Source organism: Neorhizobium sp. P12A (assembly GCF_008365395.1).
Classification (GTDB): Bacteria; Pseudomonadota; Alphaproteobacteria; order Rhizobiales; family Rhizobiaceae; genus Rhizobium.
In genome coordinates this window covers 1-55,537 of sequence record NZ_QOVX01000009.1, presented here as the reverse complement: position 1 = coordinate 55,537, position 55,537 = coordinate 1, and the positions used below count along the sequence as shown (strand labels likewise).

The window sequence follows — 55,537 nt, the reverse complement described above, 5'->3', positions numbered from 1 at the left end:
GAGCCAGGCGCATCGCCCAACGCTCTATCGCGCGCCTTGCCAGTCCTCCTGCCAGGCTGGGATGGTGGGCGGCGTGGCAGCCGTCACACAGGGTCACCAGGTTCGAGAGTTCGTCGGATCCGCCCATCGATCTCGGAAGGAGGTGATGGACGTCGGCGTCGCGCGACTTCAGTTTCGTCGAGCAGGACACGCATTTGAATCCGTCACGCTCCAACACAAGTCGGCGGGTATCTTCCCAGTCTACCAATGAACACGTCTCGGCTTGTTGCTTCAGGTCGCCATTCTGAAAGAAAGTGCCTGCAGAAGTGTAACCAGGAGGATTGCATGAGATCAGTTCTCGGAATCGACGCCGCATGGACCGACCGTGAACCTAGCGGCGTCGCGTTGGTAGCGGACGACGGCGCTGGCTGGCGGCTGATGGAAGTGGCGGCTTCCTATGCAGCCTTCCTGCGGCCTGCGCTCGCCGCGGAACCGGTCCTTCGACACCGGGGTTCGATCCCTGACGCGGTCGCGCTCCTCGACGCTGCGTACACAAGGATCGGCTCACCGGTCGACATCGTCGCCATCGATATGCCCCTGGCGATGGCACCGATCATCGGTCGCAGGACGTCCGACAATCTCATCTCGATAGCGTACGGTGCCAGACACGCGGGAACGCACACGCCAAGTGAGACCCGCCCGGGCAAGCTCAGCGACGAACTCCGGATCGGTTTCCACACCATCGGCTACCCGCTGGCGATATCGCATCCCCGCGGACAGGCTCTGATCGAGGTTTACCCGCACCCTGCGCTCATCGAACTCGCATCGGCCGAGCGAAGGTTGGCATACAAGGTCTCCAAGATCGGAAAATACTGGCCGGAAGTCACGCCTGGCGTCCGGCGGGAGAACCTGCTCGATGTGTGGCGCCAGATCGTATTGCTGCTTGAAACCCGGATCCAAGGCGTTGTGCAAGCGTTACCTTTCCCGCCTGTCACCGCGCGGGGATACGAGCTGAAGGCGTTCGAGGATTGTCTCGATGCCGTCGTTTGTGCCTGGGTAGGAGCTTGTGTTCTCGATGGGCAGGCGAGGCCATTTGGGGACGATACGTCAGCAATCTGGGTGCCAGGAGTTCAGTAGCCGGGGTGAGGGCCTGGCTGTGATCGGATTAGGCTCCGGTTCGTATAACGGCGCATCGGGAACCGATAGCGCCATCGAGGATGACCGCCATGGACTTCGCGCCGCGGTCCAGTAGCAAATCGAGGAATTCGAAAAGGTGCTAGAGTTGGTAGGAGAGCAAGTTCGGTAACCCGTGGCGATTCGATGGCAATTCTCTTCAAGACCCCAATCAGCGAAAATTCAGCATTCAAGTTCATCGAAGAAGCGCTGTCGGGCACCCACCAGTATGACGGCTATCTCAACATCGCCAGCGACGCGGGAGAGAAGGCGCTGTCCTGGGGCCCAGCAATGCATGCCGAGGAGTTCAAGGCCGAGATAAGTGAGATATTGAGGCAGACTTGGGATGCAGCCCGCTTCTGGGTCGTCTACGAGCGTCGCGACGATCGGAGAGATCCGGAGACCACCGACATTAGAAATGCGGCCTTTCGCCTGACACGCGGTTACGCCGGGGTGATTGTCGTCACGCTCAGTCTTCTCGGGAAGCGCGACAGCGCCAACGACCTTGAACTCGTCTTCGTTTGCTTCGAACAGGATTTTCACAGACGGAATTTTCGGGTGCGCTATGAAGGAAAGGCGATCTCCGACGACAGCTGAGATCGCGCGGAAGCATGTTGATCATCCACGCGGGCCGCTTTAGGTTCCACTTAAAGGCGAGGGCAGGGGTTTCTCTTGAAAGGCATTTTCGATACCAAGCGGGACTCTGGTTACAAGGATGATGTCGCGTTCAGGTACCTTTTTCCGAAGCAGTATCGCCGGACTGCAGAGACATTGGTCAGCGACTGGATCGTCTATCGCGAGCCACAGCGAAACGGTGGTCGCAGGGCTTATGTGGCGACCGCGAAGGTCGTGGCCATCGAAGATGATCCTAAAAAGCCCGGGCACGCGTATGCCGTCATGGCCGAGTATCAGGAGTTCCATGAACCCGTACCCTTCGTCCGTCATGGGCGCTACTGGGAGACGCCCCTGCTGTCGGTAGCAGATCCGACGCGCGTTGGGGCGTTCCTCCAGGGCAAATCAATTCGTGTCATTCCCGAGACCGATTTCGCGGCCATCGCACGAGCAGGGCTTTCCGAGACGCTAGCGGCCGATAACGCCATCCGTCTGGAACTTGATCCGAAGCATGTCGACGGCCCCACTCAGGAGCTTCTCGATCTCCCGCTCATCGAGCAGGAGCGCCGTATCGAGCAGATTCTAATGAACCGGAAGATCCGGGAAGCCAGCTTTCGACGCAAGGTCGGTGACGCCTACGACAGTCGCTGCGCGATTACAGGGCTTCGTATAGGGAATGGCGGGGGTAGGTCCGAAGCCCAGGCCGCCCACATATGGTCGGTAGCAGACGGCGGTCCGGACGTCGCCCAAAACGGTATCGCGCTATCGGCCACCGTGCATTGGCTCTTCGACAGACATCTGATTTCGCTGACCGGTGACTACCGTATTCTTGCGGAATCGGGCAGCAACTGCCACCGCGTCTTTCGATCGGAAAAACCTGATATAGTCTCAAGGTTGCGCAAACTCGCGCCATGGCATAAAATACATACAATATGTTTTTTGGAGGCGTGAGCCATGCGGACATTCACATCGATCGATCTCCAGAGGCAGACTGGCGACGTTCAGCGGGCGGCGTCGCAGGAAGGGGTCGTGATCACGTCTCACGGAAAGCCGCGTAACGTAATTCTGTCGGTCGAGGAATTTTGTCGGCTGAAGCGCATGGCACGAGAGGCAGTTCCCTCCGATCTCCTTCCGCGAAGAAGCGTGGTCGTGCGTCATGTTCCGGATCCGCTTGGGTACGATGTGAGAGACTTCGAACGTGTCTTGGACCAGATGTCGGATGACGCAGTCAACGGCATTAACGACGATGCTGTCGATGTGGAACTGGAGAGGGTCAGGAACATGTTCAGGAGGAATGGTCGATGATTGACAAACCTGAACCCGAAGACGCGAGAACACCCCGCTTCCTCATCATGGACAACACTCCACTATCCCTTCTTGGTACGATTGAAGCGCTGGACTGGCTCTTTGAACCGGGATGCGATGTGATGATAACCGATATGGTGATTGCCGAGGCCATTCGCGAACCAGGCGAAAGCCGCGATCAGAGACGGAACGCTCGGGCGTACGTGGCTGGATGGCTGAAAAGCAACCGGGAGAGGATCACGGTTCTCGCGACAGTCGAAGGACAGCGGTACGAGCGCGAAATGCGGCTCTGGGAAAGGGCTGGAAAGCCGGATGACCTACGTCCCGACTGGAGCGACCGTGGCGAACGAAGTGTCTTTTCCGCCGTCCAAGATCTCAAAGCCGCATTGGCGCAAACCGAGGAGATCGTCGTGATCATGGATGATCGTGACGGCCGCGACGCTGTGAGAGCGGTTCGAGCCGATATCGCACTGATGGGCACAAGAACGTTCATCCGTTGGATGGCAGAAGACTTTGGCATTGAGTCAGCAGCGACAGCCTGGCAGGTCATACGCATGGCAACGGCGGACACCGCCGACGAGGGCGAGGAAGAGGATCCTGTTTATATAAGACGGCAATAATTTTCAAGGCTTATCCCGTTCGCTCAGGTTAGCACCAGTAATAGCGCAATAGGCGATTTTCAGGTTTAGCAGAAAATTTATGGAGCCGCCCACGTTCTTGCGGCGAGGGAGCAGCGGGACCAGTGGCTTCGAAGTGCACAGATTCGACGGGAGAAGGCTCGTCAAACCATCACACGGAGAGGCCTGATCCACAGATGTTTTTCGTCCGCTCCAATGGGGTTGAGGTGGCAACTGCCACCAAATTGCATCGGGCGTCTGGGAGGACCGCATCGACCTCGGTCAATCCCACATTCCAAATATATGAGGAGCACAGTCACACCCGTTGCTTGTGGGCCGAAAGCGCGTCACCATTATCAATGGAATCATAATTGAGAGGAACAGATGACCCGCGCTGATGCCGTTCAATTACTGGCTGGAAAAGGTTTCACCGTCAAAGAACGTTCCTGGTCGTTTCAGGAGAGCATATGTGTCTTTGGTTCTCCGCAAACTTCCGATGAAATTGAAATTTATCATCAGATGGCTACCCTCTATCCGACGGGGGATGAGAAATGGGTCGTGGCTGGTTCTTGGGCACCAAACAAAGAAACTGATTTTCGTTCCCTGACGGATGCAGTGGCATACATTCTGGAGAGTATGTCACCACCAACTGCCGACGATCATGAGCGGGGTGGTGCAGCCTTCAGCGGCAACGTGCAGCCGTCAATCAAACCGTTACTTCCGTAATGTTTCCACCTGCTGGCTTACGTCGACTTCCGGTCAACTTTGAGCCGATTGGAATGTGGCCGAGGTAACCCATTTCGATATCCTCTGGCGCGAGGCTCGGCGGGTGGACGTATCGCCTTGTGTTCCGCTCCTCGCCTTTGCGTCTGGGAGGGAGCGCGGAACGCCATGGTTTCCGACGTAAGTAGCGGTGCCTTTTCTCTTCCCGCTTCACCGCATCGAGTGCGTCGAAGATGTCGCAGCGATGATCGTAGGCATATTCGATGGCTCGCTCGATCCGATCTGGGCGAACCATCGCCAGGATTTGTTCCGCATGCTCATACTTCCATGCCCGCGTGTCGCCGACGACGTCGCGCCAGGTGGTTCGGCCGATCCGCTGGCCAATGCCAAGGATCGTGTCGACGTTGGTCTGAAAGTGCCGCCTGCGGTTCCAACGGAAAACGAATTCGTTGGCGTAGACGTCTATGTGCTTGTCGCGAACCCCGTGGTACGTCCCGTAGGCCCATCGTTTGAAGTTCGAGAAGAGGCGATGAACCCAGGGAAGGACTTCGTGGGCGAGAGGAGCGTCGACCGCGCTTAGGTTCACCGCCTGGTGTCCGCGATCCGGCAGCCGCCTATACGCGGTGTTCCCGTCGGTCAGGAGGATGCTGCCGACAGCGGTGTTGTCCCGGATGAAGGCATGGAGGCTTTCGCGGTCGACGTTGATGATCCGCTGCAGACGACATCGAACAGGGTATTTCCCATCTCGCACCTCGACCGCACCGATCATGAAAATTTTCCCGATAGGGCTTCGCCCTTGGCCCCCACCCTCCGGATCGCTCTTGCGACGGAAGGGTACGCTCGTCTCGTCGATCTCGATGACGCCCGTGAGCGGCGTCCGCTCTGGCGCTACCATGGCTCGGCGGAGCTTCTGGAGGAGAAGCCAAGCTGTCTTGTAGCTGCCGAGCGCAAGCTTCGGCTGGAGCTGGAGGGCGGACATGCCATTCGAGTGCGTCGCTAAGAGATAAGCGGCGAGGAACCAGACCCGCAGTGGAAGGTGCGTGCCGTGCATAACCGTTCCGGCGATCACCGATGTCTGGTGAGAGCATCCCGTTGGCGTTCGACTTCCGTCGCTGTCGAGGGCGACCCCCTGGCATTCCCAGACCCAAGGTCGCGCTTCGAGCCGCCAGGCGCGATTGCCTCCGCATCGAGGGCATTTGAACCCGAACTTCCAACGCTTCGCGGACAGATAATCGGCGCATGCATAATCGTCTGGGAAGTCCGCCGTGAAGCGCTCCAGCGAAGGCGGCCTATCGTTGGCCCAGCGTGTCGGAAACAGGCTCTCGCTCATCCTCCCCATTTATCGGAGGAGGGAAGATGTGTCATTCTGAAACACTAAATGTAGTTAACACCTGTGCGAACGGGATAAGCCTTTAATTTTCCTTGCCCTAACCTCAAGGCTGTGTGGTGGCAGTTGCCGCCTAATTCTGTATTCTTGTGTCGCACAACAAGGTGCCGTCGGAGCTGCGAACGCTGTTTGCGAAGCAGATGGATCGCATTCATTTGCCTGAGGATGCCCGGATGTGGCCGCATCCGGATTATGTGGCGCGCCATCGCGAGCGGTTCAGTTCGTTGTGACGGGCCTTTTCAGGCGGCTGTGGACCTGCATTCTGAACGCTGGAGGCCATGCTCGCTTCGTCAACTTGAGATAAGGGGCAATTTTGTTAGTATGGCACTCAGGTTTGTTCCGGTGCCAGCCCCGAGCGCTGCGGGGCTTCTCATTTCGGGTGGCAGTATGAATGACGAGCAGACGATTGCTGCAACAGAGATGCGCGAACTGATGTCGCTTCTTAACAAGGCAATCAGACGGGCGACAGTCCTCGGTCTGCGCGTTAACGCTACAGTTGAAGAGACGCATGCGCCGAGTGTCTCTGTCCTCACACCGCAGTTTGATCTTTCGATGAGTTCCGATACACCGCCGACACTTGGCGAAGCACTGGCAAAGGCGGGGTTCAAGCCATATGACCGGAGTCGCGTTTTGCTCCGCGATCGGCGTAGTCGGGAGCCGTTGAAGCGTCGCGATTAGCGATCTCGTCTCCACATGCGATGCGCGTTCAGGACCCCTGCAGGGGGCAGCCCCCGGGGTTTGTGACGATGACGATCATCGTGGTGTCTCGGTTTCTTCCGTAGTTCGGCCAGGTCGAACGAGCACGGAGAACTTAGGCGATCAGGATTTTCGGATGGCCGCCTCCCATGGAGAGAGCGCGCGATCGGCTCAACTGCTGAGCCACGACATCAACTCGCGTGAAGTGCCAGCATTTCGGCTTTCTTGCCAAGCGAAATTTTTTCCGGCACGAGCGGGGGCGCCGGAATCCCAACCCGAGTTGTGGCAGGCCAAAGCATGGCCTCCCAGTCCCATGTCACGTCTTTCATTGCTGAGAACAATGCCAAGCCCACCGCTTGAGCCAATCGACGCGGGACTGCGTTTCCAATCTGAGTTGCTGTGGCTTCCTTTCCACCGCAGAATTCCCAGTTGTCCGGAAAATCTTGGAGGCGAGCACACATCCTTGGGGTGAGAGCAGGGCGGAACCCTTTCAGCGTCCCCTGCGTGAACGTCGGGGCCTCGTCTCGCAGGCTAGCGATGTCGACGCCTTTTCCAGCCCATCTTGCTGTTTCGTTCGGTCTGCGCTTGCCTCGGCTTGTCACCATTGCGGACGCAAGCACACCTCGCGCTATGACATTGCCCTTTGGATCGAAGACCGGTTGCTCTCGCCGCTCGCGCGCCCATTCATGCGCGCCTTGCCATCCGTTTGCGGCCATCAGATCGACGAGCGCGTCTCCGAGGTTGGACCTGCGCTCCGGGAAGGTTGGTGGCATGCGGAACGCGCCCGCAAGCTCCCTTCGGACGCCGATGATGAGCACTCGGGCGCGCTCTTGGGCTATGCCGTAATGTTCGGCACTTATCCGATGGATATCGACTGTGTATCCTGCCTTTCGGAAGCCGCGAAGAATAGCGGCCACATGGTCGGCATGCCGCTCCTGAAGCAAACCTTCGACGTTCTCAAAGACAAAAGCTCGCGGTTTGACTTCGTTTACGACCCGAACGCACTCGGGCAGAAGATCTCTCGGATCGTCCTTTCCCCGTCCATGTCCGTCGGCGGAATATGGCTGGCAGGGCGGTCCGCCCGAGAGAAGATCGATACCAATCTTCCGGTAAGGCCGGAAATCGATATTTCGGATGTCTTCTTCCAGAACATTCCAGTCTGCTCTGTTCTTCCTCAGCGTGGCAGCCGCCTTTTTGTCGTTCTCGATCAGAGCTACTTGTTCGAAACCAGCGCTTTCCAGTCCGAGTGCCATGCCACCAGCCCCAGCACAAATTTCGAGAACCTTTAGGCGGTGGTGTTCCGGCGGAAGTTGACGCACATCGAACCTGTCGTCCTTGTACTCGCCAAGTGCTTTTCCGCTTAGGTGGAACAAGGGAAGCAAGCCCGGGTGGCGCTGACGCACGCGCTGTCGGCCCAACTTTTCATCGATGAGCGTACCCTGGTTCAGATGGACAAGTGTACGGTGAGCCGTTGCGAGGTCATGGCGCCACGACCCAGCCTTCATCTTCGTGGGGTCGCGATGCTCTTGGCCGAACAGGGATTCAAATTCTTTCAGCAAGCGCCCGGCTTTCACGCGGATGTCGCTCGACGCAAATCGTTCGGTCCGGTGTTCGTCGACGATTCCTTCGAGGAACGATTGCAGACTGCATTTGAAGTGCTCTCCGGCCTCGGCGCCCCTTTTTCGCGCTGCAGCGGTGACAAGCTTGGCATTCCGCCTTGCCAGAAGTTGGGAGGGCGTAAGCTGAGCGTCCCTTAGCCGCTTCCGGATTACCGAAATCTCCCTGACGTCGATCCTGGCGCCGATCGCCATGCGCTCAAGAACCTCGTTACGGGTAGCTTCGTTTGCAGCGACGAGCGCCTTCATTACCGGGAAGGACACGCGGGCATCATCCAGGAGATGCTCGCTGCCTTTCAGCGTCGTCTTGAACGCGACGTAGGTGGCGAGCTCTGAAGAGGGCACATTGCAAGTGACGCGAAGGAATTCCCGCGCTTCCTCTTCGGTTGCGATCTCGGTGAGCTTCTCCACTTCGACGGCGATCTGGAGAATACGCTTGGTCATCTGGGATTGAAGCGCGAGTATTCGCTTCTTTGCTGCCGCAAGTGCTTCCGCCTTCGAGTTCATTCCGCCCACGCAAACAATAGGTGTAGTCCGGTGTCCCATATCGGATCAGGCTTTAAAGGCGAGGATGTGGTTTCGTTATAATGCCAGCTATCTGCGAATTCGTTTCGAGAAAGGTGCGGGCGCACCGCATCATTGAGCAACGCCACCCGTCCTTCCCGCTATTCACCGAGACGAGGGCCTTCGTGGAAACTGCGCTGGCGAGCGAGGCGCTCAAAGCGCTCGCGACAGATATGCGATGACTTCGTCGGCGCGCTGGCTGAGGTGCTGGCCGACGCCGCCGCGCTGCTCGCTCGACCTGGAGCTTTGCCTTCACCCGGGCGCACGCTCTGCTGAGCGAAACAGGCGATGTCGAGGCGGCGAAGCTTAGGTTCCCGGCACTGATTGACCGCGGGACCATCGGCGCTCGCTGGTACATCCTACGTCTGAATAAGGCGATGTAGAGGATGATACAACTCGCTGAAAAGAGACCGGCGAGGTCCGCACTCGGCATCTATCCGGCGTGCGGAAAAAGAAACCAAAAGGATGCGCTTTCGAGTTGTGCTGTTCAATTAAGATGTCCGCGCTGAGGCAATTGTTTTTCGCGCGCGTCAGCCGAAAAACTTGTTCTTCATTCTCGGCGTCGGAGAATACCTCGCTTCGCTCAGGTAACGCATGCCTACTGGCACTTGCCTTTACCTCGAAGGTCTACCACATTGAAACCTCAACTTCGGGGCGAGTTATGCGATTATCAGATCGCCCCAATGCAGCAGGCAATGCATGAGCCTTCCATACGATCCTCAAAACAAGTCCATGGCTGTCTACGCTTTGGCCGTGTCAGGGTTCGCAATGTGGGTGGTGGGCACCATCGCCAACGGCATCGCGGGCCTGAGCATCGAGAACAAGCAAGCTGAATGCGCCAATAGCTGGACTTCAACCACCTTGATCTGGCTGGCGGTCGGTTTTGTTTCACTGGCGATCCATATGGGCATTGGCTACCTGTACTTCAGGTCGAACGGCGAGGGGCCATATGGTCCACTCCCAAAGCCCCGGAGCAGAAAGAAGCCTGAGCGCAAGCGCCTTGTGCCGTACGTCAGCAACCTGTCAATGTTCGCAGTGGTGATCTTCCCCGCGATGTTCATCCTTATGCACTTCAACTGCTGATCGAAGGCAGGAGCGTCTACCGCTCAAAGCTCGGCACCCAGCCCCGCGTCAAGCCCTTGCTCATTGCCGCCTGTGTGAGGGCGAGCTGATATCTCAAGTGCTGGGTATCTTCGAGGAGTGCCTTGATGGCGGCCATGGGGTCCCCATCGTGGTACGCTGGCACGATGCTTGCCAACTCGGAGGCGGAGAGTTCTGGCTCTGCGCTACCAGTGGTGGCCTGTTCAATCGCTGGGGTGTTTGAGCTGGTGGTCATCGGTTTGTTTTTTCCTCTGATCACCACATGATCCCGACTGCTTCCATGGCAGCCACGGCGCTGCGCAAGGTGGCGTCCATGTCTTCGCCTACGGGAACCCAAACGGCATCAAAGGCTGCGTCTTCTTCTTCGGTAGGGCCATGTGCCCATACACAACATGCTTCTCCCTGAAGACGATCAATGGCGATATCCAGGCTGCCTATAGGGTCTCCATAGCGGGCAAATACCGGCGCTGAATGGAACTCTATGTCAAACCTGCCCGCCACCTCTCGGAGCAACTTCATGTGCAGCTCGTTGGGCTCGGCTTCATGCACTGGCGTCCAGTAGGGATACAGGCCGTTGTCTTCTTCTTCAGGCGCATCCGTGTTGGTGATTTCTTCCTGTGCCATGGTGATGAAACTCCTTGTGCCTCGCCTCGTCTGTTCTCATTATGTTCTCATTTAGCGAGGAGTCAATGATCGCCAGCCATAGAGCCATCCCCGTCGCTGGTACGAGGGGGATATCTCTGGAAGGATGATTATTGGGAGACCGCTTTCGTCAGCTGCCATCGGCTCAAAAGCGATCTCAGACCGTCGACAATGAGGACGTGCTGGGAGACCGCGTTCCGGTTGAAGATCAGCGTCGCCTCCAGGCTCAAATCCTTGAAATCGACTTCTCCCATGCACCGGGTCGATATCGGATCGCATCGGATGACCAGATCCTCAATCTCGCTCGACCTGAACCAGTAGATTGCCTTCAGAGCGCCAACGGGAACAGTTGTCTTCCACAATCCTCCGTCCTGCACAATTCCGGCTCCGCCCCGAACCAGATTTTGGGACTCGATCAACCAACCCGCTGTCGAGCGCTTGTCATGGAGGCCCGGGCCATACGGTTTAAGCATCGCCTGAACGACAGACTCCTCCGGACGTGGGTTCGGTCGTCGCTCTTCCACGGGGCTGTCGGTGTTGCTTACATAGATCATCTCCCGCTCGGGAGCATCGAGGCTAGGTATCCAATACTGCAGCCACAAGGCTTCAAGGGCGTGGCGGCAGTTCAGTGTCCGAACGAATGGGCGGCTATTCCAGTAACCCCATGGAACAGCAAGTTTCCACGGCCCGAGGTCTACGTCGACTGGATGCGTCGACTCGATAAGCGCACCGCGCCGTCGGTTCAGATCGAAATTCTCGTACGACGTACTGCGCGTTGCGTCGTCGCACGGAAGGTTATAGACGTCTTCTCTTGTCTCGGGCCTGCTGGGTGCGGAGTAATCGTGAATCGACAGCACGCCCCAGGCATTGACACCTGCGACCAACAGAGCGGTTCCGGAGCCAACGGCGATGACGGCCAGCGCGGTGACCGTCAAGAGCCGTTGCAAGAACTGAGAAAGCCATCGGAACATTGCTGATCATTGCGCCGCTCGCTCGTGCATTTCAAGGAAGGTCAACGCCGTCGATCGCTCTATAGTTGTCGATTTCTAAATTTCCTGGCGTGAAGGCGGCGCTAGAATCGATCTGCTCGCGAAAAAGGCCCCGAAACAGCTTGATCGCGCTCGGCTCGGCCGCCGACCTTAATGCGGATATTTCGCTGGCATCCTTCCGATCCGCCAACGAAATTCGGCATGACAGCGAACCTATTATTGGACGAACCAAAAATTGGCTCGAAATCACCCCAAGCCGATCGATTGCCATCGATCTCGAACAATGGGCAGACAGATTCCAAGTCAGCATTTTGGACGATCGGTTTGCGGAAAGGGTAGTTTCCCCCTCCGATTTGGCGCCATTCGTTAACTGCATAATTACATCTTCCGGCTGCGGGGTTTCCGCACTCCGGTACATGACGATACCGACCTCAATCCATTTCCCGGTATGGTCATGACAAGCATCCTGACGAACTCATCAGCGACAGCGGCTTTGGCCACGTTACAGGCGGTCAACAACCAACTGACCCGCAACCAGGATCAAATCAGTAGCGGCCTGCGGGTGGCCTCCGCCTCCGACAATGCCGCCTACTGGTCTATCGCCACGACCATGCGGTCGGACTCGCATGCGATCACCGCCGCCAGCGATGCCATCGCACTTGGCAGCGCGACGATCGACACCGCGTATTCGGGCGTCGATTCCGTGATCGACCTCGTCAGCCAGTTCAGATCCAAGATCGTCTCGGCCATGGAACCCGGGGTCGACAAGACCAAGATCCAGAGCGAGCTCGACCAGCTCAAGCAGCAGGTCGTCTCCATCGCCGACTCCTCCAGCTTCAGCGGGCAGAACTGGCTGTCCACCAATGTCGGAGACCTCTACGATCCCTCCGAGGACACCGCGAGCCTCGTGTCGAGCTTTGTCAGAACGGGATCGTCGGTCGAGCTGAACAAGACCACCGTGGACCTTCAGGGCATCTCGCTGTTCAACTCAGGGGGCGGTGGCATCCTGCAGGCCGACGACAGGTCGACTGGCACGATCGGCGGACTGCGCAACACCGACGTGTTCACAGACGGGAGCGGGTCCATCCAGAGCTTCACGTTCAATGGGCCGCTCAACTTCACAGACAATTCGACAGCCATCACCTTCACGATGGTCATCGACGCGGAGGATCCGTCGACAACTCCGTCGCCCGGCCCCGGCAACACGGTGACCGTCAGGATCGACAGATCCACAGTCGACCAGGCCGACCCGACTCTCAACGGCGTCGTTTCCACCCGTGACCAGTTCGCCAATGTCATGCAGAAGGCCCTGCAGTCGACCGGAGCGATCTTTTCCACGATGAGCGGCTCGTCGTACGGCTACGCGCTCCTGTCGAACGAGACTTCGGGACTGACGGGATCTTCCATCCAGGTGACCAGCGTAGCCTCGACGCTCGCATCGGGAAAAACAGGCGGCCTCCAGCCCACAGGCACCAGCTATGGCGCACGGCCTGCGCTCATCAGCTACTGGGACCAGCCCTTCAAGGTCGACTATTCCGCGGAAATCCATGTTCCCATTTCCATCAACGGAACGACGACGCTCCTCGACATCGACAGGCAGACGGTCAACGACGCGCTCGGCACGAACGACGGCATGGTGAATTCCAGCGACGATCTCGCTGCCGTCCTCAACGACGCCATGTCGAAGCAGAACCTCGGCCTGACCGCCACCTCGGAGGGGTCATACCTTCTCTATCAGGAAGACCCGACCATCCTGAAGGAAGCGGGAAGCAAGACATCCCTCGGTATCGGCCCTGCCTGCGACGACTTCACGGATCTCCCCGACTTCGGCCTTCTCGATGTCGATGTAACGACCCCCGCGGCCGATCTCGATCACTACCTGACCGGGGTCGACGGCATGCTCGACAAGCTGACGGCCGCCGGGTCGACGCTCGGATCTCTCAAGCAGCGGAGTGATCAGCAGGCAGACTTCACAAGCAAGCTGCTCGACAGCCTCAATTCGGGGATCGGCAAGCTCGTGGACGCCGATATGGAAGAAACATCCGCCCGGATGAATGCGCTGAAGACCCAGCAGCAGCTTACGATCCAGAGTCTGCAGGTTGCCAATTCAGCGCCGCGAATCCTGTTGCAGCTCTTTCAGTGACCGCGGATAGAATGGCTATCCATGCTTCAATCGCCCGATTCCTCGGGCAACAGTCCTCGGGTGCACGTTGTATCGACGGGCAACCTCTTCTATCGATGATCCCGTGTTCATCGCTTCCCTGATCTCGAAACATTGATCCGTGGTCAATGATCGACGCCTCCCTAGGCATTTCCCACGTGCCCTGGCGGCTTCGATACCAGCTTTAGTCCGTTCGCGTATCAACGATCGCTCGAATTCTGCGATGGCAGCGAAGATATGGAATATCAGTCGACCTCCTGCCGAGAGTGTATCGATGTTTTCCGTCAAAGACAGAAAGGCGACGCCACGCCGTTGCAGCTTGTCGATCACCGATATGAGATGGCGTAACGACCTGCCTAGGCGATCCAGGCGCCACACGACGAGGATGTCGCCTCTCCGGAGAGCTCGAAGCGTCGAGTCCAGTCCGCGCCTTCGGCTGTGTGTTCCGGAAATCCCATGATCCTCGAATATCCGCGAGCATCCCGCACCTAAGAGCGCATTCTTTTGCAGGTCCAGACTCTGGTCTGCTGTAGAGACTCGCGCATATCCAATCTTTGCCATCTAGTCTTTCCACGCATCCTCCGATGTCGACGCCATTGACAGAATGGAACGCTTTTGCGCGACGGGCATCGGGTGGCTCAAAACTCAAGAAGACAACAATGGCGAAGGGTGATGCATGAGACAAAACAGCTCCTAGTGTCGTGACAAAATGGTTCGTTTTCGTCGCTGAGAGCTGTGCAAGTCACCAAGATTGCAAGGACGCAGTCGTGAAGCCGTCGGCGACTTTCAAGCAAATTTCGCAGCTTCTGATGGATTCATGGATCTCTGGCGCCGACGGCGGTCATCCGGAGGAAGTCTATGGCCCAGTAGACGATCTTCTTCGCCCACACATGGCCTTGCTCGTCGTCGACACAAGTTCAGTTGCTAGCGACAGCTTCCGGATGGACTTCATCAAACGCTATGAACTGCCGACAGGATTCGAAAGCATGAAGCGTCTGCAGCAGCCTTTTTCATTTGCCGATTTTCCAGATCGGAGATTTCTTTGCGAAGTCGTGGCTCCGGCCAACGTGGCTGCTGCCGAACGTCAACATCCCGTCATTGATTATGTCGCCGCCACGGTTCTCGACGTTTGGATGGCTTATGATCGGTTGGTTTTGCCGCAGAAGAATTCCGTAGCGAGAAGCAATTGGTGCATCAGTCTCATCGGGATCCACATTCTGCTTCCGGCGAAAGCTCGCGTTCAAGGACTCGATGATTCCGACCTGGCTATCTTGCAGTTGCTTGCCGAAGGCATGCTCGTCAAGGAAATCGGCAATGCCATGAATCTTTCGCCGCGGACAATTGAACATCGAGTCGAACGGCTGAAGTCAGCGTTCGGTGCCAGAAACATTCCGCACTTGGTGTCCTTGTCGATCGCATCGGGTATTTCGAAAGCGGAAGCTTGGCCCACGCGAGGCTAGACCAGTCGGAGACTGCGTCCCGTTCCCGTACGAATATCTCCTTAGCGGCGAATCAATCAGGTTGTAGGCTCATCTTATATCGACCGCTTTTTCACGCTGGATATTGATCATGATTGTTTTCAGAATCGATTGCTCGAATGCGTTCTATGCTGTTGCTCTCCTCGCCGCCGTTGTTTCCTCCGCAGCCAACGCTGCCGTAAACGATAACAAGTGCGTCAAGACGATCAACGTTTTGGAAAACATGTTCGATGCCGAGAAACTGCAGTTCAAGAATGATCACTGCGCGCTGCTGAAGGCGGCGGCGGCAAACCGCGGGGCAATGATACATGAGATCAATGCCGATCCGGAGGAATGCGGGCTCGATCCGAAAGTCGTGGCGGCAATTTTTAGTCATTATCAGCAGGTCGGTCAGCAGGCGGCAGCTTGTAAATAATCTTCCCGAGGTGTGGTTCCTTGAATTATCTTTTAAGAGATAGCAAACCCGAACGATGGTTTCGGCTGGCTCTTTCGGCGGCCATCCTGATCGTCGGAATGACTTCGTTGGTGCGTGGTTATGAGCTGGCGTTCAGCAAAGACGATGACGGGTTTTATCGACCCGACGGATACACGACCAACGGGATGTATATCTCAGTCGCCGTACTCGCTTGGTTTGCCTGCTTTCTGGGGCGGCGTCTCAGATTGCTGTCGTGGGTAATGATTTGTGCTCTCGCGTGGTGGGCCAACACCACAACCTGGTATTATCTTCATGACCTCTACTACGCCATGGGACAGGACGGCTGTCTTACATGCGATGACCATATGACCGAGCTTCACCTGTATACCACCGGTTTCGCGCTGCTTTGCCTGGTCTGGGCCGTGGTCTTCAAGCGGCACGTTGTCGATCGATTGGCGGAAATATCGGTCTTCGTAATCGCCTGGATTATCCTGACGATGTTGGTGGGTGCCAACGATGGCTAGCGGGAAAGCTGAACCGCAAGGGATTCCCTGGCGCTGGGTTCGGGATTGACTCTCAGGTCTACCGACCGGACGTTGACGTCTTTGGACTGCTCGTTAATGTCACCATCAGGAGTTCGAAAATGGATGCGAAAGCTAACGTTGCAAAGAAGCCGACGCTTGCGGAAGCGCTCCAGAAGTCTGGCTTCATCCCATATAGCGGCAGCCGCGTGATAGTTGAACAAGGCCGGAAGCGAGAGCCGTTGAAACTGGCGGCTTGAAACGAAGTTCCGAGGAAGAGGTGACTCTCGATTGCTCTCACACCTCGGCGGGTTGTTCAAGAACGCCGCGCGGCTGTGAGCTCTCTCAGGATCCTTCATGTGCGTCGCCTGGCAATCGAGCATTGTCCGCTTCCATTGCCGGATCCGGACGACGGCCGGAACAATTGTTCCCCCGGATGGTTGATCCAGTCCAAACCATGGGAGCACGAAAATGGATCACACCAATCACGTTCGACTTACCCCTGCCGAGCTTACCCCTGCTATTCTTGAAGGCGCAACGGTGTACGGCGCTGACGACGACAAGGTAGGGAAGGTGGACCACGTTCATGGCGCCGGCGGAGCTGGCGTTGGCAGCATTGTTATCGACGTTGGCGGCTTCCTCGGAATCGGTGCAAAGCCAGTTGCCGTCCCGATCAGCGATCTCGATTTCATGCGAGATGAAGACGGCGACGTCCACGCCGTAACCAACTGGACGAAAGATCAATTGAAGGAAATGCCAGAACATCGCGATTGATCTTCGATGGCCCGGTACAACCGCCGGGCTTTCTCTTGAGGTGCAAGCCGCTGCTGCGGCGGTCAATTTATGCGTGGTTGAGTTCGATGATGACGGGAGCGTGGTCGCTGGTATGCTCCCAGCTGCGGACATCCCTGCAGACCGTGGTCGATACGAGCCACTCGGCGACAATAGGAAATGGTCGATGCGCAGTCCGGCGTCTCGGGCGAACGCGTTCCGGAAATATTTCCAGAATGTATAGACGCGCTCATCCGGATGCAGGTGGCGGATCGCGTCCGTCCATCCCTGGGCAACAAGGGCAGCATACGCCTCGCGGACTTCGGGACGGAACAGGGCGTCGTCTCGCCACCGTTCTGGTGCATACACGTCGAGATCGCTCGGCATCACGTTGAAATCGCCGACCAGCATTGCGGGCACGTCGAGGTCCAGAAGTTCACGCGCGTAATGCTGCAGGCGCTCGAACCAACGAAGCTTGTAGTCGAATTTCGGGCCGGGCGCGGGGCTGCCGTTTGGAAGATAAAGGCAGCCAATCAGAAGACCGTTCACCGCGGCCTCGATGTAACGGCTGTGCGTGTCATCAGGGTCGCCCGGAAGGCCTCGTCGGGTGAGGAGGGGTTCTGCGTCTCTTGCCAGAATGGCAACCCCGTTCCAGCTCTTCTGACCGTGCCAGATCGCGCCGTAGCCAGCCTGCTCGATAGCCTTTCGGGGAAATTTGTCGTCCGGCGTCTTCAATTCCTGCAGGCACACGACATCCGGACCATCTTCGGCAAGCCATCGCAGCAGCACGTCAAGCCTGCCCTTCACGCCATTCACGTTATAGGTCGCGATCTTCAATGTGCCCCCTCTGGTGAGAGCGGGTGGACGGGTAAGAAGCTCGACTGCCGTTTCGTTGGCCATCGGAGGAAAACGGAAAAACTCCGATGTTCTTCTGCACCGTCGCGTCCGTTTGGCACAGCCCGCGCTCGCCAGCTAAACACTAAAAAACGCCGAACGTTCCATTGCCTGGCATCGATTGATCTGGTTTTGGGGCGCCTAGTGGAATCCGCTGCCTCCTGGCGACGACCACATGCATGAGAATGGCGAGCCGATCGTTTGGCAACTCCTCGTTTTCGCTCAGGGTTTCGATAGAGAGGATCGCTCGTATTTGGACGATGATCCGGAGGCCTGGATCGATGAGTCAGAGGGTATCGTCGAAGAGGTGGATCGGCATCAAGCCTGCAAGTGGGCCATTTCCAAGGAATTCTCCGCGATGTTCAAAGCTGGCGTCGATAAGGGCTGGAGCGAGGCGGAGGTCCTTGCTGCAATCACGGATTCGGCCGATATCGCCACGCTCGGCCACGGGCACGCCTCGGAGGTCGAAACGCTGCTCAACAACATTGCCCGGAAGGCGGCTGAAAACTCGAAGGGCTAGTTTCAAGCCTGATTTTGAGGTTGCTTCGGGACACGACACCAGACCACAGCGGTCGATAGAATTTGATCTTGGCGATGTACTCGGGGATATCGCTGAAATCCGGACAGGCACCGATGTCACGGCTATTCGCAGTCACGCGAACTATCGATGAGATTGTCTCCCACTTCGGTGTCGACGTCCCCGCGTCGGTCGAGGTGCCGACAGAAACTGTCGAAGGGACATACGGGCTGGTCGTCATCGAGAAGGACGGGCTCCGCACGCTCAAGTGGATACCGTGGGGCTTCCCGAGACACACCAGGGAGATGCGGGCGGAAGGGGAGCCGCCCGGACGTATCGGGTTGGTTGCCGATCTCACGAATCCGTTGTGGTCCGGAACTGTGGTCGATCCCAAATATCGTTGCCTTATCCCGATCACCCATTTTGCGAATCCGGAAGGGCCCAGGGGAGAGAAGAAGCGTACATGGTTCTCGTTGCGGAGGGAGCCGCTTGCCGCGTGGGCGGGCTTCTGCCGAAACACTCAAGAGTTCGGCCCCGTCTTCGCGGGGATGACGACGACTGCCCCGGAGATCGTCCGCCCCTTGAACGACCGCATGCCGGTCCTCCTGCGAAAAGCGGAATGGGATCTGTGGCTCCATGGCGGGATCGAGGACGTCATCGCATTCCAGTTCCGCGAACCGATTGCGTCCGAAGAGCTGGACGTGCTTCATACGCGCGACCTGTGGAGGAGCGGGATGCCGCCGCGTCCGCAGCCGAGACGACAGACTTCTTTGCCACTATAGCGGCCTCGTTCACTCGAACAAAAGGGACCAGCATGTGTAATCTCTACACCGTTCGCAAAAGCGCGGCTGAAGTAGCCGCTCACTTTGGCGTCCTTAATCCGATTTTGTCGAATGCGCCGGACGAGGTCTATCCCGGAGGAGCGGGGCTGGCCATCGTCGAGCAGGACGGTGCGCCTGCTATGAGATCAATGACTTGGGGTTTCCCGCTGCGTCTCAAAGGCATGAAACCGGAAGCGAAGCCGAAGCCCGTGAACAACATCGCGGATCTCACAAAGGGAATGTGGATCGGCCTGGCTCGCAAGCCGCAGTGGCGTTGCCTCATCCCGGTCACTCACTTCGCGGAACCGGAGGGCCCCAAAGGCGCGAAGACGCGGACTTGGTTTAGTCTGCGGGACGAGCCGATATTCGCCTGGGCGGGCCTTTGGCGGGTCAGCGACGAATGGGGTCCGGTCTATTCCGGCGTGATGACGAATGCCAACGACGCCGTTGCTCCGGTCCACGACAGGATGCCCGTTCTCTTGCACCGCGATGAATACCAGCGCTGGCTGAACGGCAGCTTCGACGAGGCCCTCGCGTTCCAGCGGCGTGTCTTCCCGCCCGACCGATTGGAGATGGAGCGGACGAGCGAGCTGTGGGTCAAGAGGAAGACGCCCGGCGCTGAAGAGGCCGTCCTGCTCTAAGAGGCCAGCTCGAAATCAAGCGATGCGACAGGCTGGGTCTTCGACGGAGATTTTCCTGATCGCCAGTTTGTCGGTCAGTGTACATTGGCGAACCCCTCCCAACAGCAATCGTCACAAAAGCGGAAGCCAAACTGCCGTAAATGTCCCTCCATACTGATCTTGGAGGAAAGCTATGTATGGGTGGAGAAGTACTGCACTGGCGGTCGTATTGCCGCTAGTTTTCGGGGTTTCGGTGTGTGATGCCCAAGAGACACCGAAGGCTGGTCCCGTCTTCTCGGACACCGGACCCAACGCCGAGACTTACGGTGAACAACTTGGCTATCCGGTGCACTGGCCTCTAACGAAACCAGAAAACATGGTCGGCGACTACAGTCATTTCGATCAGTTGCCTGGTATCAAGACAAGCATAATCGCTGCTGCAGAGAAGCCTTCGCCGCTGTTGCGGGCCCCGGATGAAATCACCGCTTCCTACCCCGTTGACAACAATACCTTCGTGCCATCTATGGCGACCTTACCTGACTACCTCGCACGCAACCCGGCGACGGGACTGCTGATAGCGCATGACCAGACTATTCTCTACGAGCATTACCAGTACGGTCGCACCGACCACGACCGATTTCTTTCGCAGTCGATGGCCAAGACCATCACCGCTATGCTTATTGGAATTGCGATTTCCGAAGGTGCGATCCATTCGGTCGATGACACGGCTGAGACCTACGTCCCCGAATTGAAGGGCACGGAGATTGGCAGCACCCCAATCCGGGCCTTGCTTCATATGGCGTCGGGCATCGCCTTCACCGAGAATTACAGTGGAAGAGACGACAACGCCAAGCTCGTTCACCTGCTGCTCGGCAAAACGAAAATCAGCACCGTCGAGGCTGTGTCGCAGTTCAACCAACGAGTTGCTCCCCCAGATACCCATTGGCATTACAAGGCCCTCGACCCGGAGGTTTTGGGCCTAGTGCTTACCCGTGCCACCCATATGACGATGTCCGAATACCTGCAAACGCGGATATGGCAGCCGATGGGGGCGGAGGCTTCCGCTACTTGGGTGGTTGATAATTCCGGTCAGGAACAGGCATTCGCCTCTTTCAGTGCAACTCTGAGAGACTATGCCCGTTTCGGCCTGCTCCTTGCTCATGACGGCCTTTGGAATGGCCACCAGATCATCCCACGTCAATGGATACTCGATGCTACACAGCCTGTTGAGCAAGGGTCATTCCGAGCGATAGAAGGTACATACGGATACGGGTATTTGACGTGGTTGTTCCCCGGACCCGATCGCATGTTTTGGATGGATGGATTGAGCGGCCAACGTATCATTGTTGATCCGACGACCCACTTGGTGCTTGTGCAGACAGCCGTCCAGCCGGACTCGCCATTTCTAGCGCAAGCCGAATTGTTCAACCTCTGGAACGCTGTACTGAAGCAGTTTTCGACAAACTAGGTAGAACGATCGCAGAGCGACGTGCCGCGTTGCAAACCGCCTTGGTTGGGCACCAAGTGTAGATCGCTTGACAGGAATCATTGGACCGTTCAGCCTGAAAGAAGGTTGGTGCTACCCGTCCGCTCACGCCTCTACGGGCATGGTGAAAGCACCAGATTGACGATCAACTTCTCGCGAGAGATCGGTCCGTCAGAAATGTGAGCACTGGCTTGGTGGTCCGATCCATCACGGGAAAAGCGATGAATACCTACAGAGAAGCCAAGCACATGGCGAAGGTGCTTGAGGAAATATTGCGTGCAAGAAATGTTTCCGTCTCCCATGGCGAAACCCTCAATATCGTTGCACGGCAGTTTGGTCTGAATGACTGGAACACGCTTTCCGCACGGATCAAGCGCGAGGAGGTCTCGGGCGCCCGGCGCATGCAGGCGCTCGCATCCTGGGATTTTGTCGCCGAGCATCCGAGGGAGTTCGATTTCGGCTTGGACGAGGACGCGCGCAATTCCAGGCGCGGGGCTGCATTGATACGCTACAGCGGGGCAAAGCCGACGCGGTATAGAGAATTTAGGCGCGCCTTTGGAACGCTTGCACAAACCGTCTCGGCTGTTCCCTTCCATGGGCAGCGCATCGAAATCAGGGCGGATCTGGCCACGGAAAAAGTCTCTCAATCAAGAGCACTTGCGCGCGTTTCACCTCTGGAACAGACACGGCTTTGAGAACCTATTTGACGATATGTTTCACGCCGCTCGCTTTGGGAATTTCCGCGACAAAACGGGATTGCTGATTATTCGGGGAAGTTTCGTCGCAAAAATCAGGTGGAAAAGCCAGATTTTCGCGACGGATAATGTCGAAGCGATTTGCGGTTCCGATGGGTGCGGTCGAGACTGCCCACCGATAGGCGCCAATTTTTTCTTTCGACGCCTGTAGGATCGAGGCGCCGGTGATCGTCCTCTGCCAGCATCAACACCGGAGGCAGGTCATGAGCGAGATTCCCGTGATCAAGACTAGGCGTAAAGGCAGAATCCATACTCAGAGCATGTTGATTCCCAGCGAGGGGATGGTCAGTCAGGCGCTTTGGGCAGCGCCGCCAGCCCGGCTGTCTGACCTGGGAACCATTCGTCAGGCACTCGCGACTGAATACGGCGCAGACGCCTGCTGCCCGGTGACAGTTCAGCGGCATCTCGTGGAGATCAGCAAGTGCGGCAAGGCCCCATACTGGCGCGTCGTGGATCCCGAGCGACCTTTCGCCCGAAGAATGGAAGGTGGGGCGGAGCTCATTCGCCAGCGGCTGAACGACGAGCGTGCAAATGCAGATCAGCGAAAGGCCTCTTCAAACAGCGCCAGTTAAACGGCAAGGCTTGAAACTCGACCCGGGTGTCCGGAGGGGTCGTCGTCTTTCAATTTTATGGGACGATGAAACGCGACAATCCCCATACCTAAAAGCTGAAGGACAAATCCACCTTACATGCCGCTGTGCCATGGGCACCATCGCTCGTAAAGGTTCAAATGGTCTGGCACGATCGTGTTGGAAACGACCCCGCCCATCGCTGGCTACGGTTGCGGATCGAAGCGGCTGCCGAACTGGCGAAGACGTCCTGATTGGTTACTTGAGCCAGAGGGCAAAAGCGCCTCTGTCAATCAATGCGAAGCCTCATCGACGCTCTTTAACCCTCACCAGAAACCGATTGGCGCAAAATTATCAGGCATCGATACCGTAAGCTCCCATCTGAAACTTGGCGAGCCACTCAGGTAGATCATTTCCATAACAGGGCCTTACGCCGCAAAGTTCCGGAATTGAACTTTATGCGCAAATCGCAACGAATCTCGCGACTTATTAAAAGAAGAGTGCGTGTCGACAGTTCTATTCCCCTTCAAGAGAAGTCGTTTTGAACGCGTTGGATTTACGAGGTTTCTTTGTTATCCTAGGCGGCGCAGAGAACTCTGGATCGGCGGGTTGCTCGAAACGATCAAACTTGGCGCGGGCTTTCTGCCTCACACAATCAGGATAGAAGCCCGTGAATTTCACCGCGTCGACAAGTGCGGCCACAATTACCAGAACGCCGAGGCGGTGAGGTTCAACAAACGGCCCACGGCATCGCGGCGGCTCCAGCATCATTGATCCGCTTGGAACGCACCTGTCAAATCTGGCGCCAGAGGTGAGACCATCGAGCTTGCTGTAGTCGATTGGGAGCCATCGCACGAACCAAAACGATCTCTATACAGTCGGTCAATATGCGCGGTGCGATTTCTTAACCTCACCGTCGGCAACCGATCGAGGAGGGCGACAAAGCCTCTCGGATGCGGATCAGCTGTCGGGATACCGGCGCGGCAAAGTGAAAAGCGTGTTCCAGGCGAAGGGGGCGATTATGTTCGGATTGACGGCGCTTGAATTGGCACGCATCCAGTTCGGCTTTACCATCTCCTTTCACATCATCTTCCCGGCGATCACGATCGGGCTCGCCAGCTATCTGGCCGTACTTGAAGGCTTGTGGTTGTGGAGGAAGGAGACGGTCTATCGCGACCTCTATCATTTCTGGTCGAAGATCTTCGCCGTCAACTTTGCGATGGGCGTCGTCTCCGGCCTCGTCATGGCGTATCAGTTCGGTACCAACTGGAGCTATTTCTCGGCTTTCGCTGGCGGCATCACCGGGCCGCTTCTCACTTACGAAGTCTTGACGGCTTTTTTTCTGGAGGCAGGCTTCCTCGGTGTCATGCTCTTTGGCTGGAACAAGGTCGGCCCCGGTTTACATTTTTTCGCGACGATCATGGTCGCCACGGGCACGCTGATCTCGGCCACGTGGATTCTAGCCTCGAACAGTTGGATGCAGACCCCGCAGGGCTTCGAGATCATCAACGGTCGCGTCGTGCCGGTCGACTGGCTGAAGGTGATCTTCAATCCTTCGTTCCCTTATCGCCTCGCGCACATGACGATCGCCGCTTATCTTGCAACTGCGCTATTCGTCAGCGCATCTGGCGCCTGGCATATTCTGGGCGGCCGGGCGATGCCAGCAGTACGCACCATGCTCTCGATGGCGATGTGGATGATAATCGTTGTCGCACCGATCCAGATTTTGATCGGAGACCAGCACGGATTGAACACGCTCAAATATCAACCGGCCAAGATTGCAGCGATCGAGGGGCATTGGGACAATACACCTGGCGGGAGCGAGCCATTGATCCTCTTTGGGTTGCCCGATATGGAAGCGGAGACGACGCGTTACGCGGTAGAAATCCCTTATCTTGGCAGCCTGATTCTGACCCATGAACTCGACGGCCAAATCCCGGGTCTCAAGGAGTTCGCACCGGAAGACAGGCCGAACTCCGCGATTATCTTCTGGACGTTCCGGTTGATGGCGGGGCTTGGCATGTTGATGCTACTGCTGGGGATCTGGGGTCTGTATTTGCGCTGGCGCGGCCGCCTTTATCACTCGAAGCTCTTCCTTCGTTTCGCGGTGGCAATGGGTCCAGCCGGGCTAATCGCAATCCTTGCGGGCTGGTTGACGACCGAGATCGGACGCCAGCCATGGGTGGTCTACGGCGTAATGCGGACGAAAGATGCCGTCTCAAATCATTCGGCACTGGCGCTATCGACGACGCTTATCGTCTTCTTCGTCATGTACTTTGTGGTCTTCGGCACAGGTATAACCTACATGTTGAAACTGGTTGCCAAGGGGCCGCAACCCTTTGACGATTCTCCACCACGCGATCTGGGACAAACCCAAAGGCCGGCGCGGCCGCTCTCTGCTGCACCCGACCATATCGATCCATCACTCAATTCTCCCAGGCAGAAGGAGGCCTGACGCCATGGGCATCGATCTTCCCCTTATCTGGGCCATCATTATTGGGTTTGGTCTCATGATGTATGTCGTTATGGACGGCTTTGACCTCGGTATTGGTATTCTCTTCCCTTTCATCTCCGACCGCGGAGAACGGGATACGATGGTCAATACCGTAGCTCCGGTCTGGGATGGGAACGAAACCTGGCTGGTGCTCGGCGGCGCCGCCCTTTTTGCGGCATTCCCACTCGCCTATTCAGTGATCCTCAGCGCGCTCTACCTGCCACTGATGCTGATGCTCGCTGGACTGATCTGGCGCGGTGTCGGCTTCGAATTTCGCTTCAAGGCGGACGACGCTCACAAGCTGTTCTGGGATAAAGCGTTTGCGTGGGGTTCCTATATCGCCACCTTCTCGCAAGGGGTTGCTCTCGGCGCTTTCATCAACGGGTTCGAGGTCAAGAATGGAGCGTATGCCGGAGGGCTCTTTGATTGGCTAACGCCATTCAGCCTGTTCACCGGTTTTGGCCTTCTCGTTGCCTATGCACTTCTTGGCTCGACCTGGCTCGTGATGAAGACGGAAGGGGCACTGCACGAGCGTATGAAGCAACTTGCCCGGCCAGTGACCTTGGTCCTGCTTGCCACTATCATCGTCGTCAGCATATGGACACCAGCCTCCCATTCTGAGGTCGCAAACCGCTGGTTCGCATTGCCGAACATGGTTTTCTTCGCACCCGTGCCGGTCCTTGTGCTCTTGGTGACCTTCGCGATACTTAAGAGCTTGCAGAACGAGGCAGTTCACGCCGGGCCCTTCGTGCTGACGTTGTTTATGCTTTTTCTCGGGTATAGCGGATTTGCCATCAGTTTCTGGCCGAACATCATTCCGCCAACGATAACAATCTGGGACGCCGCCTCGCCGCCGGAAAGCATGGGCTTCACGTTGGTTGGCGCGCTGTTCATAATTCCCTTCATCCTTGTCTACACCGCCTGGTCCTATTACGTCTTTCGTGGAAAGGTGAAGCCGGGTGAGGGGTATCACTGATGGCGGTCACGGCCGCCCACTCCCGCAAACGCTGGCTGCGACGCTTCGGCTGGCTGGTGATGATCTCGACAGCAAGCGTGGTCGCGCTAGCGGTCGCCGCCATGCTGTTCAGGCTGCTGATGGGTTTTGCTGGATTGACGGTCTGAAAAACCGCGGGATTTCGAGAACTGAGGAATAAACACGATCAAGGATTTTTCTGCCAGAAGGCGAGGACGGCGACCGCAAACTCATCTGGAGCTTCCTCCGGCAGGAAGTGCCCGCTGCCGGGGATCGCCCCGCCCTCGACATGGTCGCCAATTCTCGCAGTGGCGGCACGCAGCCCGTCGGCAAGTCCGTCACTGCCCCCGAGCGCGAGGACCGGCATCGTCAACCTGAGCTTCGCGCGCGCTTCCTCCCGAGCAATGCCTTCCGGGCTGAAAGCCGCGCGGTACCATTCGAAGCCGGCACGTGCCGCCCCAGGAGTGGAGAAAACCCGGACATATTCATCGACCGCCGCCGGTTCGATCGCATAATTGCGAGAACTCTTGGTTTGGAACAGCCAAGTGAGATAGGCCCGCTCGTGGCCCTGAACGAGCACTTCGGGGAGATCGGGCAATCGGTTGAAGCCGAATTGCCAGAGCTTGAGATTGATTGCGTCGTTGGGAATGCCTGATGGCAGGGGAGAAACGCCGAGGATCGGGGCTTCGGTCAGCACCAGTCGTTTCACATCTGCCGGAAAGGTGACAGCATGCGCGTGCGCGATCCAGGTGCCGACATCATGTGCTATGATGTCAACGCCCCCAGGGCGATTGAGTCCCGTCGCCGCGAGGAAATCATGCAGATCACGGGCCGCTGTATCGAGGTCATAGCCGGTCTGGGGCTTGTCACTGTCGCCGAAGCCCCGCGGCTCAAACACATAGACCTGCCGTCCCGCAGCGGTAAGAAGCGGAGTCATCTTTCGCCACGAAATCCAGCTTTCCGGCCAGCCAGGAAGAAGCACCACGGGCTCGCCTGACCCCGCGACCACATAGTGGAAACGCACGCCGTTCACCCGAACCACATGATGCACGACGTCTGCAAACGGATCGGTTTGTGGTGCATGTGCCGCTCCGGCAGACATGGAAGTTGTGGAAGCCGGAGTGTCGAACTGAGCGAGTGTCGGCATTGGTCCAAGCACAATAAGCGAGGCTGCGAGGCCAACGAGCGTTTTCGAGATCATATCGAATTCCTTCCATCGCAACGGCGCGATCGACAATCGGATCGGCGACGGTTGCATTGCTGTTGATAGATCGGTTTCGCTGGATGCGGCGGCACCGCCGCCGCATCCAACAGGGTTCATTGAAACGAGGCGCGGATTTCCTCGATTGTCTGCTTCTGTGCCTGCAGATGTGGGTGGTGTCCGACGCCGGCTAGAAGCTTGAGGGGCGCCTGGATCCGATCCGCGAGTTCGATCCCCATCTCCTTGCTGATGTAGTAGAGATCGTCGCTACCCCAGACCACGGTCACGGGCGTCACAAGCTTCGTCAGATTTGCTTCGAGATAATCCTGCTCGCGCGTGAAGTGGGAGTAGTAGTGGTAGAAGGCGTCCACCGACGTCATCCCGCCTTGGTTCCAGCCGAGCGCCATGTCGTCCTTGAATTCGCTTGACACTTCGTAGTGCACTTCCTCCGGAAGACCGCCCCAGAATGGGTTTGCGAGAATTTCTTCGGGATTGGCATTCATGAATGCCCGTATTGTCGTTCGGGACAGCGACCCGCTCTTGGATCCCATGCCATTCCGCGCTGGTTTTGATCAACAGCGTGTCCGATTGTCCATCAAAGGGACTGCTTCTTTAGGCAGCGCCTTTCGATGAATCAGGCGCCATCAATTGCAATCATCACATCCGTTGTCATGTCCGTCGCGGACTGCCGGAGTTCGATGAGTGGCTTGTAATCCGCGGAGTTGTACCAGGTGGTTAGCGTGGCCATGTCAGGGAACTCGAAGATCGCCACGCGATCCGGCAAAAAATGGTTGGTCTCCAGCACTTTGTGCGTGCCCCCCTGGGTCAGGATACGGCCGCCGCAGTTGGCAATCATTGGCCGGACCTTGGCGCTGTACTCCTGGAATTTGTCAGGGTCAGTGATACGGTGTTCTACAATCAGGTAAGCGGGCATCTTGACCTCCGCAGATTGTGAGAGGAATCTACACCTTGGCCAACTCATATAGCCTTTTGCGTTGGCGTGGTGTTCACCCCACCTCGACGACGTTGTGCCTAGGGTAGCATAGCTGTGTTCAGTTTGTTACTGTTCGCGCGGGAAGGCCGGCAAAGACCCAGCCACGAGCGTCTCCCATCGCTTTGTCGAGCCGCCTATCACGAATGATTTTTGGACGAAGGCGAGATTGCCTGGGCGTAAGGTCAATAAATGATTGTTATCACGTGGTTAAAAGGGATCGTCAGTTCAAATCCCTTGAAGAGCGCGCTATACTAAAGGCAAGCCGTGCGGAGCCTCGCAAACACGATTTTGGACCTTTAAGCACCGTAAGTTCCGCGCGTTGGCTAAACTCCATCACGATCTCAAAGCTCTCCAAATCCGCCGTCGACCACCAATTCTGATCCCAGCATGTAGCTCGACGAGTCACTGGCTAGGAACAACACGGCTGCCGCAATTTCATCGGGCTGGCCAAGGCGGCCAATCGGGATCCGTTTACTTGCGCCGGAGACGTAGTTTTGAAATTCGGTCTCGCTTTGGCCCGGATGTTCGGATCGGCCAACGCCGCGAAGAAGTGGCGTGTCGACAAGACCCGGACTTACTGCGTTCACGCGAATGCGCCGACTGAGTAGTTCTGCCGAAAGAGTCCGCGCAAACGATCGTACCGCCGCTTTTGATGCCGAAAGGATTGCACGACCTGGCAAGCCGACGTGATTGAGCCACGCGGTGTTCAAAATGATTGAGCCACCCTCTTGCATGATGGGTTCCACCGCCTGGATCGAAAAGAAGACCGACTTCACATTCGTATCCATCAGGCGGTCGTATTGATCCTCGTCCGTTGTGGCCAACGGAGTGACATAGGCGATGCCTGCATTGGCGAAAAAGACGTCGAGCCCACCAAAGACTCCTTTGACCCCGTTTGCCATTTGCTGAAGTGCGTTTCGCGACAAGACATCCGTCTGAAATGCGACGACGTCCTCCCCTATGCTCGCGCGCGCCTTCTCAAGGGATATTGGGTCACGACCTGTAATCGCGACGCGCGCGCCGTTCTGATGAAGGAGCCTGGCTGTCGCGAGACCAATGCCGGAGGTTCCCCCTGTGACAAGTGCTCTCTTTCTGTCTAGCATTTCCATTCCTTTCAGGCGGCCGATCGCGGCCCACGTTCGGGCTAAAGGTGGGAACCGAACCATTCGATGGCGGCTCTGGATGCGGTTTCGATTTCGCGCTCGTAGGGATCGAAATGGCCGCCCTTGAGCATCACGAGGCGCTTGGGATGCAGAGCACGCTCGTATGCCTTCAGTGCAAGGTCGGTCACCGCGATATGGTCGTGTTCCGCAACGAGCATCAGAAGCGGCGTCGGCGAGACGCGATCCACCCATTCGCCCGGAGCGTACATGCGAGCCCAGCGTGTCGAGCGCAGCGTCACCTTGTTCTCCCATAATCCCGGAGGCGCCTTCTTCAGATAGTAGTCCACCGCATCGGTTGCCTTGTAGGACGAGTTCTGAGCTGTCTCGGTGCTGACGATCACCTGTGTCGCCAGCGGTTCCCCACGGAGTTGCGCACGGTCGTCGGCGGCGAACAATTCTTCGAGATGGGCGACGTTTTCCGGAGAAACGCGGCGCGAGCCTGCGGTATGTCCATCGATTGTAGGAACCTGCGAGACGATCGCCTTCAATCGCCGATCTGTCGCACCGAGAACAAGGGCGTGGCCGCCCGCGAAGCTTGTTCCCCATAGTCCCACGCGATTCTCATCCACTTCCGGCCTGTCCTGCAGATAGGAAATGGCGCGACGCCAGTCGGTGATCTGTTGCCAGGGATTGATGTCGTGCCGCGGCTCGCCGCCGCTTTCGCCAAAACCCCGGTGATCATGCACAAGGACGACGAAACCAGCGTCAGCGAAGGCTTCCGCGATAGGTTCGATACCATGATATTTTGTGCCGGCGTATCCGTGCGCCATGGTGATGGCAGGAAGAGGCTGCTTCTGCCCCTCGGGAACGAACAACCATGCGGAGAGCTCGATTCCTCCTTCGGCGGGGAAGCGTACGTCGTGTTTCTTGAACATTGATCGAATCCTTTTCACTGATTCAGCGAAGCCAGCACGGGAGCCAGAGCCAGCTCCGCCTCCCGTGTCTGGAACCCTCGCTCGAACGCCTTGCGTATTAGCAATTGGGCGGTTTCATCTCGCACGCTCTCACCAAACAGGTCGGAGTCGCGTCGGAACTCTTCGACAGGGGCGAGCGTCACTTCGTTCACCCGGTCCTTGATCATGGCACCGCCTGGGACGGGGAAGCTTGCAACGCGATGGGCAAGCGCCGAGACGAAAGCGCCGAGTTCGGAGGCTGGCAATGCGCGATTGATCCAGCCGTATCGTTCGGCCGTCTCGGCGTCGTAGTCCTCGGCGCCAAGCAAGACCTCTAGCGCGCGGCCACGTCCGAGAAGCCGAGCAAGATGCTGGACACCTCCAGCGCCGGGAATGAGACCAAACGCTGCTTCGATCTGGCTGAATACCGCCGTCTCGCGCTCTGCGAAACGCATGTCGCATGCGAGGACGAATTCACTTCCAGCTCCTCGCACGCGGCCTCTAATCTCGGCGATAGAGATCAACCGACTTGCGCTGAGGTATCGGAAGACCAGACCGATTGATGGCTCGCCAGTGAGCCTCGCGGCTTCGGCGCGGTATTCACTGACGCGGGTAACGTCGACATGCGGAATGAAATAGTCGGGATCTGCGCTGCGGAAGACGACTACACTGACGGTCGGATCATTCTCGGCGCTCTGGATGAGCGAAACGAGATCTCTAACCAGCGCGGGGCCGAGCAAGTTCATCGGCGGAGCGTCGATGTCGGCAAACAGGACGCCTTCCTCAATCCTTGTCTTGATGGTTTCGAAGTTCATAGCAGTTCTTCTTTCACTCAGTTGCGGCCGGCTCAATGCGGTCGCCTGTTCATCGCGCCTGGTTGTCCACTTCACGATTGGCATCGGCGACCAGGAGGCATGACCACAACATAGTCCCTTCCAATTTGCCGCATTAGTCATTAAAAATGAGAACTAAGTTCTCAGGGATGGAAGGCTAATGGATCGCCTCGAAGCTATGTCGATATTCATCGCGGCGGTGGAAACCGGGAGTTTCTCGGCTGCCAGCCGGCGGCTGCGTATCCCCTTGGCGACAGTTAGCAGGCGCGTTTCGGAACTTGAAGACCATCTGAAAGTCCGACTTCTGGTTCGCGGCAGCCGGAAGCTCACGCTCACACAGGCAGGAGACGCCTACCTATCCTCCTGTCGACGGGCCCTGGAATACATTGCGGAAGCGGAGCGAGACGCAACCGGGGAATACCAGACCCCGCGTGGCGAACTTACATTGAGCGTACCACAGGTCTTGGGTCGGGTTCACGTGATGCCCGTAGTCGCTGAATTCCTGCGGGAGTATCCGGACATCCGGGTTCGGGTCCAACTGACCGATCGCAAGATCAATCTGGGGGAGGAAAGCATCGATCTCGCGCTCCGGGTGGGCGACCTCCCCGACAGCAGCATGATTGCCTTGCGTGCGGGTTCGTTTGGTCAAGTTGTCTGCGCGAGTCCATCCTATTTCGATGGCCGGGGCATGCCAGAAAGGCCCGTGGAGCTGGTAAGGCATGCCTGTATTGGCTACGAGGGTTTGGCGCTCGGAACGACTTGGCAATTCGGTGCGGGCAAGACACGGGAAACTGTCACCGTGCCTTGCCCCCTCGTCGTAAACTCGATCGAGGCAGCGTTGAGCGCCGCCGTGGCAGGGGCCGGGGTCGCGTGCGTTTTGTCATACCTCGTTGATGAACCGGTGAGGTCAAACAAGCTCGTGACGGTCCTCAACGACTTTGCTCCGCCCGCCATCCCGGTAAGTTTCATTTATCCCAGCCAGCGCCAGGTGCCGCTCAAGCTACGGGCTTTCCTGGACTTCGCGATTCCTCGAATGAAGGACAGACTGCGCTATGGAACGAGATAGTCCAGCAGGCATGGTGGAACTGCAACTGCCAACTCGCGCCAAGCACCAGCCTGACGGTCGGCAGCCATAGTGGGAGGGCTACTCGCCAAGTCATCGAGTGCTTGGAGGGGCAGGCCTCGTTCATGCGAGATATCCCGCAACTCCGTCCCACAGCAGTTTCACAGCGGTAACGACCAATAACCCGTAGCAGATGCGGTAGATCTGGCGCTGGTCCAGGACACCATGCAGCCGCCAACCAAGCGAAACCCCACTGGGAACGGCAAGCAGACAGATTGCCATAAGTTCCCAGAGTTCGGCCGACGGCCTTGCTAGGAGCAGCCACGGAACGGCCTTGGTTGCGTTGCCGACGGTGAAGAACATGCTTGTCGTCCCCGCATAGATCTCCTTGGTGAGGCCGAGGGGCAGGAGGTACATCGCAAGCGGCGGTCCGCCGGAATGTGCAACCATGGTCGTGATGCCCGACGCAAGGCCGGCGGTTATGGCCTTGGGCGTCGAACGTGGACGGGTGATCACATCGGCGCCTCTCACCAGCCATAGGCCGACGAAGATCAGAGTGATCACTGCCATCATGATCGCGATTGCGCGGTGGTCCAGAGCGCGGAACAGCAGGTAGCCTGACCCGATGCCGAGCACGAGTCCCGGCAAGAGCAGCACGAGATCCGGCCTCGACCATGTCGAGCGCTTGAAGTAACGCAGGGCGTATAGGTCCATCGCGATGAATAGGGGAGCGAGAAGGCCTCCGGCGCTGACAGGATCCATTACGAAAGACAGCAGCGGTATGCCGATGATGGAGAAGCCGCCTCCGAACGCGCCCTTCATGAAGCAGATAAGGAACACGCCCGCGAAGGCGACGAGGATAGTGGTAGCTGTCAGTTCCATGTGCCTTGCTTTCAAATAGCGCGCCAAAGATCGCTCGGATGTGCCGAGCTTTCACTGGAGCGAACAGCTCGGCTAACATGTCTCGCGCAACGATGTTGAAGAGTGGCCCATCGGCCGGGCGACGCTGATTGAGGCATGTGAGCGATCACGCCTCAGGCGCGGCCAAACGCTAGTCTCGCCGAAGCGTCCTGTCGTTTGAAGCCGCCATGAGCCCGAATGCCGCCGCCCGGATCTCCGAGCGCGCGAGTCCGATGTCCCACAATGCGTCACCGTCGAGATCCCGAAGCCGTGCGGCGCCGGTACGACGAACCAGATGACGCATGATTGCCTTCCATGGTGCGCACAAAGTCTGAAGGGGCGAAGAGAGCCTTTTTGAAACCTCGCGCAGATTCTTTGTGATTGAGAGGATTTCCAACATTTGTCTTCTCCAACGCTTCTCCATGCCGACGCCGTGCGTCGGGCGGACTGTCGAGTTCCGGCGGGGCCATGGTTTGGAGGCCTTCACCGTTTCTGGTACAATGCATTTGATGCGGACAGAATGTTCCGATATGGATATCGGTGCAATCGAAACATTGAACTCGGAGCAATATATGTCGAGATCCGAATATCTAAGGCTTGCCGACACCGTTGCCGCCGAGATCGCCGACGGCACTTTTCAACCCGGTGACCGCCTCCCTCCGCAGCGTACCTTTGCCTTCGAGCGCAAGATTGCCGTGTCCACGGCGAGCCGCGTCTATGCCGAGTTGCTGCGCCGGGGCCTCGTCGTCGGTGAAGTCGGCAGAGGTACTTTCATCTCTGGCGAAGCGAGACGAGGCATTGCCGCTCCTGGGGAACCCCGCGGCATCCGCACCGATCTCGAGTTCAACTATCCGATGCTGCCCGAACAGACCGCACTTATCGCGAAATCGCTAGCAGGGCTGGAGCAAGCGGTTGCGCTGGATGCAGCGTTGCGGCAGGCGACGAGCATTGGCACGCCATCGATCAGGAGCATTTCGGCCCTGCACCTGTCGAAAGGAACATGGACCGTCGACGCCGATCAGTTGATATTCACCGGCAACGGACGGCAAAGCATCGGGGCCGCACTGGCTGCGGTCGTCCCCACTGGCGGTCGCTGCGGCGTGGAAGCCTTAACTTATCCGTTCATCAAAGGCATAGCCGCCCGGCTCGGGATCACATTGGTGCCATTGGCGATGGACGGAGAAGGCGTACGTCCGGGCTCGATTCAAAAGGCGCACCAGGAGACTCATCTTTCGGCCATATACGTTCAGCCCGCGGTCCAAAATCCTTTGGGTACCACGATGTCGCCGGCGCGCCGTGTCGATCTGGTCCGCGTCGTTGAGGAACTCGGTATCCCCGTCATCGAGGACAATGTCTACGCCTTCCTGGATGACGAACTACCACTCGCTTCTATTGCTCCGGAAACTTGTATCGTCATCGATAGCCTCTCCAAGATGGTGGCGCCTGGATTGACTCTCGGCTTCATCGTGCCGCCGCGTCATTTGCGAGAGACTGTCATGGCCTCGGTGCGGTCGGGTGGCTGGACAGCGTCCGGATTTGCCTTCGCTGCCGCTGAGCGGCTAATGGGCGACGGCACCGCCGCCGAGCTCGCAAGACTGAAACGTCTCGATGCGCATGCGCGTCAGAAGTTGGCACGCGAACGTCTCGCCGGGTATGAGATGCAATCGCACGTGGGATGCTATCATTTGTGGCTGACGCTGCCAGCGCATTGGCGATCACAGAGCTTCGTCGCGGCTGCCGCCCGACGTGACATCGCATTGACCCCTTCTACGACGTTCGCAGTCAACTCCGGTTATGCGCCAAATGCCGTCAGACTAGCGCTGGCGGCTCCAAAGATGGATCAGCTTGATGCCGGACTTCGTGTGCTGGCCTCCATGCTGGGAGTTGGCGAGGACAACTTCGACTCAACCGAATAGCTGAACCCGCGCAAGTCGAAGCTCGAGCAGGACCGACAAGGACGATCTTGTCAGGAGATATGAGCCCAAGCCATGGGGCCTTGGGCTCTGTAGGCGAAGTCATGGGATCGGACTGCTGCCGATCAAGACGATCACCAGCCTGTTGACCGCGCCCTAATGCGCGGATGCCGCCTCTTCGATGATTTTCGCTACCGCCTTTGGATGCGAAACCATTACGACGTGCGAGGCCCCCTTGACGACTTCGATATCCCGCGCACCCGCGCGCTCGGCCATGAAGGCTAAGGCCTTCGGTGGTATCGCCGTGTCGTGGTCGCCGTAGACAAACCAGGATGGAATTGTCTTCCATGCAGGCTCACCTGCCGCCTCGCCGAATGCGCTGTCTGTTATCGGTCGCTGGGTGACCGATTCTAGTTTCGCCGCCGCAGCCGGAAGATCTGGCGCGAAAGCCTCCCGAAACTTGTCCTGCTGGACATAGAGATCGTGACCTCCCGCTGCCAGCGGAACTGGCATCAGTGCCGGGCCGAGTACGCTTCCCGGAAACTTGGCATCGAGGGCGCCAGCGTTCTCGCCAGCCTCGGGCGCGAAGGCAGCGACATAGACCAGAGCCTTCACATTCTTCTCCCCGTTTGCCGCGTTGCTGATCACCATACCGCCATAGGAATGGCCGACAAGCACAACGGGAGTCTTGATGGTATCAAGGAGTGCCCGCACGCCGTCGGCATCGCTTTTCACGCCGCGCAAGGCGTTAGGTGCAGCAACGACGGGATAGCAGTCCTTTTCGAGAATGGCGATAACGCCGTTCCAGCCTGACGAGTCTGCAAAAGCGCCGTGCACCAGCACGATTGTTGGCTTGGCGGGCTCTGCCGCCGCAGCCGTACTCGCGACTAGCAGGCCAGCTACGATGGTGGTGATCACTTTCATTATCGGTCTCCCTTGAGGGTTCCAAGCGGCAAATCTCAGTGCCTTTCCTGAGCTTCGGGGAGGGCGTCTTCGTCGCCGCGAAAAGAAAATGATACCTAGGTCTCGGCAAGACCTAGGTATCACGCCGACACTATGGGAGACTGACTTGCATCCCGATGGTGTCGAAGCTCGCCGCACAAGACTGATACCTAAGGATGCGTTGCGAGCCACCGGTGTGAGACCTAGGTAAGAGCTAATTCAAATATCACCGGTACACGAGATGAAGATTTCGGAACTGTCCTCGACGCAAGGTGTGCGCTCGATGAAGGGCTCGGCAAGAACAATCCGTCTTGTGACCCCTGCCAACTCCAACATTCCCAGCGCGGCTCCCGCTCATCACCCTAAGGGTCAGTCAATCAGCCCCGCTCCGGAAGACATCGAACCGTCTGTGGTGACGTCCGTCGCAGTTGTCGTGCTGGGGTTTGTGTTCATCGTCTTGGCGATGACGGTAATCTTTGATCCCGATAGTTCGGGACGGCTTGGCGACCTAATTTCGAGCCTGCAATACAAACTGACAATGTGACGCTCCGCATTGTCCGTCGATCTTGTCACTACCTTCGGGTGTTTTTCACACCATGGTATCATGGACAGCGGGGATAGCCCCTCCTAGGCTTCTCCCAAGACCTGAAGGGCACGCCATGGAGACTGATCAGGCAGACATACTTGATGCACTCCCTGCCATGGTCCTGTGGACGGACCTGAACGGCGAGATCAAGTTCGTAAATCGACGATGGATGCAAAGTGTCGGTTTCCTAGGCACCCACGAGACGCGTTTCGAATGGCGGGATCTCATCGATCCTCAGGATCTCTCGAAGTTTTTCGAAGCATGGCAATCGATCCAGGCATCCCAGAAGCCAGGCGAAGTGGAAGTGCGCATGCGAAACCTCAACGGCGACTATCGCTCTCATCTTCTCCAGGTCAACCCTGCTGAGAGCCGTCGTGAAATCCCTCCCAGGTGGTACGTGGTGGCGACAGATGTCGAAGACCTGCGACGTGCCGAGGAAGGGTTGCGCCGCAAGGCGATCGAGTTCCAGCGGATGGTGAACACAATCTCCGTGCCGCTCGCGGTGACAACGCCGGATGGTGATGTCGAAGCGCTCAACCAGCCAGCTCTGGAATATTTCGGGAAGACGCTCGAAGAACTTAAAGGCTGGAAGGCTTCAGACGTCGTCCATCCCGACGATCTTGAGGCTACAATTGCCGCGCAGATCGAGGCGCATAGGCGAGGCACTTCCTACAATGTCGAAAGCCGACATAGACGGGCCGACGGCATGTATCGCTGGTACAACGTGCTCGGCATGCCTCTTCGCGATCAGGACGGCTCGATACTGCGCTGGTTTCATCTCCTCATCGACATCGAGGAGAGAAAGTGTGCCGAGCAGGCCCTGGCGGTTCGAGAGCGCGAGTCCCGTCACATCCTCGACAGCATCCCGGCGCGCGTTGGCGTCTACGACGTTGAAGGAAACCTCGTTGCAGCGAACAAGCAGGCCAGCGAACTCAGTTGGATACCTGAAAGGCTCGACTGGCGGGAGCTTTGCCATCCGCATGACGTGGAACGCAGCGAACGCCTTTGGAATGCCAGTTTGAACGCAGGGACGCCCTTCGCGTGTGAGTATCGCGCTCGCGTGTCCGATGGATCCTACAGGTGGCACCTCGGTCGCCGCGTGCCGATGCTAGACGAGAGCGGCACCATCGTCCGGTGGTATGGCGTCAGCTACGACATTGAGGATCTGAAGAGGGCTGAGAGCGCTCTGCAAGAGAGCGAACGAAATCTTCAGGTCACCATCGACACGATCCCGGCGCTTGCCTGGTCTGCGAGGACCGATGGTACTGCCGAGTTTCTCAGCAAGCACTATCTCGACTACCTGGGTATGTCTTCGGAACAGGCCGTCGGCTGGGGCTGGGTTTCTGCGGTTCATCCGGATGATTTCGGGCGTCTCCAGGCAATCTGGCAGGAAGCACTTGCATCCTGCCGCGCGACAGAGGCTGAGGCGCGCTTGCGGCGCTTCGACGGCGTGTTCCGCTGGTTTCTCTTCCGGGTCAGTCCTCTGCGAAATGCCGATGGCGCAGTCATCAAATGGTACGGTGTCAACACCGACATTGAGGATCGTAAACGGAGCGACGAGACGTATCGCACGATCGTCGAAACCACGCCCGAATGCGTCAAACTGATCGCCCGCGACGGCACGGTGCTTCAAGTCAACGCAGCCGGGGCCGGGATGGCGGGCGTACGGCATTCCGGTCAAGTTATCGGTCTGAACTTCTTCGACTTTGTCGCCCCCGAGCACCGGGACAGGTATCGCGAATTTCATGAGCGTGTCTGTTCAGGGATGCGAGGCGATCTTGAGTTCGACCTGGTCAACGCCATAGGCGCGCGCCGCCACATGGAAACTCATGCCGCACCCCTGCGCCACATTGACGGCTCCCTGGTCCAACTCGGGGTGACACGGGATGTCACTGAGCGCCGAGAGGCGCAAGATCGTTTGCGACGAAGCGAGGCATTCCTGCTGGAAGGTCAGCACCTTGCTCGAATGGGCAACTTCTCCTGGATTGCAGCGAGTGGCGAGATCGTCTGGTCCGAACAGCTCTATCGCATTTTCGAGATCGAGCCGGGATCGGTGGTGTCGCTTGAGCAGATTGCTGCCCGGATCCATCCCGAGTATCTCCCGCACCTGGTCGACATGGTGCAGCAGATGGAGCACGGCCGCCGCGACTTCGAGTATCAGCTTCGCATCCTTGTCGCCGACGAAGGTGTCAAGCATTCCATCTTATCGCTCATCGCGGTCAGGAGGACAAGGACGTCTATCTCGGCGCAGTCATGGACGAGCTTCATGCCGGGGATCAGATAGTGGATCCGATAGCGAAGCCCGCGGGCATGAAGCTGCGAGCGGATGGTACGCTCGAAGGGGTTGTCTTTGCAGCGCGGTGCGCTGCATCCGGCGGCGAACGGCTTCGGTGGCTTGCAAGTCTAGGGACATGTCGGAAGGCCTACTCCGATCATGAGGCTACAGCATGGCATTAGCCACTGAAGTCTTCTTGAGACGAACTAAAACGGTCTTCAGGTTTTCCGGCGAACGCTCGGGTTTTGCTGGCGGAGGGGAAACCTCCCGTCAGCTCTTTCGGCCCATCCTGCCTGGGCGCGAAACCACCACGGCAGCTTCCACTCCCTTGATCTTTTCGAGGCCGGACTGGAGTTCGTGGTGCTGTTCCGAGTGGGCGGAATCGTCCCACACGAACGCGACGATCTTGTCGAACGCCGTCGTGGTGCTGAGATAGAGAGAGGCGTCGGCGGCAACTTCATCGATGACTTTCGCGAAATCGGACTGCGCACCTCCGCGCATGTATTTCACTTCGATCAGGGTCCTGATCGAAGGAACCGCTAGATCCACTCTGGGCCGCTTATGCCCAATCGAAGGGAGGTTCTCCTCGTCTTCGAGATCCGGGAAGATCGGTGCCAGGATCGTCCAGAGAAGCGCCTGCACATGGTACTCGTTCTCGACGTGCCAGACCGCGATCTCGGATCTCGGTGTCCGCGGCTTCGTTTCGAAGGCCCAGTGTTTCATTGCCCGTGGAACACCCCGAAGTGCCAGTAGCAGATCATCGAACCCGGGCGTGGCGATCCGCACATGCAAGCTTCTTGCGACAACGCCGTCAAACGCAGAGAGACGAACCGAAAGTGTGTCGAGGCCGAGATTGGGACCTGATGGCAGCTGGGAAGCGATCGGCCAGGCACTCGTCGCCAGACCATCGTCCGCGTTCCCTATACCACGAATGGCCAGTGCGAATGCCAGATCTGCGGGATCCTGTATCGCGGGTCCGGCTCCAATCAGATGCCTTGCCGCGGAGACGAGTCCAAGTGTCCAGGCGTTGTCGCCAACCTCCTTCGCCGAGCGGAACAGCAGGTCGTTAAGCCAGGTCGGGTTGGGAAACTCCCTGACCACGAGCGCAATACCCAGCAAAGCGATCCCATCGATTTCGACACGCAGCGGCCTGCCCAGGCTGAAGAACTTCCGCCCGGAGAAGTGGTCGATCTCGTTGAGAAGGAGGGTGTTCTGGGCATCGGTAAGGAGACCGCAAGCCTTGCCGTAGCCGAGAGCGGCCACTTGCTCGGGAAGCATATTATTATCGGAGGCAGCCGCTGCGCGCTGAACCTCGTGTGACAGGCCTTCAGTGTCGCCGAGGACCCACGCACTGAATGCCCGCACGTGCACCGCCGCGTCGGTGGTGGCGATGGCGCGGACAAGTTCCAGACGGATCGTGCTCAGATCGATCATGTCAGAGGAACCACGGCTTGTGACCGATCGCTCCGAAGGTCACGGCATCCGGATCCCAGCCTCTCACCGAGGCCAGACCTGCGAGCCGCTCGGCGATGAGATCGGAATAGCGGATGGTTATGGGGAACGGCTCGGGCGAGAGCATTCGCCAGGAATGTGCGGAGAAGGAAAACGCCTGGCGAGAGAGGTAGGTCATGTCCTTAAACGTGGAGTTCAGATGAAGCCTGATAAGGGCAGGCCGTGGCATGCCGTCGGTCACCTGCTTGAGTTCGGAGGCTCCCGCGAATACTACCAGGGACTCGAAGTCGCTGAGACGGATATGGAGCTGCCGCGCAGGGCCGAGGACACCCTTCTTGCCGCCTCTTGCCGCGATACCCTTTTGAGCATGATCGAACAAAAGAAAAGGATGGTCTGGGGCGATGTGCAGGTACGCCGCCTTGACATCGCCCAGCCTCAGTTCGCCCGTCAGAGCGTCGATCGCCTCCACCTCCGAGTCCTTGAAGGGTTTGAACGAGTGAAAAACGAGCCTGACCTTGTCAGTGCTCCGCCAGTTGTCCTCGGTCCGGACGGCTTCGATCGTCCGCTTCAAGGTCTTACGCAGTTCCTCGGGATAGCGATCATAGGGAACCGCGGCAGTCCGGTCGCTGAGCAGATAGCTGCCATCGCTGGAAAACACCGTGGTTATGCCGACATGCCTCATCTGGGGGCCAAGCCTGCTTTCAGAACTGGTGCTCGACCCCAAGCCGATGACAAGCTCGTGGGCGACCGTTTGACTGGAAGCAAGCAGCCATGGCGTGCCCCCGAGCTTTGCGTATGTCGCCAGGCTCAGATGGTTCATCGGAAACACGAGCTCATTGTCCGGGAACGACATCGTCTCCAGACGAACGCTCTGAACGGGCACGTCACGCCTGAGGAAGATGGATTTGGTGGTGTAGTAGGGGTTCGAACCGTCGGCGAGCGACTTGAATTCCTCTTCGATCTGGACGATCGCAAGATCCCACTCGAAGCCTCCGTCGCGGGCCTTGTCCAGCGCTTCGCGACTGGCGACGGCGTAGGCCTCGTCCGACGTGCCGTCGGCGAGGAAATAGTGCACGGTGGGCTTGTTCAGCCGGAAGCGCTTGATGAAGCCGTCTCCAAAGCGCGCGAAGTTCTTTCCCTGCTGAAGAATCTTCGGCATTCCATGCAGGAATTTCGCCACGAACTCGTCAACGCGCCCTTCGAGGCGCGCCTGACACACGACCGCGATATTCAGACCCTTCGGACTGAAGACCTGCTCGTCGTACGGGCCATGATCCTTCAACCCCCGTTCAGCCCAGTCGTCCTTCCGGCTGCCGCTCGGATCGAACAGCAGGAAGGGCTTCTCGATGATTTCCCCGGACGGGAACAGGCGTCCCTTGGTATTCAGTGGACCATCGATGGCAAAATTGGCCCCGGGAACTGCGGCGGGCTTCTTGTCCCTCAGGTACTTCACGATGCTGTCGATGTGCTCCAGCTTGCCCGGGCCGGACGCGAGGTGCTGCGAGGCCCGCTGGGATTGCTCAAGCACGCGCTCGGCATCGCGCCCGAGAACTTTGCGCACACATTCCTCGAAGTTTTCCTTACGCGGTTCCAGGAAGGCCAGTTTCGCAGCGACTTTCTCGTAACCCGGCTCGCAATCCTCCAGAAGGAGCTCTTCGCCGTCGACACTGCGGACCCGGCCAACAAGCTTCCGCTTGGGCATGATCCGGTCATCGATCGGGGGCAGCTCAACCTGGACGTATCGGCCGACGATGTGCACCCCGGCATCGATGAGCACGTCGCAAGTCGCGGAGATGAAGGACTTTGCTCGGACATCGCATACGATGCCATGGATCCTCCTGCGGTCGACGGTGATATGCCGGGTATGGATCTCGGTGACCGACAGCCGCTGGAGCCAGTCCGGCAGATTGGCATGCTCGATCAGCGGAACGCGCGCACCGAGGAACTTCAAGGGATTGTTCGACAGGATGGGCCGCTTGCCCAGAAGCTGGATGAGCGATTCCTGCAAGAGCATCGGCCAGAAGATCTGGTGCTGTCTCAGATCAATCGTTTCCTGGACATGTCCAAGCGGGACTGCGCCCGGCATGATCGGAATGTCGACAATGTTTTCAGCTCCGTCGCGCCGGAAGACATGAGTATCCCTGAAGTCGGCGCGCAGCTCAGCAAGGCGTTCCTTGTCGTAGTTCTGACGCCCGACAAGAACGCTGCAATTACCTTCCAAGGAGATCGGTGCAAAATTAATCGTCAAGTCCATTGAAGTCGCCAACAGAATCAGATTCGTTTTTCGGAGTCTATAGCGGTGGGAAGTCTCCGCAATCGGAAGTACTGGATTTTTAAAGTAAATCGGCGAGCGAGGAGCCTCCATGCACAGCTATTCCGCAGCGATCGATGACATCGTCAGAATTCAGATAGGTCTAAGCAATTTCTGGAAGAACGCTCATGGCTGGGCTCCCGACGGAGCCGCGGCGATGCTGGCATCGGCGCGGCTCGAACTCATGCCCTCGCTTGCAGCGGCGCTGTACAAGTGGACGCCAGAAACCACGATGACGGACGGCGAACTGATCCTTGCTTGGGCGAATCTCGGCAGCCTCATGGAGAGTTCCCTTCGGCTCTTCCTGGCAGTCTATCTCGAAGATTTTCTTGCCGACCACGAGACTGTCAAGAGCCTGGATGCCATGCACAAGAAGGGCGAGAAGACGGGGACGATCCACGATCCTACCGAGATCTCGCTCGAGAAGATGAGGCAGTACTTCACCAAGAAGGATCTCCTGTCGCCAAAGGACCTGGCAGCGGTCGCCTTCATTCAAGGCCAGCGGAACGCCATTCACTCCTTCAGCAAGAAGGACATTGGAAGCGCCGAGATATTCTCCCACCATATCTTTCAGTTTCGGCGTCTGATCGCTGTCATAGGTCTGCGACTGCCGTATCCGGACGGCTTCGAATTTGAAGGTCACGTGCTCGCCAGGAAAATCCTGGCTGAGCCCGTGACCTAGCGCGCCGCATTCAGTGACCGACGCCCACACCCTGAGGCGCTCTCCGGAGCATCAGCGTTGCCACAAGCGCTAACGGCAAGGCGGTCCCGAGCAGGAAGAAGGCATCGCCAAATGCACATTTTGAAGATTGCGATCATGAACGCCTTTGGCCTCTACCGAGGCTCAAGGACCCGCGCTTCCGGAGTTCGCCCGGAAACCTGATCGGTGTTGGCATTGCGACGCCAGAACTGGAACAAGTCGATGTCCTCACCGAGCATTTGGGTGTGCATCAGCTGATCCGTTGTCTCCTCGTCGTACGGCGCCGCCAACCCGGGCAGTGTGCTGGTGTCGCCAAGCGCGACATGATCGAAGGACTTCAACGAGGCACTGTCGCATCCGACCGCGTCCTTCCCCAGCGGTAGTGTGGCGCCAGGTTTCACGCCAACACGATAGATTTCAGGTGATACAATCTCATACCAGGCTGCCTCTATCATGATCGAATGATGGAAATGGAGGTGAGGCGCGGCCAGCATGTCGACGGGGATATATCGGGCCAAGGTGCTCGTGCGGCCTTTTGTGCTCCCGCGGTACACGTCGAGCGTCAGAGTTGCCTCGGTCTCCCGGGAAGAAGTCGTCTGAAATCTGATCTGCCCATTCGAGGCCATTGCGATCCTGTGGAGGTCGGCCTCGCTGCCGATCTTGTCGAGGCTCGTGAAATAGGTATAGGCGACGTTCTCCAGTCGACGCGTGCTCCGCAGGTTCCAGGCCGACGACCAGAGTTCGCCGGAGCGTAGTATCAAGCCGAGGTTGGTGGGCGTCGTGTGGTGATATAAGAGGATCTCGAAATCATCAGCTGCCGTCCTGCGAGCGCGGCCCGAGGCCATGTGTGCGATATGGCGTGGTCCGGAAAGCTCGCACTTGTAGAGCTGCGAGCCATCCCCGTAGCACTTGACTCGGCTGCGATCTTACTTCCCGCCACCGGAGCGACTTGCGCGCTGCGCAAGCACAAGGAATTCAGCCCGCTCGGCGAATTCCCCCATACAAGGCGGTCAGCGCGACTTTCAGGAATGAAAGGCGGCAAGATGTCCACGCTGACAGATTGAGAAGGCGCTCATCGTCAAGGCCGTTGAGCGTAATCAGCGGGTGCGCTTTCAGGCGGCGGCATCGACAAAGGGTTGTTAGCGGTATCAGACCTTACACCTGGGTGGGGTCGTCGCTTGAGGTTTTTAGATTGTGTCCTACGCTATCTCCGATAGGATTCGGGGAAAGATGACACCCGATTGCGACGGCAGAAGGCCCATGGACGAGTCCGACATTAAGACCGAGCAGCGTTACCGCCTGCTCATCGAGGCGATCACCGACTATGCGATCTGCATGCTCGATCGCGATGGTTTCGTCACGAGCTGGAATCCAGGCGCCGAAAGACTGAAGGGCTATAAGGAGGACGAGATCGTGAGCCGTCATTTCTCCACCTTCTACACAGAAGAGGACCGCACAGCGGGCCTTCCGGCACTAGCCCTTCAGGCGGCCGAACACGAAGGCCGCTTCGAGCGTGAGGGATGGCGTTTGAGGAAGGACGGCACGCGCTTCTGGGCGAACGTCATCATCGATCCGATCAGGAATGCCGAAGGCGAGCTCATCGGCTTTGCGAAGATCACACGTGACATCAGTGACAAGCGTGCCGCGCAGGAGGCGATCTTCCAAGCGCAGAAGATGGAAGCCGTGGGGCAGCTGACAGGCGGGCTGGCCCACGACTTCAACAATCTCCTGATGGCAATACTCGGCAGTCTTGAGATCGCTAAGAAGAGAGCGGTCCGACCCGATGTCGCCGACCTCATCGAAAACGCCATCCAAGGGGCCCAGCGAGGGGCCACGCTGACGCAGAGGTTGCTTGCATTTTCGCGCCGTCAGGAACTGCAGCTCGTTCCGGTGGACGTCGGCGGCCTGGTAGGGGGAATGACCGAGCTGATGCGACGGACGATTGGACCCGAAGTCGTCATCACCACGCATTTTCCGCCGGATCTACCGAGGGCCTGCACAGACGCAAACCAGCTTGAGAGTGCGCTGCTAAACTTGGTGGTCAACGCCCGCGATGCCATGCCGGGCGGAGGAGAGGTCATCGTCGCCGCTGAACGGAAATCCGTTCAAGCCAGCGAGGGGACAATGCTCTTACCCGGCGAATATGTCTGCCTCTCTGTGCGTGATCAAGGAGAAGGAATGGATGCCGAAACGCTCGTCAATGCGACCACTCCGTTCTTCACTACGAAGGGCGTCGGCAAGGGCACGGGTCTCGGTCTGCCAATGGTACACGGCCTCATGGCGCAGTCGGGCGGTCATCTTGTGCTTAAGTCCGCACCAGGCGAGGGCACGACCGCAGAGCTTTGGCTTCCCGTCGCCCACGAGATTGATGTCGCTCCCGCCGCCTTCGTGCCCGAAATGCATGTCGACGCGCCACTCACCTCAATGACGGTTCTGGTCGTGGATGACGACCCGCTTGTTCTCATGAACACCGTGCTTCTGCTTGAAGACCTCGGGATGCAGACCATCCAGGCCTCTTCCGCCCAAGAGGCGCTGGCGATCCTTGCCTCGGGTGATCTTCCGGGCGTCGTCGTCACGGATCATGCAATGCCGAAGATGACGGGCGCGCAGCTGTGCCAGGAGATAAACGTGAGATATCCGGCGCTTCCTATAGTTCTCGCCACTGGCTATGCAGAACTGCCGGACGGCGTCGGCGACCTCGGTGACGTCGTCCGACTCTCCAAGCCGTTCAGCCAAGCACAGTTGTCGCGCGCGTTGGCGGAAGCCTGCAAGGGCGGGCAATGCTTCTGATGTAGCTTGCTGCACGCCCTTGCAGGAGGCGCCTGCGGCGGCGCTATCGGCGACCGGTGCGGGCGCCTATGGACCTGAACGACCGCGGTCGGGATAATACACAGAGAACGGCAGCGCGCCATCAGCGTGTGGCACTGCGGCGATGCTGAGAGTGACAACCCTCATCAAGGGGAATCGGTTCCATGGCGAGCTACTTTGTGGATACGCTCGGCTTAACAGCAGTCATGGCGTTCCTTGTCGTCACAAGACTTCTCAGGACCAGAAAAACCGCGAGCTGGTCACAAATCCGCGGTAGCGTCACGGGGGTGAGGGTGCGCGCCCTGGGCGATTTGTCGGAAACGTTGATCGACGTTGCCTACAGCTTCGAAGGGCGGGCTTTCGAGGTGCATGATTTAGTGACGGACGGCGCTGAGCTTCGAGATTTTCCGGTTAAGACGCCCGTTGAACTCTTAGTTCAATCCCGCCAACCCCGGCGAATGTAGATTCAAAGATCGATACTGAAGGATCGCCCACACCCCAAGTATGGTAGGGGCTCGCCTTACTCTTGCGAGCAGGGGGTAAGCGAGCCCGCATGTCCTTTGCTTGGGGGACGGGGCATATTGGAGGAGCGGATCGATATTGCAACCCCAGAACAATAGGGTCTTCTATTGTGGCGCCTATCCGTCAGATAAAGGCGCGGCCAATCAACTTACGAATCCAGATGGGCCTCAATGACTTCCCTTGCCAGCTCAACGGCTCCGGTGTCGTCATTGGCCTCGGCCTCTTCGAGCAGAAGGAGAGCCGTTTCATAAACGTTTGTTTCGTCCTCGTCCGAGAAAATGCCTTTGGCTTTCAGCACCCCGATGAGGGCTGACAGCAACGCCGACGATGAAAGCGCCATCGCGGATGCGCTCAACAGCTTTGGTGTGTCGGACAACTTCAGTCTCCATTTTTGATACGGGAGACGAGTATTCCTCGAAAGGCTAGATGCCAAGCGAGTGACAGATTCATAATTAAACGTTAAGGTTTACGATGGATCGGCCGCGAGCTGCCGTAATCGAGGGCGAGAGCCAGACCGTTTGTTGGGCGTGAGCGAGTCTGACAATCTGCAGACCCGATACCCTCGCTTTTGGTTTCGGATCCTTGTGAAGTTCCGGCCGCAGGTGTGAAACGCAACAAGGAAGGCACTAGCGGTAACCAGGACCGCTGTCGAATTGAGATCGATCAGCTTGGACTACAGGTCCCTTTCTCCCGAGGTTACCTTCGTCAACGAGACAACTACGTGCCAGGAGTTCGTGCACCTTACCACGGGGTTGTGTCACCCGGTTCGACGAACGTCCCCGATGTCGTTGCAACGAGTGCATACTGCACTGGCAGCCTTGCTCCTTCCTCCGCAGTCATGTCGCCGTATCCGGTCAGGTCGGTCTTGACGAAGCCAGGGCTGACCGAGTTCACGACGATGCCAGTTTCTTTCAGTTCCTGGTGCAATTGGATCGTCAGCATGTTCAGCGACGCCTTCGATGCATTGTACCCGATGAACTGCTGAGAATAGTATGTCGATGTCGGATCGCCGTTCAACGCCAGCGAACCAAGCGAGCTCGATACGTTTACGATGCGCCCGGCAGGTGACGCCTTCATCAGCGGCAGCACCGCCTGCGTCACAGCCAATGCGCCGATGAAGTTTACGTCCATGACATTGCGAACAGCATCAATGGACGCACGGCTCGGGGGCGCGTCCGCAAAATCAAAGATGCCCGCGTTATTGACGAGGATGTCCAGGCGACCATGCATGTCGGCAATGGCTTGGGCCGCCGCAGCGATGCTCTCTTCGTTCGTGACGTCGAGCTGGACGGAAAAGGCGTCGATGCCCTGCGACTTCAATTCGGTGGCTGCCGCGGTGCCTCGATCCACATCCCTCGCACCGATTACGACCGTGACACCAGTCTGGCCGAGTTGGCGCGAGACCTCCAGGCCGATGCCCTTATTGCCACCGGTTACAAGCGCAACGCGTTCTTCCTTCATGTTCAAAGCCTTTCTTCGTCTACGTTTTTCAACATGATATGAAGAATCATTCAGTTTGAGGATTCGCTTTTGATTTCATCCACCCCACAGGCCTTGAAGCCCCGGAAACGACCGCAGCAACGACGGTCTTCTGCTACGCTCGACGCGATTTTCGAGGCTACCATTCAGCTTTTGGTCAAGGACGGTCTTCATCAGCTCACCACCACACGCGTCGCCGAGCGGGCGGGCGTTTCGGTCGGCACGATGTATCAATACTTCCCGCACAAACGGGCTCTGATTTACGCTCTCAACGAACGCTACCTCGACCGCCTTGCGGAGAGGATCGAAGCCACTTGCCGCGAACGGCAGGGCAACCCGGCCGGCGACATGGTGGAAGCGCTAATCGACGCTTACTGGCATGCGAAAACCGAAAAGCCGGATGTTACGCGCGCCCTGTACCGATCCGTGGTGGAAATGGACAACGGGGCATTGATATCAGCCTTCGCGGTACGGACCGACGCGGCAATCACCGCCATGCTCGCAAGTGCTTCCGACAATGACGCTTCCGATGCGAGGTCAAATACTCGTACCCTTGTCACCGTCATATTCGGACCGGCGAGGTGGCTGAAGATTTACGCCGAGAGCTCGTGATCATGTGCCGCGCATATCTTGATAGACATGGATGATGAATTCGTTCTGGCACTTCTGGCTGCGACTGTTACGCCAACCTTCGGTTGCGTAGAGGATCTGTGTCGCCTGATGAAGATAGGACACTCGCTGGACGCGGGGCATTCTCGAAATGAAGACAGGGCGGCCTTCCCATCGCTGTCGAGCGATACATGTGATGCCGCCGTGTAGCCGCCGTTCTCCGGACCTGAACGGCTTAGCTAATGAAGGATGGCTTCCCTGCTTTTTTTCGCAAGACGACGCTCCACCGTACCGATCAAGCGGCCCGCGCGTCCTAGCACGACGATGCCGTAGTCGGAGACGGCGAGGTCGTATGCCATTCGGTCTATCGCACGGGACAGATCGGCGATTGCCTCCGCGAGGTCCGCCAGCCCAAGACGGGTCGCCGTTACCGCCAAGTGTCGGAGGCAGTCGGCGTATCGAGAGGCGAGCACAAGCCTGTCGCTCACATGATCTTGCTCTGCGTGATGAAGGGTGCGCGAATATAGATGGCTCTTCATGATAGTGCGCCTCCACGGCGCCTGAAACCAATGCGGTCGAGCGCCTTGAGAGCCTCCACGATGTCGCGATAGTGGACTGATGTCGGCAGTTGCGGTGGATGCCTCAGTTGCGGGGCGGATTCGACTGAATAGCGATCCGACGCCCCCGAGGCCAAGATCGAACGCTTTTCCTGCACGTCCAGAAGCTGACATTCAAGAATGTCTTCGGGGCGAGTGAAATGTCGGTGTAGGACTTCGGACGCAGTCATTACGTCCGCCGGGATCGGGCTCGAATTGCCGTTGCCATTGGTGTCCATGTTAGTCTCCCAAAAATCTCCAGTGGCGGATGAAAATCTCCAGGTAGGGAAGCCGACGCCTGTCTCGGCGTTGGAATTCCCGCTTTTGTCGGCCGAGCTACCGTGCCGACCCACATAATTTATTTACGGCGTCAAAGGGGTTCAATAACCCGCCAAGGGAAATTTGGCACTCCCAGCACATGAGTGCCAAACGGGTCTTGAAGCCGGATGGGGCGATACCTAGTTCCTTGATGTCGGCGCAGGGCCGTGCGGCTTCAGGGAAGGGAGAGCTAGTCGCAATGCATTTCGTAAATGATATCAGTGGGCTTAGCATTGAAGAACGCGAAGAGGTCTTCCTCGATATAGCCAGGAACCTCGACAGGACTGCGATGGAGGCTCTCTTCGAGGGCAACGTGAAGTTCGCCCAGATTTTCAAGAACGTGGCAGAAGCGATGTTCGTCAAGGCCGATGAGTTTGCCCGTGAGGATGTGCAGGCGGCACATCATGTCCTGGGTCAGGCCACAAATCTGCTTCGACAGTTCGAGGACAGCCATCCACACCGTTGGCGGAGCATCGCAATCCATTAGCAGTCTACTGGGGCTCAGGTGGTCGGGCAGTTAACTGCAACAAGTCACGGTATACGGACCCTAGCGGCAGGCGGATGGGGCCCTGCACGACCAACGGAACCTATGGTCATCACTTTTGCTCGAAGGTCGCTTCGATCAGCATGGCTCCGAAATATTTTCGATCTTCGGCGCTGAGCGTGGGTGGTGCATCCAGCTCGAAGTACTCATGTCTGTCCATACTCGCCTGGACGAAGGCGGAGGCATTCCTGGCGGTGTCGAATGTGTGGACGCCATTTGAATTCGTAACGATCCAGTTCGTTCTCATCTTCCTACCCTTGAGGTTGACCCGTGCCAGCGCCGAGGCATGTTGAGAGGCGGTTAACCGGGATTGTAGTAGCGATGCGGCCGCAGGTTTTAAAAAGAACCCCGCCGGAGCGGGGCAGGTGGAAATGATATGACACCTGGATTTTACCCAAGTTGAAGGCGCTATTCAATTCACTCAGGAGGGCAAGCGGGCCGGATGATCCGGTGGTCGGGGCGAGTGCTGGCAGGAACAAGGCTATCAATGAGGTCGATGGCCCGCTCCAAGCACACTTTTGGTCCCTCGACCACGGTCGACCGAGGTTGCCGCTCCTTGAAGTCGATGATGGCGTTGCTGCCGGGCGGCGTGATAACAGCGTAGTGGTCAGTGGGGCTGTAGATCGCAATCCTGTAACCGCGATGAAGATACACCTGGCTTGGCACTCGCCATCCTTTCAATTCGAGTGACGCTACGCATCGGCAGGAAATCGGAGCCGTTCCGGCAGTCGACCGTGAGGTCGTGGTCGCGCCGCGAGCACATCCGCCTCTCGGACCAGAACTCTGCCGTCGACATCGTCGCCGCGCCTGATCGCGGTCGCCGCGAGCTCCCTGTAGAAGGGAGCATAGCGCATAAGACGGCGGAGCGATTTCTGAGGCGGGTTCGCAGTCGCCATCATCGCCTCGCATGTGACGATCACCTGCCAGACGGAGCATCCGTCGGTCACCGCCATCTGCCCGTTTTCAAAGTACAGGAACGGTGCTGGTTCACAGAGTTCAAATTCGCGTTCCTCGTCCATCATCCGGCCTTCTTGCTCTTGAGTTCGTCGGCGACCGATTTTCGCAGCGCGTCCATGATGTTCACAACATTCGAGGCGAGCGCGGCTTCTTGCTTCTTGCCCTTCGTGGTCTTCCTGGGCTTTAGCGCCGCCTTCTTCTCGTCTATCAGCTTTAAAAGGCTAGTCTGGATTGGATCGGTGACCATCTCCGGCGACCACCGCGCAGACTTTTTCTTCATCAGCTGCTGCACGAGCGGGACCAATTCCGGGTCCGCCTTCTCCTCGACATCCTCGAAGTAGCTCTCCTCTGGACGCACTTCGTCGCCGAAGCGAAGAGTCCAGAGGACGATTCCTTCGCCCCGAGGTTCCAGGATGACGGCACGCTCGCGGCGACCGATGACGAGCTTCGACACCCCCACGACCTTGTCAGCCTTCATGGCGTCACGGATGACGGCGAAGGCCTCGTTGCCGACAGCGTCGTCGGGCATGAGATAGTGCGGCTTCTCCAGATAGACCCATTCGATGCTGTCGGCGGGGACGAACTTGTCGATGTCGATCGTCCTGACCGTGTCGAGCGCCACCCGGTCGAGATCTTCGTCGGTCAAGATGATGTAGTCGTTCTCTCCACGAGCGTAGCCCTTTGCCTCGTTTTCGTCCTTGACAAGGGCGCGGTGCCATGGGTCAGCCTCCTCAGCTTGCTCTGCGTTGCGGGGCGGCGTTCGCGGCGGATTTCGACGCGGCCCCGCGCGAGGCACGTTGCCTGCCTTCGCCCTTGTTGGCATTGGCGGCTGTGCGCTTCGGTGTTTTTGTGGCCTTGCCTGCCAGTCCGGCGCTTTCGCGGAGTGCGGCCAGGAGATCGTTCGGCTTCGAAACCTCGACCTTCTTTGGCTTCGGCAAGGCCTTACCCTCAATCTTGGCCTTCACGAGGTTGGCGAGGGCGGCTTCGTAGCGGTCGTCGAACGACGCCGGATCAAACTCGCCCTTCTTCGTGCCTATGATGTGCTTGGCGAGGTCGAGCATCTCGCCCTCGATATTGATCTTCGGCATATCCTCGAACGCCTTCTTCGAGGACCGGACCTCGTAATCGTAGTTCAGCGTGGTGGCGACCAAGCCCTTGCCGTGCGGCCGTATGAGCACCGTCCGCATCCGGCGGAAAAGGACCGTCCGGGCGATGGCCGCGACCTTGGACCTTCGCATTGCGTCGCGCAGTGCGACGAAAGCGTCGCTGCCCATCTTGTCGGGGGTCAGGTAATACGGCTTGTCAAAATAGACATCGTCGACATCCGAGCAGGGAATGAATGCCTCGACTTCGAGGGTCTCGTTGCTCTCGGGGATCGCTGCTGCGATTTCGTCCAGATCAATCATGATGTATTGGCCGTTGTCGATCTCAAACCCCTTTGCCTGGGCTTCCTTCGGAACCGGATCTTCCGTCTCGCTGTCCACGAAGACGCGGTTCACGCGATTGCCCGTCGCCTTGTTGATCGTGTTAAAGGTTATGCGGTCGGAAGTGCTGGCGGCGGTATAGAGCGCGACGCCGCAGCTCACTTCACCGAACTTCAGATAGCCTTTCCATTGAGCCCGATGCCCTGCTCCCATGTCGCGATCCTCCGAATCAGCGATTCGCGGCTCAAAGCGTGCGGAGGTGATTCGTTCCGGCTCGAAACGAATCATTTTTCAATGGTTTGGCGCAGAATCCTAAGAAGATGATTCGACTGAAATCGAGGCGCGTATTCTTTGCCGATGATTGCGTCTGACACGCGAGAAACACGCCAAAGGATTCCTTTGGTCGCAATAGCTCACTTGTTGATGCGCGCAGCGTTAGGATTCTCAACGACTAACGCGCAAGATCGTGGCGGGAGCCGCACCGACACTTTCCCGGCCCGATCGACCCCACGCTGGCGTGAAATCTCTTGCCGTCTGTCTCAACAAAGGTAACATCTCCCGTGTCGTACGGGGGCGTCTCGCCAAAAAGCTTCGACGGTGATGTGGAGTTGTCGCAATGCGAACCGGGGGCGGTGCGGCGACTTTCCGAATCTACCAGACACCGATTCGTTTTGCTGAACTAACTGCGGTTGAAACGCTCCGCGGCAAATCAAGAATGCCGGGAGCGACCGAACAGTGAATACAGACGTCGCAGACGGCTACGACCAATGGGGGACTGGCAATGCTATCTCAGAAGGCAATCATCTCAGTGCCTGGCAAGGAGCGCGTGGCCAGAACACCTTTTGGAGCGAAGATCGTAATTCACGCTACTGCTGCCGAGACAGGTGGGGCTTTTGGAATGTGGGAGACGTTCACGCCGCCGGGGCAGGGGCCAGCACCCCACACCCATACCAGAGAGACCGAAATCTTTCGCGTAATCCGAGGAGTATACCACTTCGAATGCGGTAGCGAAGAATTCGACGCGCCTCCAGGAGCGGTCGTCGTTCTGCCACCTCATGTCCAGCACGCATGGCGAAATATCAGCGACGAACCCGGCCAGATGTTCGGAACCGTCATTCCGGGTGGCTGCGAGCAGCTGTTCATTGATATCGAGGCGTCGTGCGCCGACACGCCTGAAAAGATCGCTGTGATCGAAGCGCGTTTGGGTATCATAAACGATATGACGCAAGCTCTCGGATTGAGTGGTTAGGACGCAGCCGGGGCGGAGGTATTGATCGTAGCGAAGCAATGCGGCATCAAGCGTCTCGCCGAGATTTGAGAAGGCGGGAAACGTCCCGCCAGCAGCTGAAGAGTCCGCAGTTCCTTTAGAAGCTCATCCCTAACAAGGCCGCCGATTCAAACATTTCGATTGCAATGATCAAAGTAATCAAGAGGCTTGACGTCGCGGCGCCTTCGATAAGCCCGCTGTCTACAAGTGTCGGAACAGTAAAGGGCATTTTTGCCCAGCGGACTGAAAACCTTTAGGCAGAAGAGGCATCCTCGATCGCGAAGGCACTCTTCGATACTCGGTACTCCGCGGCGCCTGAGGTAAGCTTTTTGTTTGCAGGTATTCGAGCAGTAGCAAGCGGTCTTTCGGAGCGATGTGAAGGCCTCATCGCATAACTTGCAATTGGACACGATACGCGATCGGTTCCGATGCTCAGACCTTTGAATTGTATTGTGGCGCACCCTGCATTTCCGGCTACAGACGTAAACGACAGGAGCAAAATACCGCCGATGCGTACGAACCAGCCTACCGCAAACCTGGCACGGCAAGGGTTCGCGCCATTCGTCGTCGTCATGTGGATGGCAGGCAGAGCAAAAGAAAGCATTGCGCTTGCGAAAAACGACACTGTCCGAACCGAGCGTTGCAGAACACTGTGGGTTCGAGCATTGCATCGCAATCACCGTCGCTGTTGTCGCAATAGTGATGGCTTTCGAGAGCTAAGTAGTCCCGGAGCCTGATTGCAATACTCCGGTGATGTGTCGACTTTGTCACGCGACGTGCAGAACCACCCGTATTCCCAAAACGGAATCACCGCTCTGGTGTCAGTGGCCTAATACGCCAGCAGGCGTGTTGTGTTTAACCCTTTCTCGCTGCTGCGCTTGGCGTAGTCCCATTGCGAACGCGTCTGCACGCGCAGCCCCTAGTTCGGCGCGGCAAGCCTCGCCGAAATCGAGCAGGAAATTCATCGCGCCTGAGTGCGCCAAATTCCGCATCTCCGAGAGCGAGCGATTTGGGGTGAGGTAGGTATCCACGATCCGTGCCATTGCGCTCTCGGCTGCGTCCACTACGGATCTCGACGCGATCAGACGCATCTGGGCGACCAGTGCGTAAAGCAACACAAGGTCCGAGACGTCGTCCTTCTGGTGACTAACTGCATCACCATAAAGCCTCGTGGCTTCTGCAATGAAATCCGAAAAAAGCTTTTCGCGCTTGGCGACCTCGATCTCTCGTTGTTTTTCCCTTACCTGTGAACGGTGAGTTATCCAGGCGGTAGCGAACGAGGTTAGCCCGCCGATGGCGACGCCTGCGAGGCCGACCAGGGCTGAAATGTATGCATCCATGAGACTTTCCTTCGAGAGCGAACGCGGCGCGACCGTCGGGAGGGCGACAGACGAGGCGGCGTACTTCTATCCCGCAAGCGGCGGACCTACCCAGACACCGTCTGGCACTGTGGGGATCCCGTTCACCAATCCGTCGAGCATTCCCTGCAGGACGTTCTCAGTCAGCTCCTCCATCTTGTCGCTGGGACCGACCAGTCGGTCCACTAGTAGCAAAGTCAGGCCATGCATCTGCGACCAGAATACCAGGATCGCCCCATCCATCGCGCGGGTGTTGGGCTCGTCGTTTGGAATTTGCCGCCCCAGCGCGCCGTCGGAAATCGCATCAACGACCAAGGCTTTCATTGTGTAGGCCGCCGTTCTTTCGATGGCCGGGCGCCCTTCGTCCTGCGCCCCAAGGTAGCCCCCGAACATCAATCTGTAGAGTGCAGGATTGTCGACGCCGCGGTGAACATAGGCGCGCGCCATGGCTGCCAGCCTATCGCGTGGATCGTGCAGTTCCTTCGTCGCTTCAGCCATGCGCTTCGCCAGCAGCTCGAACCCCACAGCAGAGACGGCTGCAAGCAATTCA

The 55,537-nt window shown here is 57.9% G+C and carries 59 protein-coding genes and 3 pseudogenes (1 of these 62 cut by a window edge); 32 read left to right on the top strand and 30 right to left on the bottom strand.

The features are described from left to right. Positions 1-190: the start of a RecQ family ATP-dependent DNA helicase gene (locus DTW90_RS22740; RefSeq protein WP_246665013.1), read on the bottom strand. The gene continues 1,427 nt to the left of window position 1, outside the view; 190 of the gene's 1,617 nt are visible here — the first part of the coding sequence; the start codon lies at positions 188-190; its stop codon lies off the left edge, out of view. 134 nt (positions 191-324) lie between these two features. Between DTW90_RS22740 and DTW90_RS22735 the strand changes: the two genes are divergently transcribed. The 6 genes from DTW90_RS22735 to DTW90_RS22710 all read left to right on the top strand — a co-directional run bounded on the left by DTW90_RS22735 (position 325) and on the right by DTW90_RS22710 (position 4,412). Next, complete coding sequence (locus tag DTW90_RS22735; protein WP_149341157.1) at positions 325-1,116, top strand: DUF429 domain-containing protein; 792 nt, start codon at positions 325-327, stop codon at positions 1,114-1,116. A 183-nt stretch (positions 1,117-1,299) separates the two neighbouring features. Further along, entirely contained in the window at positions 1,300-1,749 is a 450-nt protein-coding gene (locus DTW90_RS22730; RefSeq protein ID WP_149341155.1) for a hypothetical protein, read from the top strand. A 75-nt stretch (positions 1,750-1,824) separates the two neighbouring features. Next, positions 1,825-2,715 carry an HNH endonuclease gene (locus DTW90_RS22725; protein WP_149341153.1) on the top strand — a complete coding sequence of 297 codons (891 nt, stop codon included), beginning with the start codon at positions 1,825-1,827 and terminating at the stop codon, positions 2,713-2,715. A gap of 3 nt (positions 2,716-2,718) precedes the next feature. Continuing rightward, positions 2,719-3,069: a type II toxin-antitoxin system prevent-host-death family antitoxin gene (locus tag DTW90_RS22720; RefSeq protein WP_149341152.1), complete on the top strand. Its 351-nt coding sequence runs from the start codon at positions 2,719-2,721 to the stop codon at positions 3,067-3,069. Beyond that, positions 3,066-3,689 carry a hypothetical protein gene (locus DTW90_RS22715; protein WP_149341150.1) on the top strand — a complete coding sequence of 208 codons (624 nt, stop codon included), beginning with the start codon at positions 3,066-3,068 and terminating at the stop codon, positions 3,687-3,689. The genes DTW90_RS22720 and DTW90_RS22715 overlap by 4 nt, the downstream gene beginning before the upstream one ends. A gap of 381 nt (positions 3,690-4,070) precedes the next feature. Further along, positions 4,071-4,412: a hypothetical protein gene (locus DTW90_RS22710; RefSeq protein WP_149341149.1), complete on the top strand. Its 342-nt coding sequence runs from the start codon at positions 4,071-4,073 to the stop codon at positions 4,410-4,412. A gap of 340 nt (positions 4,413-4,752) precedes the next feature. Here the strand turns inward: DTW90_RS22710 and DTW90_RS22705 are convergent. Beyond that, positions 4,753-5,739 (bottom strand): annotated as a pseudogene (locus DTW90_RS22705) (IS1595 family transposase); the annotation flags it as partial. Between the two features lie 444 nt (positions 5,740-6,183). Between DTW90_RS22705 and DTW90_RS22695 the strand changes: the two are divergent. After that, on the top strand, positions 6,184-6,474 hold the full coding sequence (locus DTW90_RS22695) for a hypothetical protein (RefSeq protein ID WP_149341147.1): 291 nt from the start codon (positions 6,184-6,186) through the stop codon (positions 6,472-6,474). Positions 6,475-6,683: 209 nt separating this feature from the next. On the opposite strand, the gene dcm is transcribed toward DTW90_RS22695, so the two are convergent. Then, positions 6,684-8,615, bottom strand: coding sequence for a DNA (cytosine-5-)-methyltransferase (gene dcm / locus DTW90_RS22690; protein ID WP_149341145.1), 1,932 nt, complete (start codon positions 8,613-8,615; stop codon positions 6,684-6,686). A 756-nt stretch (positions 8,616-9,371) separates the two neighbouring features. On the opposite strand from dcm, the gene DTW90_RS22685 reads away from it, so the two are divergent. Next, entirely contained in the window at positions 9,372-9,755 is a 384-nt protein-coding gene (locus DTW90_RS22685; RefSeq protein WP_149341143.1) for a hypothetical protein, read from the top strand. 16 nt (positions 9,756-9,771) lie between these two features. Here the strand turns inward: DTW90_RS22685 and DTW90_RS37650 are convergent, their stop codons facing one another. The 3 genes from DTW90_RS37650 to DTW90_RS22670 form a co-directional block, all read right to left on the bottom strand. Next, positions 9,772-10,008 (bottom strand): hypothetical protein, encoded by a 237-nt coding sequence (locus DTW90_RS37650; RefSeq protein WP_149341141.1) that lies wholly within the window; start codon positions 10,006-10,008, stop codon positions 9,772-9,774. A gap of 20 nt (positions 10,009-10,028) precedes the next feature. Beyond that, a complete protein-coding gene (locus DTW90_RS22675) occupies positions 10,029-10,397 on the bottom strand; it encodes a hypothetical protein (RefSeq protein WP_149341139.1) in 369 nt (122 codons plus the stop codon). 128 nt (positions 10,398-10,525) lie between these two features. Beyond that, entirely contained in the window at positions 10,526-11,350 is an 825-nt protein-coding gene (locus DTW90_RS22670) for a hypothetical protein (protein WP_149341138.1), read from the bottom strand. Positions 11,351-11,858: 508 nt separating this feature from the next. Between DTW90_RS22670 and DTW90_RS22665 the strand changes: the two genes are divergently transcribed. Continuing rightward, positions 11,859-13,547 carry a flagellin gene (locus tag DTW90_RS22665; protein WP_188080021.1) on the top strand — a complete coding sequence of 563 codons (1,689 nt, stop codon included), beginning with the start codon at positions 11,859-11,861 and terminating at the stop codon, positions 13,545-13,547. Between the two features lie 15 nt (positions 13,548-13,562). Here DTW90_RS22665 and DTW90_RS22660 read toward each other — a convergent pair whose 3' ends face one another. Next, positions 13,563-14,126: a recombinase family protein gene (locus DTW90_RS22660; protein ID WP_149341135.1), complete on the bottom strand. Its 564-nt coding sequence runs from the start codon at positions 14,124-14,126 to the stop codon at positions 13,563-13,565. A gap of 206 nt (positions 14,127-14,332) precedes the next feature. On the opposite strand from DTW90_RS22660, the gene DTW90_RS22655 reads away from it, so the two are divergent. The 4 genes from DTW90_RS22655 (at position 14,333) to DTW90_RS22640 (ending at position 16,753) form a co-directional block, all read left to right on the top strand. Further along, positions 14,333-15,025, top strand: a complete 693-nt coding sequence (locus DTW90_RS22655; protein ID WP_149341133.1) for a helix-turn-helix transcriptional regulator — start codon at positions 14,333-14,335, stop codon at positions 15,023-15,025. A 103-nt stretch (positions 15,026-15,128) separates the two neighbouring features. After that, positions 15,129-15,458 (top strand): hypothetical protein, encoded by a 330-nt coding sequence (locus tag DTW90_RS22650; protein WP_149341131.1) that lies wholly within the window; start codon positions 15,129-15,131, stop codon positions 15,456-15,458. 20 nt (positions 15,459-15,478) lie between these two features. After that, positions 15,479-15,982, top strand: a complete 504-nt coding sequence (locus DTW90_RS22645) for a hypothetical protein (RefSeq protein WP_149341129.1) — start codon at positions 15,479-15,481, stop codon at positions 15,980-15,982. Between the two features lie 468 nt (positions 15,983-16,450). Beyond that, entirely contained in the window at positions 16,451-16,753 is a 303-nt protein-coding gene (locus DTW90_RS22640) for a PRC-barrel domain-containing protein (RefSeq protein WP_132523699.1), read from the top strand. 67 nt (positions 16,754-16,820) lie between these two features. On the opposite strand, the pseudogene xth reads toward DTW90_RS22640, so the two are convergent. Beyond that, a pseudogene (xth, locus tag DTW90_RS22635) lies at positions 16,821-17,587 on the bottom strand (exodeoxyribonuclease III). A 310-nt stretch (positions 17,588-17,897) separates the two neighbouring features. On the opposite strand from xth, the gene DTW90_RS22630 reads away from it, so the two are divergent. From DTW90_RS22630 to DTW90_RS22590, 9 genes are all read left to right on the top strand, one after another. Next, complete coding sequence (locus tag DTW90_RS22630) at positions 17,898-18,164, top strand: hypothetical protein (protein ID WP_149341127.1); 267 nt, start codon at positions 17,898-17,900, stop codon at positions 18,162-18,164. Between the two features lie 113 nt (positions 18,165-18,277). Beyond that, positions 18,278-18,943, top strand: coding sequence for an SOS response-associated peptidase family protein (locus DTW90_RS22625; protein ID WP_132523697.1), 666 nt, complete (start codon positions 18,278-18,280; stop codon positions 18,941-18,943). Positions 18,944-18,975: 32 nt separating this feature from the next. Beyond that, positions 18,976-19,623, top strand: coding sequence for an SOS response-associated peptidase family protein (locus DTW90_RS22620; protein ID WP_149341125.1), 648 nt, complete (start codon positions 18,976-18,978; stop codon positions 19,621-19,623). Positions 19,624-19,795: 172 nt separating this feature from the next. Then, a complete protein-coding gene (locus tag DTW90_RS22615; RefSeq protein ID WP_149341123.1) occupies positions 19,796-21,070 on the top strand; it encodes a serine hydrolase in 1,275 nt (424 codons plus the stop codon). A 239-nt stretch (positions 21,071-21,309) separates the two neighbouring features. Then, positions 21,310-21,783 (top strand): glyoxalase superfamily protein, encoded by a 474-nt coding sequence (locus DTW90_RS22610; RefSeq protein WP_149341121.1) that lies wholly within the window; start codon positions 21,310-21,312, stop codon positions 21,781-21,783. Positions 21,784-22,046: 263 nt separating this feature from the next. Next, positions 22,047-22,415 carry a hypothetical protein gene (locus DTW90_RS22605; protein ID WP_149341119.1) on the top strand — a complete coding sequence of 123 codons (369 nt, stop codon included), beginning with the start codon at positions 22,047-22,049 and terminating at the stop codon, positions 22,413-22,415. 1,018 nt (positions 22,416-23,433) lie between these two features. Beyond that, the gene (locus tag DTW90_RS22600; RefSeq protein WP_149341117.1) at positions 23,434-24,867 is read left to right on the top strand and encodes a cytochrome ubiquinol oxidase subunit I; all 1,434 of its coding nucleotides are present in this window, start codon (positions 23,434-23,436) and stop codon (positions 24,865-24,867) included. A gap of 4 nt (positions 24,868-24,871) precedes the next feature. Next, the gene (cydB, locus tag DTW90_RS22595; protein WP_149341116.1) at positions 24,872-25,882 is read left to right on the top strand and encodes a cytochrome d ubiquinol oxidase subunit II; all 1,011 of its coding nucleotides are present in this window, start codon (positions 24,872-24,874) and stop codon (positions 25,880-25,882) included. Further along, positions 25,882-26,028: a DUF2474 family protein gene (locus DTW90_RS22590; protein WP_149341114.1), complete on the top strand. Its 147-nt coding sequence runs from the start codon at positions 25,882-25,884 to the stop codon at positions 26,026-26,028. The genes cydB and DTW90_RS22590 overlap by 1 nt, the downstream gene beginning before the upstream one ends. Positions 26,029-26,066: 38 nt before the next feature. Here the strand turns inward: DTW90_RS22590 and DTW90_RS22585 are convergent, their stop codons facing one another. The 6 genes from DTW90_RS22585 to DTW90_RS22560 form a co-directional block, all read right to left on the bottom strand. After that, entirely contained in the window at positions 26,067-27,080 is a 1,014-nt protein-coding gene (locus DTW90_RS22585; protein WP_210251426.1) for an alpha/beta hydrolase, read from the bottom strand. Positions 27,081-27,196: 116 nt separating this feature from the next. Next, the gene (locus DTW90_RS22580; RefSeq protein ID WP_246665012.1) at positions 27,197-27,631 is read right to left on the bottom strand and encodes an alpha/beta hydrolase; all 435 of its coding nucleotides are present in this window, start codon (positions 27,629-27,631) and stop codon (positions 27,197-27,199) included. Between the two features lie 83 nt (positions 27,632-27,714). After that, entirely contained in the window at positions 27,715-28,014 is a 300-nt protein-coding gene (locus tag DTW90_RS22575; protein ID WP_188080020.1) for a DUF1330 domain-containing protein, read from the bottom strand. Positions 28,015-28,415: 401 nt separating this feature from the next. Further along, a complete protein-coding gene (locus DTW90_RS22570) occupies positions 28,416-29,177 on the bottom strand; it encodes an SDR family oxidoreductase (protein ID WP_149341110.1) in 762 nt (253 codons plus the stop codon). Between the two features lie 41 nt (positions 29,178-29,218). Then, entirely contained in the window at positions 29,219-30,112 is an 894-nt protein-coding gene (locus DTW90_RS22565; protein ID WP_149341108.1) for an alpha/beta hydrolase, read from the bottom strand. A 14-nt stretch (positions 30,113-30,126) separates the two neighbouring features. Beyond that, complete coding sequence (locus DTW90_RS22560) at positions 30,127-30,945, bottom strand: enoyl-CoA hydratase/isomerase family protein (protein ID WP_188080019.1); 819 nt, start codon at positions 30,943-30,945, stop codon at positions 30,127-30,129. Between the two features lie 178 nt (positions 30,946-31,123). Here DTW90_RS22560 and DTW90_RS22555 point away from each other — a divergent pair, with 178 nt between their 5' ends. Beyond that, positions 31,124-32,029, top strand: coding sequence for a LysR family transcriptional regulator (locus tag DTW90_RS22555; protein ID WP_149341104.1), 906 nt, complete (start codon positions 31,124-31,126; stop codon positions 32,027-32,029). Positions 32,030-32,149: 120 nt separating this feature from the next. Here the strand turns inward: DTW90_RS22555 and DTW90_RS22550 are convergent, their stop codons facing one another. Both DTW90_RS22550 and DTW90_RS22545 read right to left on the bottom strand, forming a co-directional pair. Then, the gene (locus DTW90_RS22550; RefSeq protein ID WP_149341102.1) at positions 32,150-32,908 is read right to left on the bottom strand and encodes a sulfite exporter TauE/SafE family protein; all 759 of its coding nucleotides are present in this window, start codon (positions 32,906-32,908) and stop codon (positions 32,150-32,152) included. A gap of 169 nt (positions 32,909-33,077) precedes the next feature. Then, positions 33,078-33,326, bottom strand: a complete 249-nt coding sequence (locus tag DTW90_RS22545) for a DUF1127 domain-containing protein (RefSeq protein ID WP_149341100.1) — start codon at positions 33,324-33,326, stop codon at positions 33,078-33,080. 172 nt (positions 33,327-33,498) lie between these two features. On the opposite strand from DTW90_RS22545, the gene DTW90_RS22540 reads away from it, so the two are divergent. Next, complete coding sequence (locus DTW90_RS22540; protein WP_149341098.1) at positions 33,499-34,842, top strand: PLP-dependent aminotransferase family protein; 1,344 nt, start codon at positions 33,499-33,501, stop codon at positions 34,840-34,842. A 153-nt stretch (positions 34,843-34,995) separates the two neighbouring features. Here DTW90_RS22540 and DTW90_RS22535 read toward each other — a convergent pair whose 3' ends face one another. Continuing rightward, positions 34,996-35,763 carry an alpha/beta hydrolase gene (locus DTW90_RS22535; RefSeq protein WP_149341096.1) on the bottom strand — a complete coding sequence of 256 codons (768 nt, stop codon included), beginning with the start codon at positions 35,761-35,763 and terminating at the stop codon, positions 34,996-34,998. Between the two features lie 259 nt (positions 35,764-36,022). Between DTW90_RS22535 and DTW90_RS22530 the strand changes: the two genes are divergently transcribed. Both DTW90_RS22530 and DTW90_RS22525 read left to right on the top strand, forming a co-directional pair. After that, positions 36,023-36,325, top strand: coding sequence for a hypothetical protein (locus DTW90_RS22530; RefSeq protein ID WP_149341094.1), 303 nt, complete (start codon positions 36,023-36,025; stop codon positions 36,323-36,325). Between the two features lie 115 nt (positions 36,326-36,440). Further along, complete coding sequence (locus DTW90_RS22525) at positions 36,441-38,651, top strand: PAS domain S-box protein (protein WP_188080018.1); 2,211 nt, start codon at positions 36,441-36,443, stop codon at positions 38,649-38,651. 261 nt (positions 38,652-38,912) lie between these two features. Here the strand turns inward: DTW90_RS22525 and DTW90_RS22520 are convergent, their stop codons facing one another. Beyond that, a complete protein-coding gene (locus tag DTW90_RS22520; RefSeq protein ID WP_132526971.1) occupies positions 38,913-40,076 on the bottom strand; it encodes a hypothetical protein in 1,164 nt (387 codons plus the stop codon). Between the two features lies 1 nt (position 40,077). Next, on the bottom strand, positions 40,078-42,348 hold the full coding sequence (locus DTW90_RS22515; protein ID WP_149341091.1) for a hypothetical protein: 2,271 nt from the start codon (positions 42,346-42,348) through the stop codon (positions 40,078-40,080). Between the two features lie 109 nt (positions 42,349-42,457). On the opposite strand from DTW90_RS22515, the gene DTW90_RS22510 reads away from it, so the two are divergent. Next, a complete protein-coding gene (locus tag DTW90_RS22510) occupies positions 42,458-43,087 on the top strand; it encodes a hypothetical protein (RefSeq protein WP_149341089.1) in 630 nt (209 codons plus the stop codon). A 152-nt stretch (positions 43,088-43,239) separates the two neighbouring features. Here DTW90_RS22510 and DTW90_RS22505 read toward each other — a convergent pair whose 3' ends face one another. Beyond that, on the bottom strand, positions 43,240-43,950 hold the full coding sequence (locus DTW90_RS22505) for a hypothetical protein (RefSeq protein ID WP_149341087.1): 711 nt from the start codon (positions 43,948-43,950) through the stop codon (positions 43,240-43,242). A gap of 415 nt (positions 43,951-44,365) precedes the next feature. On the opposite strand from DTW90_RS22505, the gene DTW90_RS22500 reads away from it, so the two are divergent. Both DTW90_RS22500 and DTW90_RS22495 read left to right on the top strand, forming a co-directional pair. Further along, on the top strand, positions 44,366-45,895 hold the full coding sequence (locus DTW90_RS22500; protein WP_246665011.1) for a PAS domain-containing hybrid sensor histidine kinase/response regulator: 1,530 nt from the start codon (positions 44,366-44,368) through the stop codon (positions 45,893-45,895). 182 nt (positions 45,896-46,077) lie between these two features. Then, complete coding sequence (locus tag DTW90_RS22495; protein WP_149341083.1) at positions 46,078-46,377, top strand: hypothetical protein; 300 nt, start codon at positions 46,078-46,080, stop codon at positions 46,375-46,377. A 206-nt stretch (positions 46,378-46,583) separates the two neighbouring features. Here DTW90_RS22495 and DTW90_RS22490 read toward each other — a convergent pair whose 3' ends face one another. Together DTW90_RS22490 and DTW90_RS22485 are read right to left on the bottom strand one after the other, a co-directional pair. Continuing rightward, positions 46,584-46,811 (bottom strand): hypothetical protein, encoded by a 228-nt coding sequence (locus tag DTW90_RS22490; RefSeq protein ID WP_149341082.1) that lies wholly within the window; start codon positions 46,809-46,811, stop codon positions 46,584-46,586. Between the two features lie 365 nt (positions 46,812-47,176). Next, positions 47,177-47,896, bottom strand: a complete 720-nt coding sequence (locus tag DTW90_RS22485; RefSeq protein ID WP_149341080.1) for an SDR family oxidoreductase — start codon at positions 47,894-47,896, stop codon at positions 47,177-47,179. Positions 47,897-47,965: 69 nt separating this feature from the next. Between DTW90_RS22485 and DTW90_RS22480 the strand changes: the two genes are divergently transcribed. Then, positions 47,966-48,526 carry a TetR/AcrR family transcriptional regulator gene (locus tag DTW90_RS22480; protein ID WP_246665010.1) on the top strand — a complete coding sequence of 187 codons (561 nt, stop codon included), beginning with the start codon at positions 47,966-47,968 and terminating at the stop codon, positions 48,524-48,526. Positions 48,527-48,762: 236 nt separating this feature from the next. Here the strand turns inward: DTW90_RS22480 and DTW90_RS22475 are convergent, their stop codons facing one another. Next, positions 48,763-49,062 carry a hypothetical protein gene (locus DTW90_RS22475; protein ID WP_149341078.1) on the bottom strand — a complete coding sequence of 100 codons (300 nt, stop codon included), beginning with the start codon at positions 49,060-49,062 and terminating at the stop codon, positions 48,763-48,765. Beyond that, positions 49,059-49,358, bottom strand: coding sequence for a hypothetical protein (locus tag DTW90_RS22470; RefSeq protein ID WP_149341076.1), 300 nt, complete (start codon positions 49,356-49,358; stop codon positions 49,059-49,061). The genes DTW90_RS22475 and DTW90_RS22470 overlap by 4 nt, the downstream gene beginning before the upstream one ends. Before the next feature lie 278 nt (positions 49,359-49,636). Here DTW90_RS22470 and DTW90_RS22465 point away from each other — a divergent pair, with 278 nt between their 5' ends. Continuing rightward, a complete protein-coding gene (locus tag DTW90_RS22465; RefSeq protein ID WP_149341074.1) occupies positions 49,637-49,924 on the top strand; it encodes a hypothetical protein in 288 nt (95 codons plus the stop codon). 109 nt (positions 49,925-50,033) lie between these two features. On the opposite strand, the gene DTW90_RS22460 is transcribed toward DTW90_RS22465, so the two are convergent. From DTW90_RS22460 to DTW90_RS22445, 4 genes and pseudogenes are all read right to left on the bottom strand, one after another. Further along, the gene (locus tag DTW90_RS22460) at positions 50,034-50,228 is read right to left on the bottom strand and encodes a hypothetical protein (protein ID WP_132528689.1); all 195 of its coding nucleotides are present in this window, start codon (positions 50,226-50,228) and stop codon (positions 50,034-50,036) included. A 445-nt stretch (positions 50,229-50,673) separates the two neighbouring features. Continuing rightward, a complete protein-coding gene (locus DTW90_RS22455; protein WP_149341072.1) occupies positions 50,674-51,003 on the bottom strand; it encodes a hypothetical protein in 330 nt (109 codons plus the stop codon). Then, positions 51,000-51,641, bottom strand: a pseudogene (locus DTW90_RS22450) (Ku protein); the annotation flags it as partial. The pseudogene DTW90_RS22450 and the gene DTW90_RS22455, both read right to left, overlap by 4 nt. A 28-nt stretch (positions 51,642-51,669) precedes the next feature. Then, positions 51,670-52,575 (bottom strand): Ku protein, encoded by a 906-nt coding sequence (locus DTW90_RS22445; RefSeq protein WP_149341069.1) that lies wholly within the window; start codon positions 52,573-52,575, stop codon positions 51,670-51,672. A 568-nt stretch (positions 52,576-53,143) separates the two neighbouring features. Between DTW90_RS22445 and DTW90_RS22440 the strand changes: the two genes are divergently transcribed. Continuing rightward, positions 53,144-53,611, top strand: coding sequence for a cupin domain-containing protein (locus DTW90_RS22440; RefSeq protein WP_188080017.1), 468 nt, complete (start codon positions 53,144-53,146; stop codon positions 53,609-53,611). Positions 53,612-54,450: 839 nt separating this feature from the next. Here the strand turns inward: DTW90_RS22440 and DTW90_RS22435 are convergent. Both DTW90_RS22435 and DTW90_RS22430 read right to left on the bottom strand, forming a co-directional pair. Then, a complete protein-coding gene (locus DTW90_RS22435) occupies positions 54,451-54,969 on the bottom strand; it encodes a hypothetical protein (protein WP_149341065.1) in 519 nt (172 codons plus the stop codon). 66 nt (positions 54,970-55,035) lie between these two features. Beyond that, a partial coding sequence (locus tag DTW90_RS22430; protein ID WP_149341063.1) for a TetR-like C-terminal domain-containing protein occupies positions 55,036-55,537 on the bottom strand: 502 nt, incomplete at its 5' end.

Excerpts from the sequence above, each read along its gene's own strand:
- DTW90_RS22735 (WP_149341157.1), top strand. The coding sequence starts at position 325 with ATGAGATCAGTTCTCGGAATCGACGCCGCATGGACCGACCGTGAACCT.
- DTW90_RS22730 (WP_149341155.1), top strand. The coding sequence starts at position 1,300 with ATGGCAATTCTCTTCAAGACCCCAATCAGCGAAAATTCAGCATTCAAG.
- DTW90_RS22720 (WP_149341152.1), top strand. The coding sequence starts at position 2,719 with ATGCGGACATTCACATCGATCGATCTCCAGAGGCAGACTGGCGACGTT.
- DTW90_RS22715 (WP_149341150.1), top strand. The coding sequence starts at position 3,066 with ATGATTGACAAACCTGAACCCGAAGACGCGAGAACACCCCGCTTCCTC.
- DTW90_RS22710 (WP_149341149.1), top strand. The coding sequence starts at position 4,071 with ATGACCCGCGCTGATGCCGTTCAATTACTGGCTGGAAAAGGTTTCACC.
- DTW90_RS22695 (WP_149341147.1), top strand. The coding sequence starts at position 6,184 with ATGAATGACGAGCAGACGATTGCTGCAACAGAGATGCGCGAACTGATG.
- dcm (WP_149341145.1), bottom strand. The coding sequence starts at position 8,615 with ATGAACTCGAAGGCGGAAGCACTTGCGGCAGCAAAGAAGCGAATACTC.
- DTW90_RS22685 (WP_149341143.1), top strand. The coding sequence starts at position 9,372 with ATGAGCCTTCCATACGATCCTCAAAACAAGTCCATGGCTGTCTACGCT.
- DTW90_RS37650 (WP_149341141.1), bottom strand. The coding sequence starts at position 10,008 with ATGACCACCAGCTCAAACACCCCAGCGATTGAACAGGCCACCACTGGT.
- DTW90_RS22675 (WP_149341139.1), bottom strand. The coding sequence starts at position 10,397 with ATGGCACAGGAAGAAATCACCAACACGGATGCGCCTGAAGAAGAAGAC.
- DTW90_RS22665 (WP_188080021.1), top strand. The coding sequence starts at position 11,859 with ATGACAAGCATCCTGACGAACTCATCAGCGACAGCGGCTTTGGCCACG.
- DTW90_RS22660 (WP_149341135.1), bottom strand. The coding sequence starts at position 14,126 with ATGGCAAAGATTGGATATGCGCGAGTCTCTACAGCAGACCAGAGTCTG.
- DTW90_RS22640 (WP_132523699.1), top strand. The coding sequence starts at position 16,451 with ATGGATCACACCAATCACGTTCGACTTACCCCTGCCGAGCTTACCCCT.
- DTW90_RS22625 (WP_132523697.1), top strand. The coding sequence starts at position 18,278 with ATGTCACGGCTATTCGCAGTCACGCGAACTATCGATGAGATTGTCTCC.
- DTW90_RS22620 (WP_149341125.1), top strand. The coding sequence starts at position 18,976 with ATGTGTAATCTCTACACCGTTCGCAAAAGCGCGGCTGAAGTAGCCGCT.
- DTW90_RS22615 (WP_149341123.1), top strand. The coding sequence starts at position 19,796 with ATGTATGGGTGGAGAAGTACTGCACTGGCGGTCGTATTGCCGCTAGTT.
- DTW90_RS22610 (WP_149341121.1), top strand. The coding sequence starts at position 21,310 with ATGAATACCTACAGAGAAGCCAAGCACATGGCGAAGGTGCTTGAGGAA.
- DTW90_RS22605 (WP_149341119.1), top strand. The coding sequence starts at position 22,047 with ATGAGCGAGATTCCCGTGATCAAGACTAGGCGTAAAGGCAGAATCCAT.
- DTW90_RS22600 (WP_149341117.1), top strand. The coding sequence starts at position 23,434 with ATGTTCGGATTGACGGCGCTTGAATTGGCACGCATCCAGTTCGGCTTT.
- cydB (WP_149341116.1), top strand. The coding sequence starts at position 24,872 with ATGGGCATCGATCTTCCCCTTATCTGGGCCATCATTATTGGGTTTGGT.
- DTW90_RS22590 (WP_149341114.1), top strand. The coding sequence starts at position 25,882 with ATGGCGGTCACGGCCGCCCACTCCCGCAAACGCTGGCTGCGACGCTTC.
- DTW90_RS22585 (WP_210251426.1), bottom strand. The coding sequence starts at position 27,080 with ATGATCTCGAAAACGCTCGTTGGCCTCGCAGCCTCGCTTATTGTGCTT.
- DTW90_RS22580 (WP_246665012.1), bottom strand. The coding sequence starts at position 27,631 with ATGGGATCCAAGAGCGGGTCGCTGTCCCGAACGACAATACGGGCATTC.
- DTW90_RS22575 (WP_188080020.1), bottom strand. The coding sequence starts at position 28,014 with ATGCCCGCTTACCTGATTGTAGAACACCGTATCACTGACCCTGACAAA.
- DTW90_RS22570 (WP_149341110.1), bottom strand. The coding sequence starts at position 29,177 with ATGCTAGACAGAAAGAGAGCACTTGTCACAGGGGGAACCTCCGGCATT.
- DTW90_RS22565 (WP_149341108.1), bottom strand. The coding sequence starts at position 30,112 with ATGTTCAAGAAACACGACGTACGCTTCCCCGCCGAAGGAGGAATCGAG.
- DTW90_RS22560 (WP_188080019.1), bottom strand. The coding sequence starts at position 30,945 with ATGAACTTCGAAACCATCAAGACAAGGATTGAGGAAGGCGTCCTGTTT.
- DTW90_RS22555 (WP_149341104.1), top strand. The coding sequence starts at position 31,124 with ATGGATCGCCTCGAAGCTATGTCGATATTCATCGCGGCGGTGGAAACC.
- DTW90_RS22550 (WP_149341102.1), bottom strand. The coding sequence starts at position 32,908 with ATGGAACTGACAGCTACCACTATCCTCGTCGCCTTCGCGGGCGTGTTC.
- DTW90_RS22545 (WP_149341100.1), bottom strand. The coding sequence starts at position 33,326 with ATGTTGGAAATCCTCTCAATCACAAAGAATCTGCGCGAGGTTTCAAAA.
- DTW90_RS22540 (WP_149341098.1), top strand. The coding sequence starts at position 33,499 with ATGTCGAGATCCGAATATCTAAGGCTTGCCGACACCGTTGCCGCCGAG.
- DTW90_RS22535 (WP_149341096.1), bottom strand. The coding sequence starts at position 35,763 with ATGAAAGTGATCACCACCATCGTAGCTGGCCTGCTAGTCGCGAGTACG.
- DTW90_RS22530 (WP_149341094.1), top strand. The coding sequence starts at position 36,023 with ATGAAGATTTCGGAACTGTCCTCGACGCAAGGTGTGCGCTCGATGAAG.
- DTW90_RS22525 (WP_188080018.1), top strand. The coding sequence starts at position 36,441 with ATGGAGACTGATCAGGCAGACATACTTGATGCACTCCCTGCCATGGTC.
- DTW90_RS22520 (WP_132526971.1), bottom strand. The coding sequence starts at position 40,076 with ATGATCGATCTGAGCACGATCCGTCTGGAACTTGTCCGCGCCATCGCC.
- DTW90_RS22515 (WP_149341091.1), bottom strand. The coding sequence starts at position 42,348 with ATGGACTTGACGATTAATTTTGCACCGATCTCCTTGGAAGGTAATTGC.
- DTW90_RS22510 (WP_149341089.1), top strand. The coding sequence starts at position 42,458 with ATGCACAGCTATTCCGCAGCGATCGATGACATCGTCAGAATTCAGATA.
- DTW90_RS22505 (WP_149341087.1), bottom strand. The coding sequence starts at position 43,950 with ATGGCCTCGGGCCGCGCTCGCAGGACGGCAGCTGATGATTTCGAGATC.
- DTW90_RS22500 (WP_246665011.1), top strand. The coding sequence starts at position 44,366 with ATGGACGAGTCCGACATTAAGACCGAGCAGCGTTACCGCCTGCTCATC.
- DTW90_RS22495 (WP_149341083.1), top strand. The coding sequence starts at position 46,078 with ATGGCGAGCTACTTTGTGGATACGCTCGGCTTAACAGCAGTCATGGCG.
- DTW90_RS22485 (WP_149341080.1), bottom strand. The coding sequence starts at position 47,896 with ATGAAGGAAGAACGCGTTGCGCTTGTAACCGGTGGCAATAAGGGCATC.
- DTW90_RS22475 (WP_149341078.1), bottom strand. The coding sequence starts at position 49,062 with ATGAAGAGCCATCTATATTCGCGCACCCTTCATCACGCAGAGCAAGAT.
- DTW90_RS22470 (WP_149341076.1), bottom strand. The coding sequence starts at position 49,358 with ATGGACACCAATGGCAACGGCAATTCGAGCCCGATCCCGGCGGACGTA.
- DTW90_RS22465 (WP_149341074.1), top strand. The coding sequence starts at position 49,637 with ATGCATTTCGTAAATGATATCAGTGGGCTTAGCATTGAAGAACGCGAA.
- DTW90_RS22460 (WP_132528689.1), bottom strand. The coding sequence starts at position 50,228 with ATGAGAACGAACTGGATCGTTACGAATTCAAATGGCGTCCACACATTC.
- DTW90_RS22455 (WP_149341072.1), bottom strand. The coding sequence starts at position 51,003 with ATGATGGACGAGGAACGCGAATTTGAACTCTGTGAACCAGCACCGTTC.
- DTW90_RS22445 (WP_149341069.1), bottom strand. The coding sequence starts at position 52,575 with ATGGGAGCAGGGCATCGGGCTCAATGGAAAGGCTATCTGAAGTTCGGT.
- DTW90_RS22440 (WP_188080017.1), top strand. The coding sequence starts at position 53,144 with ATGCTATCTCAGAAGGCAATCATCTCAGTGCCTGGCAAGGAGCGCGTG.
- DTW90_RS22435 (WP_149341065.1), bottom strand. The coding sequence starts at position 54,969 with ATGGATGCATACATTTCAGCCCTGGTCGGCCTCGCAGGCGTCGCCATC.